This is a genomic window from Pseudomonas sp. FEMGT703P (genome assembly GCF_002786345.1).
Lineage (GTDB): Bacteria > Pseudomonadota > Gammaproteobacteria > Pseudomonadales > Pseudomonadaceae > Aquipseudomonas > Aquipseudomonas peli.
In genome coordinates this window covers 336192-383415 of sequence record NZ_PGCM01000006.1, presented here as the reverse complement: position 1 = coordinate 383415, position 47224 = coordinate 336192, and the positions used below count along the sequence as shown (strand labels likewise).

At 60.4% G+C, this 47224-nt stretch carries 44 protein-coding genes and 3 tRNA genes (1 of these 47 running past the window's edge); 22 read left to right on the top strand and 25 right to left on the bottom strand.

Annotation, left to right across the window (positions count from 1 at the left end; translation table 11 throughout):
• Positions 1 to 154 precede the first annotated feature (154 nt).
• The 3 genes from CUR33_RS11910 to CUR33_RS11900 are packed head-to-tail and all read left to right on the top strand — an operon-like array spanning position 155 to position 3720.
• On the top strand, positions 155 to 814 hold the full coding sequence (locus CUR33_RS11910) for a paraquat-inducible protein A (RefSeq protein ID WP_289239762.1): 660 nt from the start codon (positions 155 to 157) through the stop codon (positions 812 to 814).
• Positions 801 to 1424 (top strand): paraquat-inducible protein A, encoded by a 624-nt coding sequence (locus CUR33_RS11905; protein WP_289239761.1) that lies wholly within the window; start codon positions 801 to 803, stop codon positions 1422 to 1424. Before CUR33_RS11910 ends, CUR33_RS11905 begins: the two co-directional genes overlap by 14 nt.
• Positions 1417 to 3720 (top strand): PqiB family protein, encoded by a 2304-nt coding sequence (locus tag CUR33_RS11900; protein ID WP_289239760.1) that lies wholly within the window; start codon positions 1417 to 1419, stop codon positions 3718 to 3720. The genes CUR33_RS11905 and CUR33_RS11900 overlap by 8 nt, the downstream gene beginning before the upstream one ends.
• Before the next feature lie 52 nt (positions 3721 to 3772).
• On the opposite strand, the gene mksF is transcribed toward CUR33_RS11900, so the two are convergent.
• Genes mksF through mksB form a run of 3 tightly spaced genes read right to left on the bottom strand, consistent with a single transcriptional unit; the run spans position 3773 to position 8543 of the window.
• Positions 3773 to 6607, bottom strand: a complete 2835-nt coding sequence (gene mksF, locus CUR33_RS11895) for an Mks condensin complex protein MksF (protein ID WP_289239759.1) — start codon at positions 6605 to 6607, stop codon at positions 3773 to 3775.
• Positions 6604 to 7299, bottom strand: a complete 696-nt coding sequence (mksE, locus tag CUR33_RS11890) for an Mks condensin complex protein MksE (RefSeq protein WP_090251390.1) — start codon at positions 7297 to 7299, stop codon at positions 6604 to 6606. Before mksE ends, mksF begins: the two co-directional genes overlap by 4 nt.
• On the bottom strand, positions 7296 to 8543 hold the full coding sequence (mksB, locus tag CUR33_RS11885; RefSeq protein ID WP_289239758.1) for an Mks condensin complex protein MksB: 1248 nt from the start codon (positions 8541 to 8543) through the stop codon (positions 7296 to 7298). The genes mksE and mksB overlap by 4 nt, the downstream gene beginning before the upstream one ends.
• 287 nt (positions 8544 to 8830) lie before the next feature.
• Here mksB and CUR33_RS11880 point away from each other — a divergent pair, with 287 nt between their 5' ends.
• The 12 genes from CUR33_RS11880 to CUR33_RS11825 all read left to right on the top strand — a co-directional run bounded on the left by CUR33_RS11880 (position 8831) and on the right by CUR33_RS11825 (position 23438).
• Entirely contained in the window at positions 8831 to 9889 is a 1059-nt protein-coding gene (locus tag CUR33_RS11880; protein WP_289239757.1) for a DUF6160 family protein, read from the top strand.
• Between the two features lie 2 nt (positions 9890 to 9891).
• Complete coding sequence (locus tag CUR33_RS11875) at positions 9892 to 10938, top strand: hypothetical protein (protein ID WP_289239756.1); 1047 nt, start codon at positions 9892 to 9894, stop codon at positions 10936 to 10938.
• On the top strand, positions 10928 to 11533 hold the full coding sequence (locus CUR33_RS11870; RefSeq protein ID WP_342636242.1) for a DUF6160 family protein: 606 nt from the start codon (positions 10928 to 10930) through the stop codon (positions 11531 to 11533). The genes CUR33_RS11875 and CUR33_RS11870 overlap by 11 nt, the downstream gene beginning before the upstream one ends.
• 11 nt (positions 11534 to 11544) lie before the next feature.
• On the top strand, positions 11545 to 13866 hold the full coding sequence (locus CUR33_RS11865; protein WP_289239755.1) for a DUF6160 family protein: 2322 nt from the start codon (positions 11545 to 11547) through the stop codon (positions 13864 to 13866).
• 251 nt (positions 13867 to 14117) lie between these two features.
• Positions 14118 to 15215, top strand: coding sequence for a carboxynorspermidine decarboxylase (locus CUR33_RS11860; RefSeq protein ID WP_167145686.1), 1098 nt, complete (start codon positions 14118 to 14120; stop codon positions 15213 to 15215).
• Between the two features lie 132 nt (positions 15216 to 15347).
• Positions 15348 to 16592, top strand: a complete 1245-nt coding sequence (locus CUR33_RS11855; RefSeq protein WP_289239754.1) for a saccharopine dehydrogenase family protein — start codon at positions 15348 to 15350, stop codon at positions 16590 to 16592.
• Positions 16593 to 16867: 275 nt separating this feature from the next.
• Entirely contained in the window at positions 16868 to 18415 is a 1548-nt protein-coding gene (locus CUR33_RS11850) for a 2-isopropylmalate synthase (protein WP_167145682.1), read from the top strand.
• Positions 18412 to 19233: an energy transducer TonB gene (locus tag CUR33_RS11845; RefSeq protein ID WP_289239753.1), complete on the top strand. Its 822-nt coding sequence runs from the start codon at positions 18412 to 18414 to the stop codon at positions 19231 to 19233. The genes CUR33_RS11850 and CUR33_RS11845 overlap by 4 nt, the downstream gene beginning before the upstream one ends.
• A gap of 55 nt (positions 19234 to 19288) precedes the next feature.
• Positions 19289 to 19741, top strand: coding sequence for a ribosomal protein S18-alanine N-acetyltransferase (gene rimI / locus CUR33_RS11840; protein ID WP_289239752.1), 453 nt, complete (start codon positions 19289 to 19291; stop codon positions 19739 to 19741).
• A 128-nt stretch (positions 19742 to 19869) separates the two neighbouring features.
• Positions 19870 to 21780: a bifunctional metallophosphatase/5'-nucleotidase gene (locus tag CUR33_RS11835; protein ID WP_289239751.1), complete on the top strand. Its 1911-nt coding sequence runs from the start codon at positions 19870 to 19872 to the stop codon at positions 21778 to 21780.
• Positions 21781 to 21881: 101 nt separating this feature from the next.
• Positions 21882 to 22526 carry a carbonate dehydratase gene (can, locus tag CUR33_RS11830; protein ID WP_160088338.1) on the top strand — a complete coding sequence of 215 codons (645 nt, stop codon included), beginning with the start codon at positions 21882 to 21884 and terminating at the stop codon, positions 22524 to 22526.
• Between the two features lie 3 nt (positions 22527 to 22529).
• Positions 22530 to 23438, top strand: coding sequence for a DMT family transporter (locus tag CUR33_RS11825; protein ID WP_289239750.1), 909 nt, complete (start codon positions 22530 to 22532; stop codon positions 23436 to 23438).
• A gap of 256 nt (positions 23439 to 23694) precedes the next feature.
• Here the strand turns inward: CUR33_RS11825 and CUR33_RS11820 are convergent.
• From CUR33_RS11820 to CUR33_RS11775, 10 genes are all read right to left on the bottom strand, one after another.
• Positions 23695 to 23771, bottom strand: a tRNA-Met gene (locus tag CUR33_RS11820).
• Positions 23772 to 23848: 77 nt separating this feature from the next.
• Positions 23849 to 24949 carry a redox-regulated ATPase YchF gene (ychF, locus tag CUR33_RS11815; protein ID WP_090251429.1) on the bottom strand — a complete coding sequence of 367 codons (1101 nt, stop codon included), beginning with the start codon at positions 24947 to 24949 and terminating at the stop codon, positions 23849 to 23851.
• A 33-nt stretch (positions 24950 to 24982) separates the two neighbouring features.
• On the bottom strand, positions 24983 to 25573 hold the full coding sequence (gene pth / locus CUR33_RS11810) for an aminoacyl-tRNA hydrolase (protein ID WP_289239749.1): 591 nt from the start codon (positions 25571 to 25573) through the stop codon (positions 24983 to 24985).
• A 69-nt stretch (positions 25574 to 25642) separates the two neighbouring features.
• The gene (locus tag CUR33_RS11805; protein WP_090251434.1) at positions 25643 to 26245 is read right to left on the bottom strand and encodes a 50S ribosomal protein L25/general stress protein Ctc; all 603 of its coding nucleotides are present in this window, start codon (positions 26243 to 26245) and stop codon (positions 25643 to 25645) included.
• Between the two features lie 114 nt (positions 26246 to 26359).
• Positions 26360 to 27301 carry a ribose-phosphate pyrophosphokinase gene (locus tag CUR33_RS11800; protein WP_090251437.1) on the bottom strand — a complete coding sequence of 314 codons (942 nt, stop codon included), beginning with the start codon at positions 27299 to 27301 and terminating at the stop codon, positions 26360 to 26362.
• Between the two features lie 45 nt (positions 27302 to 27346).
• Positions 27347 to 27421: transfer RNA gene (locus CUR33_RS11795), tRNA-Gln, on the bottom strand.
• Between the two features lie 52 nt (positions 27422 to 27473).
• Positions 27474 to 27548 (bottom strand) — tRNA-Gln (locus CUR33_RS11790).
• A gap of 43 nt (positions 27549 to 27591) precedes the next feature.
• A complete protein-coding gene (ispE, locus tag CUR33_RS11785; protein WP_289239748.1) occupies positions 27592 to 28467 on the bottom strand; it encodes a 4-(cytidine 5'-diphospho)-2-C-methyl-D-erythritol kinase in 876 nt (291 codons plus the stop codon).
• Positions 28464 to 29081, bottom strand: a complete 618-nt coding sequence (gene lolB / locus CUR33_RS11780) for a lipoprotein insertase outer membrane protein LolB (protein ID WP_289239747.1) — start codon at positions 29079 to 29081, stop codon at positions 28464 to 28466. Before lolB ends, ispE begins: the two co-directional genes overlap by 4 nt.
• The gene (locus CUR33_RS11775) at positions 29081 to 30811 is read right to left on the bottom strand and encodes a tetratricopeptide repeat protein (RefSeq protein ID WP_289239746.1); all 1731 of its coding nucleotides are present in this window, start codon (positions 30809 to 30811) and stop codon (positions 29081 to 29083) included. Before CUR33_RS11775 ends, lolB begins: the two co-directional genes overlap by 1 nt.
• A 183-nt stretch (positions 30812 to 30994) precedes the next feature.
• On the opposite strand from CUR33_RS11775, the gene hemA reads away from it, so the two are divergent.
• The 6 genes from hemA to CUR33_RS11745 all read left to right on the top strand — a co-directional run bounded on the left by hemA (position 30995) and on the right by CUR33_RS11745 (position 36492).
• A complete protein-coding gene (hemA, locus tag CUR33_RS11770; RefSeq protein WP_090251448.1) occupies positions 30995 to 32290 on the top strand; it encodes a glutamyl-tRNA reductase in 1296 nt (431 codons plus the stop codon).
• A 9-nt stretch (positions 32291 to 32299) separates the two neighbouring features.
• Entirely contained in the window at positions 32300 to 33382 is a 1083-nt protein-coding gene (gene prfA / locus CUR33_RS11765) for a peptide chain release factor 1 (protein ID WP_167145670.1), read from the top strand.
• A 103-nt stretch (positions 33383 to 33485) separates the two neighbouring features.
• Positions 33486 to 34319: a peptide chain release factor N(5)-glutamine methyltransferase gene (gene prmC / locus CUR33_RS11760; RefSeq protein ID WP_289239745.1), complete on the top strand. Its 834-nt coding sequence runs from the start codon at positions 33486 to 33488 to the stop codon at positions 34317 to 34319.
• A 19-nt stretch (positions 34320 to 34338) separates the two neighbouring features.
• On the top strand, positions 34339 to 35097 hold the full coding sequence (locus CUR33_RS11755) for a molybdopterin-synthase adenylyltransferase MoeB (protein ID WP_289239773.1): 759 nt from the start codon (positions 34339 to 34341) through the stop codon (positions 35095 to 35097).
• Positions 35090 to 35887 (top strand): glutamate racemase, encoded by a 798-nt coding sequence (murI, locus tag CUR33_RS11750; RefSeq protein ID WP_289239744.1) that lies wholly within the window; start codon positions 35090 to 35092, stop codon positions 35885 to 35887. Before CUR33_RS11755 ends, murI begins: the two co-directional genes overlap by 8 nt.
• A gap of 89 nt (positions 35888 to 35976) precedes the next feature.
• The gene (locus CUR33_RS11745) at positions 35977 to 36492 is read left to right on the top strand and encodes an acyloxyacyl hydrolase (RefSeq protein WP_282876548.1); all 516 of its coding nucleotides are present in this window, start codon (positions 35977 to 35979) and stop codon (positions 36490 to 36492) included.
• Positions 36493 to 36633: 141 nt separating this feature from the next.
• On the opposite strand, the gene CUR33_RS11740 is transcribed toward CUR33_RS11745, so the two are convergent.
• The 12 genes from CUR33_RS11740 to CUR33_RS11685 all read right to left on the bottom strand — a co-directional run bounded on the left by CUR33_RS11740 (position 36634) and on the right by CUR33_RS11685 (position 46787).
• Complete coding sequence (locus CUR33_RS11740; RefSeq protein WP_289239743.1) at positions 36634 to 36945, bottom strand: YkgJ family cysteine cluster protein; 312 nt, start codon at positions 36943 to 36945, stop codon at positions 36634 to 36636.
• An 86-nt stretch (positions 36946 to 37031) separates the two neighbouring features.
• Positions 37032 to 37559, bottom strand: coding sequence for a DUF2878 domain-containing protein (locus tag CUR33_RS11735; protein WP_090251463.1), 528 nt, complete (start codon positions 37557 to 37559; stop codon positions 37032 to 37034).
• On the bottom strand, positions 37552 to 38826 hold the full coding sequence (locus CUR33_RS11730) for an SAM-dependent methyltransferase (protein WP_289239742.1): 1275 nt from the start codon (positions 38824 to 38826) through the stop codon (positions 37552 to 37554). Before CUR33_RS11730 ends, CUR33_RS11735 begins: the two co-directional genes overlap by 8 nt.
• Positions 38813 to 39613 (bottom strand): DUF1365 domain-containing protein, encoded by an 801-nt coding sequence (locus tag CUR33_RS11725; protein ID WP_289239772.1) that lies wholly within the window; start codon positions 39611 to 39613, stop codon positions 38813 to 38815. The genes CUR33_RS11730 and CUR33_RS11725 overlap by 14 nt, the downstream gene beginning before the upstream one ends.
• A 17-nt stretch (positions 39614 to 39630) precedes the next feature.
• Positions 39631 to 40878 carry an NAD(P)/FAD-dependent oxidoreductase gene (locus CUR33_RS11720; protein ID WP_170048200.1) on the bottom strand — a complete coding sequence of 416 codons (1248 nt, stop codon included), beginning with the start codon at positions 40876 to 40878 and terminating at the stop codon, positions 39631 to 39633.
• Positions 40875 to 41654: an SDR family NAD(P)-dependent oxidoreductase gene (locus CUR33_RS11715; RefSeq protein ID WP_289239741.1), complete on the bottom strand. Its 780-nt coding sequence runs from the start codon at positions 41652 to 41654 to the stop codon at positions 40875 to 40877. The genes CUR33_RS11720 and CUR33_RS11715 overlap by 4 nt, the downstream gene beginning before the upstream one ends.
• Positions 41651 to 42073, bottom strand: a complete 423-nt coding sequence (locus tag CUR33_RS11710; RefSeq protein WP_282876543.1) for a nuclear transport factor 2 family protein — start codon at positions 42071 to 42073, stop codon at positions 41651 to 41653. The genes CUR33_RS11715 and CUR33_RS11710 overlap by 4 nt, the downstream gene beginning before the upstream one ends.
• Positions 42070 to 43509, bottom strand: a complete 1440-nt coding sequence (phrB, locus tag CUR33_RS11705; RefSeq protein WP_170048254.1) for a deoxyribodipyrimidine photo-lyase — start codon at positions 43507 to 43509, stop codon at positions 42070 to 42072. Before phrB ends, CUR33_RS11710 begins: the two co-directional genes overlap by 4 nt.
• Positions 43510 to 43523: 14 nt before the next feature.
• Positions 43524 to 44465 carry a MerR family transcriptional regulator gene (locus CUR33_RS11700; RefSeq protein ID WP_420875455.1) on the bottom strand — a complete coding sequence of 314 codons (942 nt, stop codon included), beginning with the start codon at positions 44463 to 44465 and terminating at the stop codon, positions 43524 to 43526.
• Positions 44462 to 45427 carry a YbgA family protein gene (locus CUR33_RS11695; RefSeq protein ID WP_289239740.1) on the bottom strand — a complete coding sequence of 322 codons (966 nt, stop codon included), beginning with the start codon at positions 45425 to 45427 and terminating at the stop codon, positions 44462 to 44464. The genes CUR33_RS11700 and CUR33_RS11695 overlap by 4 nt, the downstream gene beginning before the upstream one ends.
• A 125-nt stretch (positions 45428 to 45552) precedes the next feature.
• Positions 45553 to 45798 carry a TIGR02450 family Trp-rich protein gene (locus CUR33_RS11690; RefSeq protein WP_289239739.1) on the bottom strand — a complete coding sequence of 82 codons (246 nt, stop codon included), beginning with the start codon at positions 45796 to 45798 and terminating at the stop codon, positions 45553 to 45555.
• Positions 45795 to 46787: an NAD(P)/FAD-dependent oxidoreductase gene (locus tag CUR33_RS11685; RefSeq protein WP_289239738.1), complete on the bottom strand. Its 993-nt coding sequence runs from the start codon at positions 46785 to 46787 to the stop codon at positions 45795 to 45797. Before CUR33_RS11685 ends, CUR33_RS11690 begins: the two co-directional genes overlap by 4 nt.
• 193 nt (positions 46788 to 46980) lie before the next feature.
• Between CUR33_RS11685 and CUR33_RS11680 the strand changes: the two genes are divergently transcribed.
• A protein-coding gene (locus tag CUR33_RS11680; RefSeq protein WP_289239737.1) for a TIGR01777 family oxidoreductase crosses the window boundary here: on the top strand, positions 46981 to 47224 show its beginning. 659 nt of this gene lie beyond the right edge of the window; the window shows 244 of its 903 coding nt (coding positions 1–244); it begins with the start codon at positions 46981 to 46983; its stop codon lies beyond the right edge, outside the window.

Below are 47224 nucleotides of genomic sequence, written 5' to 3'. Positions count from 1 at the left end.
TCGTCAAGCACCTATACCAAAACCCCCGATCGTGAAAACGATCGGGGGTTTTACTTTGTGGCGCGAAAACAAACCATGCCCAGCTCAGCCTTTTATAGGCAACTAAACAGGGCGTGGCTATGATGCCTAAGCGCACTTATCCAAGGGTTCTTCTATGGCCGATCCGGCACTCTCTGAACCACTGTCCGAGCGTGAACTCAAGCAACTGATTGCCTGCCATGAGTGCGATCTGTTGTTGCGCAAACCTGAAGCGGCTGCAGGTGAGCGGGTTGAGTGTCCACGCTGTGGCTATGAGCTGTACACCCATCGCACGCATGTCATACGACGGAGTCTGGCATTGGTACTTGCAGCTTTATTGCTTTATGTGCCGGCTAATTTTTTGCCAATTATGCGTCTTAATCTTTTGGGGCAAACCACTGAAGACACGGTGTGGACGGGCGTACTCGGCTTGTATAACAGCGGGATGCAAAGCGTAGCCGTGGTGGTATTTCTTTGCAGCATGGCCGTGCCACTGCTCAAGTTGTTGTGTCAGCTGGCTGTGCTGTTGAGCATTCAACTGGATATGGGGCGCAGTTATGGCTTGTTGCTTTACCGTATTTATCACCACATGCGTGAGTGGGGCATGCTTGAGGTCTACTTGATGGGCATTCTGGTGGCCATCGTCAAGCTGGTGGATCTGGCCGAGTTAAGTATTGGTCTAGGGCTGCTGTGTTTTGTCGCATTGTTACTGGTGCAGGTCTGGCTGGAGGTGACGATGTCGCCGCATCAAATCTGGGAAGCCCTGTCGGGGGAGGATGAGCATGCGAGCGATTGATGCAGGTTTGCTGATTTGTCACGAGTGCCACCAACTCAACCCGCATCAGCCGGAGAGCCCTAAGCAATTCTGTTCGCGGTGTGGCGGCCGCCTGCATGAGCGTAGGCCCAATAGCCTTGTGCGTACCTGGGCGCTGCTGCTGACGGCGGCGGTGCTGTATATCCCCGCCAACCTGCTGCCCATCATGACGGTCAACTCGTTAGGCAAAGGACAGTCCGATACCATCATGTCGGGTGTTATTGAGTTGGTGAACTACGGCATGCTGCCGATTGCTGCGGTTGTCTTTATCGCGAGCATCCTGGTGCCGACATTCAAGTTGGTGGGCATCGCCCTGTTGCTGTACTCGGTGCAACGCCATCAGCCGATGTCAGCGCGGCAGCGGATTCTGATGTACCGTTTTATCGAATGGATTGGCCGCTGGTCGATGCTCGACATCTTTGTCATCGCGATACTGGTCGCGGTGGTCAATTTCGGCAGCCTGGCCAGTATCGAACCGGGCTACGGTGCTACAGCTTTTGCCAGTGTGGTCGTGCTGACCATGCTAGCCGCATTAACTTTTGACCCTCGCCTGATATGGGACAACACGGATTCGGATGACGACCATGAATGATTTGCCGTTGGCCAAAGCACGCCCTGCTTCGAACTGGTCGGCTATTTGGGTGCTGCCGCTGATTGCATTATTGATCGGTGGCTGGCTCGGCTGGCGTGCCTATAACGAGGCGGGTATCGAAATCCAAGTGACCTTCGAGACGGGAGAGGGCTTGCAGGCCGGCAAGACGGAAGTGATCTACAAGGGCATGTCGATTGGTAAGCTGACTGCCATGGAGCTTGACGACAGCGGCGAGCGGCGCGGTGTACGTGCGACGCTGGAGATGGACAAGCGTGTGGAGCATCAGCTGCTCAGCAATACCCGCTTCTGGTTGGTCAAGCCGAGCGTCTCGCTGGCAGGTATTACCGGACTGGAAACGTTGGTATCGGGTAATTACATCGCCGCCAGCCCCGGTGACGGTGAGCCTACGCGCAAATTCACTGCACTCAATGAACCGCCGCCCTTGGCCGATACGGCGCCTGGGCTGCACCTGACGCTTAAGGCCGAGCGCTTGGGTTCCTTGAACCGTGACAGCCCGGTGTTCTACAAGCAGATTCAGGTAGGCCGGGTGAAAAGCTATGCCCTGCTTGAAGATCAGAATCAGGTTGAGGTGAAGGTATTCATTCAGCCGGAGTTCGCATCCCTGGTGCGCAAACACACGCGTTTCTGGAACGCCAGTGGAGTGTCTATCGATGCAGGGCTATCAGGTGTGAAAGTACGCACCGAATCGCTGGCCAGCATCGTGGCCGGCGGCATTGCCTTTGCGACGCCGGAGCATCGCAAGGACAGCCCGCCGACCGATCCCTCACTGCCATTCCGCCTGTATGAAGACTTCGATACGGCGCAGGCAGGGATTCGCGTCAACCTGACTCTGCATGAGTTTGATGGGCTGGAGCCTGGGCGTACACCGGTGATGTACAAGGGCATCCAGGTCGGTCATATGAAGACCTTCAAGATTGACGATGACCTCAGCGGTGCGCGCGTCGAACTGATGTTGGATCCCCGCACTGAAGACTACCTGGTAGAAGGCACGGATTTCTGGGTGGTCAAACCATCGATTTCCCTGGCAGGGATTACCGGGCTAGAAGCATTGGTCAAGGGTAACTACATCGCCATACGCCCGGGCGAGAAAGGCGGTGCGCCGTCGCGTGACTTTGCGGCCAGGCCCAAGGCGCCACCGCTCGATCTGGCGGCGCCCGGTTTGCATCTGGTGTTGTTCAGTGACGTGCGTGGCTCCTTGGAAATTGGCAGCCCGGTGCTGTTCAAGCAGCTCAAGGTTGGTTCGGTGCAAAGCTATCAGCTCTCACGCGACAACAAGCAGGTGGCATTCGGTGTGCACATTGAGCCGGAATACACGCATCTGGTGAACAACAGTACGCGCTTCTGGAATGCCAGCGGCATTACCCTCAAAGGTGGTTTATCCGGCGTTGAGGTGAAAAGCGAATCGCTGCAAACCCTGCTGGCTGGTGGGATCGCCTTTGAGACCCCGGATCCAAAAGCCGCCAAGAATGACAAGCGCGTGCAGCGCTTCAACCTCTACAGCAGCCAAGAGCAAGCGCTGGAGAAGGGGGTTGCACTGACCATCCGTGTCCCCCGTGGCGATGGGCTTAACCCAGGCACGGCAATTCGTTACAAGGGGCTGGATGTGGGTAAGGTCGAGCGCATTGAGCTGACGGATGATTTGCAGGCCGTGATTCTGCATGCGCGCGTTACTCAGGCAACCCAGCAGATTGCCCGCGTGGGGACGCAGTTCTGGGTGGTCAAGCCCGAGGTGAGTTTGACCCGGGCCGCCAATCTGGAAACCCTGGTCACGGGCCAGTACATCGAAGTGCAGCCGGCTGCACAGAAGGCTGCACTGAAACTGGACTTTACCGCCGCCGAGGCACCACCTAAGGCCAGCGTGCGCGAGCAAGGCCTGCGCCTGGTGTTGAGCGCGGCGCGGCGCGGGTCGATCAAGCCGGGTGTGGTGGTCAGTTACCGCGAAGTGCCGGTGGGCAAGGTCACCGACTTCGAGCTGGGGCCAACCTCGGATCGCGTGTTGATCCACATTCTGATTGAGCCGCGTTATGCGCCCTTGGTGCGAACCGGCAGCCGCTTCTGGAATGCCAGCGGGATTGGCGTGGATGCTGGGCTGTTCAGTGGCGTGAAGGTGCGTACCGAGTCGCTGGAGGCTTTGCTGGAGGGTGGTATTGCCTTTGCCTCCCCGGATAACCCGCAAATGGGCGGCCCGGCGCAGGTTGGGCAGACCTTTGCCCTGCACGATGAGGTCAAGGAAGAGTGGTTACGCTGGGCGCCGAAGATCGCGCTGGAGAAATAACCGACAAGGGCCGCAATTGCGGCCCTTGTGCTTTATGGCTAGTGAGCCAGCGTTAGGCTGGCTCGGTTGCTGCGGTTGTGGTTTCTGCCTTGTTCTTGGCGCTGTCACGGCGTTGGATATATTTCCAATCCGCTTCATCGATATAGATGCCATTCGGACCGCTGCCGCCTTCCAGGTCGATCGCCACATGGGCCGAGACCTGAGGCTTCACCGAGGCGAGAATCGGCACAAAGCCCAACTGCAGGCTGGTTTCGATCAGCGCTTGCTGGTTCTTCTCGTCGATATCCGCCGCCTCATCCAGGTAGTAAGGCAGCCGCACCTTGCCGGCCTGGTCGCGGTCCATCAAGTGCAGCAACAGGTACATGTTGGTCAGCGCCTTGATGGTCATGGTGGTGCCGTTGGACGCCGCGCCATCGATATCGGTGTGGATTACCGGCTGGCCATGCACCTTGGTGATCTCGAAGGCCAGTTCGAACAGATCCTTCAAGCCCAGCTGGTTATGGTTGGCGGCAACCAGGCGCGATAGGTAGTCCTTGGCTTCCTCGTTCTTGCTGTCCTGTTCGCTGCTCTGCTGCAGGTCGAACACCGAAAGGGTTTCGCCTTCTTCGTATTGACCGGCGCTGTGGATGATCTGGTCGATGTGCTTGAGCGCATCCTTGTTCGGTGCGAGAACGATGCGGAAGCTTTCCAGGTTGGATACCTGACGCTTGTTGATCTCGCGGTTGAACAGCGCCAGCTGGTGTTCCAGGTTGTCGTAGTCGCTGCGGATATTGCGCAAGGTACGGGCGATATCGGTAACCGCAGCGCGGCGCGCCTTGGCCAGGGTGATGGCTTCGTCCTGACGGTGAGCGTAAGCGTTGACCAGCAGGTGCAGCCGGCGCTCGACGTCGTCTTCGCTGTCGAACTTGGCCACGCCTTTCAGGCGTACTTGGGCGTACAGCGCCTCGATCTGCCCGTCGATACGTTGCAGGCCCTGCCAGGCGTCCTGGTAGTCGTTAAGCAGCGGCAGCAGGTTGTCCAGGCTGTCGTCCACGGGGTCGGTAAAGGGTGTGCCGAACGGCAGGTTGGCGGGAAGCAGCTGGCGACGGCGCAGGGCGTCTTCCAGGGTGCGTTCCTTGGCCTCCAGATCGGCGAGCTGACGGCCGACCAGTTGCAGCTTGGCGGAGAGCTGCTGCACGCGCTCGGTAAAGGCATCAGATGCGCGCTTGAGTTCGTCCTGAGCGGCCTCCAGCTGCGCCAGCTGCTCCAGTTTCTGCGGCTCTTCCACGGCCAGGGTCTGGCTCTTGCGGAAGTCCTCCAGGGCTTTCTGCGCATCCAGTACGGCCTGGTAGAACTGCTCGGCCTGGGCCTTGCTCGCAGCGCGGTCGGAGGCTACTGCCTGTTGGGTTTTCAGCTGTTTGTATTCGCGATCCAGGCGGTCCTTCTGGTCGCGCAGGGCCGCGCGGTCGGCCAGGGCTTGCAGAGCCGGAGGTTCGATATGGCTGAGGTCGATGGTCAGGCCGGGTACTTCGAACTGCTCGCCGTTAAAACCGTCGAGAATGGCTTCCAGGGATTTGACCCAGGCATCGCCGTCGGCGATCTGGATACCTTTCTCACCCAGCGGCAGGCTGAACAGCTGGCCGTTAAACAGGCGCATCAGGCGGTCTACGTCCTGCTGGCTGAACTCTTCGCGCAAGCGTGAGTAGCTGTTGTTGTCGGCATGTTCGAGTTGCTGTTTCACCGACTTCAGGCGTTTTTCCAGATCGCGCAGGCGCTCATCCAGGTCTTCGGCGGAGAACTGCCGTGACTGCGCCAAGGCGCCGGCCAGTTCGTCGTGGGCATCCTTGGCAGCCAGCAATTGCTCTTCCAGCACCTTGGCGTCGTTGACCAGGGCAAAGCGATTCTTCAGCACCGACAGCTCGCCGAGCCAGCGCTGGATCTCGCTGATTTCCCGCTCCATGCGCATCAGTTCCTGGGTGCCGCCACGTTGCTCGTGCTGCAGGCCGTCCTGCTCGCCACGGTAGTGTTCGGCCTGGATCACCAGCTCCTCGCGGCGTGCGCCGGCGTAGTCCTGCCAGGTACCGAGCAGCGAGTCGAGCAGCGGCGACAGGCGATGCAACTTGCCGCGCAGCAGCTCACGCTGGGCCACACCGGCTGCCAGGGCTTCGATCAAGGGGCCGGCGGTAACCAGCGCCTGGTAGTCCTGCTCCATGCGCCGCACATCGCGGAAGGCTTCTTCGGTGGCGGCGATATAGTCGACGCTGCCCGAACGCAGGCTGTGCTCGAAGGCATCGAGGAACAGCTGCTTGAGTTTGGCTGCGGTGATCTCGCGCATATGCAGCAGGTTGATAAACAGCGCGCGGAAGGTCTTCAGGCTCTGCTCGCTGGTGGAGCGCAGCGGGATTAGGGTCAGGTCCAGCGGAATCGAGGTGTGCCCGCCGACCAGCAGGCGGCGCAGCTCCTCGGGTTTCAGCTCGTAGGCCTTGATGCCTTCGCGTTCCAGCGCGTTGAACAGCTCGCGCTGACGCAGGCAGGTACCGTTCTTCTGGTAGTGCTCCAGGTCCAGGGTGCCCTGGTAGGCGAAGAACTGGTGGCCGAAGCCGCCGCCCGGGCCGCGCCCGGCCACGCCGATCACATGCGGGCCGTGGGGCAGCACGACTTCGACGAGGATATAGCTGGTGTCGCTGGCGAAGTAGAACTTGCGCGACTGCTCCAGGCTGTACTTGCCAAAGCTCATGTCCGACATGCGCGCGAGAATCGGGAACTGCAGGGCGTTGATCGAGGCGGATTTCCCCAGGTTGTTGGCCCCGTAAACCGACAGCGGGTTTTCCAGCGGGAACAGGCCGAGGCTGTAGCCGGCGGTATTCAGTAGGGCAAAGCGGCGAATGCCGTAGCGTTCCTGGCTCATGCATCCATCTCCTGGGCGTCACGTTCTTCGGCCATGGCGCGGGCCAGGGCGTCTTCTTCGGATTCGTCGGCATCGTCCTCGGCGAGGCTGATGATCTCGTCTTCTGCCTCCTCATCCAGCAGCACCGGCGTCGGCAGCGGCAGGCTGCTGTGCAGCGTGGCGGCCAGGTCACGGTCTTGCTGCACCGAGAGGCACACATCTAGGAAGCGGTGCATGGGCGCGAGGAAGCGGTAGATGCCGTTGTCTTCGCTGGCAAAACCGAGCTGGGTCAGGCGGCGCATGACCTTTTCTTCCAACTCTTCCTGGGTGGTGACTTCGGCCTGGAGGAACAGGTCGCGATACTTTTCCAGTAGGGCGGGCAGCTCGTCACGGCCAAGGCTGCCGCCGTCGAGTACGGCCAGCGGGTCGCGGCCCTGATCGGCCAGGTGCTCAACCAGAATAAAGGTGAACAGCGCCAGGCGCTGCGCGGTCTTATTGACCTGAGCGCCCATCTGCTCAGGTACGAAATAGTAGAAGCCGCGGCTGTCGCAAGTCAGTTCATAGCCCAGGGCCTTGAACAGGCCGCGGTACTGGTCCTGCTGACTGGCCAGCTGGCTGTAGAGTTCTGGGTTGCTGCGGCTGATGTGGTAGCCCTTGAACAGCTCGCGGAAGATCGGGGCGAGCTGGGTCAGTTCTTTCAGGTCGATATTCATAGGGTGGTCCCGGCCGGCTTGATCAGGGCAAAGGAGCTCAGGCTGACCTGATGCTCGCGGGTGAGGTAGTCGCGGCGCTCCAGGCGCTCGCGCTGGAAGCGGCCATCGCGGGACAGGCGCGAGAACCAGTAGAGCAATTCGTCGGTGGCGCCTTCGGGCTCCTGTTCCAGCAGCCAGACCATCAGGTCCGGTAATGGCAGGGCCTGTTCGCAGCGTTCGATCATCTCCCGCGCCGTGCGTGGTGCGCGCGGGGCTTCGCCTTTGCGGCTGGCATGCGCCTTGGGGAACTGCGCCGGCTTGGGCTCGAACCGGGCCAGGGCGTACACATAGGCCTCGACCTGCGAAGCGGTGCCGAGAAAGGTGCTTTGCGGGCGACTGAACAGCGGCAGTGAGGCCTGAGGTACGGCGTCCAGGCCCTTTTTGCGGATCGCCGCGAGGGCCAGGGCTGCGCCACGGGTCACGGCGTTATGCCGGCGCGCCTCTTCACGCAGCGGCAGCAGCAGTTCGCGGGCGCGGCGCAGGGTCAGCTGGGCGGTGGTCTGCATTTCCAAGATGCGCGCATGGGTACGCAGCAGCAGGTCGTCATCGACCAGTTGACCGAGACGCTGTTGTTCGCCGAGCAGGCGCAGCAGCACGTGTTCGACGCGGTACACGCCTTGCTCAAAGGCGCCGTCGGCGGCCACCAGCTGGATCATCGGTTCAACGTATTCGTCCCAGGTGGCCAGCACTTCGGCGTAGCGCTGGCGCAACGGAATCTGTCGGTCACTAGTTTTGGCCCGATCGGCCACGGCGACCAGGGCTTGCTCGTCGTTGGCCAGTTTCTTCAACACATCGCGTACGCGCATATCGAGCAAACGCAGCTGACGCGCCAGGTCGGCGGCGTCGCGTACCTCGAAGGCGTCCTTGATATAGCCGGCCAGGCGTTCCAGGTGGCGCAGGTAGGCTTCGATTTCCAGGCATAGGCCCAGGCGGTGTTCGCGGCGCAGGTAGGCGAGGAAGTCGTGAATTTGCGCGTTCAGCTCGAAGCGATTCGGGCTCTTGGCCACCGGCACCAGGATATCCAGGCGAATCCACTGGTCGAGCAGGGCGGTGACATCGGTTGGCGTGCCTTCGGGCAGCTGCGCGGCCAGCTGATTTCGCAGCTCCACCAGGCTCAGGGTGCCAGCGTCGAAGCGCTCGCACAGCGGCTCGAGCAACGTCCAGTGTTCGGCAAGGGCGCGCAGTACGCGCTTGGGATCAATCATCGGGCTCCGCTCCGCGGGCTTTTCGCAAAAAACGCCGATTGTACTGCAAGCCGTGGCCAAGACTTGAGTGTCAGTCATCGTCTGTTCGGAGTTGCCTGCGCGCGTGTAACCCTGGTTGTGGTGATGGGTAACAGCGTGGTGGCGCTCTGCTGTGGGACCGAGGCGGTTTTTCGGGGATTTCTCGACTATGGGTCGGCACGTTTAGCCGGCCGACTTTTTATAGTGCTAATCAAGGCGTGGAGTCCGCAGGGCTCGGCCATTCAAATAAGAACGACAGGGAATCAGCCATGCGTCCGACCCTTGGTTTTGCCAAAACTGCGCTCGCCTTGATCTGTGCTGGATTAATCAGCAGCACTGCCCACGCCAGAATGGTCGAGCTGGAGGACAGTGAGCTATCGGAGGTGACCGGTCAGGCCTTTATCAACCTGACGACGGACAGCAACGCCGGGATCAACTACACCCGGGTCAACTTCGGCATGAATGTCGATACCCAACTGAATATGAAGAAGTTGCAGCTTGGTCAGTACAACGATTCGGTGACTCGTCCCGGTGAAGCGCTGGGCACCTCTGACCTGCTGATCAATAACTTTGCATTAGGCACGGTCAATGCCGACGACACCATCAACCCGTTCAAGATCGCCAATCCATTTCTGGAGCTGGCCTATTCGGGCAACAAGGTGGTGGGTGTGCGTATTGGTTTCGGTGAGGCCAAAGGCATTCTGTCCGGGGATATTCAGAGCCTGACGGGCAATATCCCAATCAAGATCCAAGGCAGTGCTGGCCCGGTATTTGATCAAGCCAGTGGGTGGGAGCAGTTTCTCTTGAGCATCGCGGGGGTGACCCGCAACACTCGCCTGGAAGCGGATGCAACGCTGGTGCAGACCAATGGCTCTGCTGATCCGGTGCGTGCTACGCATGCCGGTATGGTTAATGGCCAGGTGCTGGGGTGTGTCAGTGGCTGCAATCTGGGTGGGCTATCCGATGCATTGTTGAGTCTGTTTGCCTCAAGCGGCTGCCAGGTGCTTTCGCTGGCTACCTGCTTCCCTCTAAGCAATTTCCAGTCTCTGCCCGTCGGCAATATGGCGGTCAGTGATTCTGCGGCCACCGCAGCCATTGAGGGCGCAGCCAAAGGCTTCTTTATTTCCATGCAGACCCAGGACGTGGCCTGGCGTGACATGGATAACAATGCGCTGATCAATACCTTGAAAGGGGCCTTTATGAACCTGCCCAAGTACCGTGATGCCAACGGCAATATGGTGGCCCCGATCAATATCGACTTCGAACAGGCCTTCAATGGCATTCCCCGGCAGGACACCTGCCTGGGCACCGCCACGGCGGGGTGCTGAGCATGCGTACGCGGACTGCGGTGGCTGCGTTGATGTTGCTGTCTGGAGTTGCCCAGGCAGAGTTGCAAGCGCTGGATGATCAGGAGCTGTCTGCCGTTCAGGGCGCCGGCTTCGGCTTTGTGCTGGATGGGATTCTGCTGGATGCATCGGGCGCCACTATCACGGTCAATGACATTAATAACGGCTCCGGGCAGAACGTGCCGATTTCGGTGAAGGAGTTCTACCTGGGCGCGACCGGTAGTAATAAAGGTGCAAACCTGAACCCGGTAAACATTGGCCGGCTGGATCATCCGTTTGAGATCACCCTGGCCAAAGGCGAGAGCCTGCGAACCTTGCGCGATGACGGCCAATGGGTGCAGACCACGCCCAGCAATATCAGCGTGTTGGAATTCAAGTTCCCCGAGCGCTTGACCGGGGCCGGTGGGCAGGCCTGTATAAGCGGATATGCCGCTGCCGGGAGCAACTGCTCCAGCCGCGCCTCCGAGCGAGTCGATCTGGGGATTCGTTTCGACTTCCAGGTTGCCGCCGGACGCACCGATATCATCAACTTGGATATCAGCGAGCTGGTCATGGACGGCAGTTACCTGCGGCTATGGGGCGATGATCCAAGAGGGCAGTTAGTGGGCGAGGCGCGGGTGAATATCTTCGCCAAGAGCCTGCAGCTGATGTCCTGCGCGGCGGGCACCGCCAACTGCACCACCGAGCAGGAGCAGGCTGCCCGCACCCTGACGCTGAGCAATGCCTACGCGAATATTTCTCTGGGCTATGGCAAAAGCCAGCCGCTGTTGTTTGACGTCAGCAGTAACGGCCAGTTTGTCTTGGAACTGCCCAACCCGGTTACCCGGGCCGCCAATGGCAGTGCCCGTCCGGCGGCAGAGCGTAATGCGATTGCCAGTGACTTCTACGCCAACGCACCACGCACCAATATCGTGATCGACAACCTCAAAGCCGGAACAGGAAGCTTTTCTACCGGTGGCTACAACTTTGGCTACAACGCCATCCAGGGGCTCAGCATCAATTACCTGAAGGTGACCAGCCGTGATCTCTAAAGTCTGGTTAGCCATCAGCGCACTGCTCGCCATGCCGGCCTTTGCCGAGATGCAGGCATTGGACGATGACACCCTGAGCAGCATGAACGGCCAGGGCGGGGTTTATCTGTCCGGTGAGTTCAGTATCAACAAGGACGGCGGTGTGTTGTGGAGCAAGCCGGTCAGCAACAACCCCAGCACTTGGACGGCCAGCCAGCGCAGCTGCGCCAATGCGGGTGCCACGACGCCGGAAAACTGTGGCATGCGTGTGGCAATTCGCTCCGAGGCGGAGGGCGGCTGGTATGTGCTGGATAACCTCAAGGGCGTGTTCAGCTTTGAGGGCCTGACTCTGCGTACGCGCACCATCAACAGCGGTTTCAATGGTGACGGTGCTGCGTTCAATCAGGATGTGCTGGAGTTCGGCTTGCCCAACGAGGTGAAGTTCAAGGACGGCAGTTTTGCCTTTGGTGTCGCCAACCAGGGCGGCTGGCAGAACAAGTCCCTGAGCGTGGCCAATGGCGGGAATCCGTCCTACCAGCAGACCAATATCTTCTCGGCGAAGATCGACGGCACCATCCGTATGCAGGGCAACGTGCTGATCTTTCCGCAGAATTGAGGAGCAGGGCCATGCACCGTCATTCGCTATTGTTGCTCGCATTTCTGAGTCCACTGACGCAGGCCATGCAGGCACTGGATGATCAGGCGCTGTCATCCGTCAGCGGGCGCGACGGCATCAGCCTACAAACCACTGGCGCTGGCTGGTCGGTGGGCAGTATTGACTACAAACAGGATGGTCAGACCCTAAGCCTCAAAGGCGTCACTGGCACGCCGCAAACGGCGGGTAGCAGTTCGACCACTACGCTGGACGTGGTGGGTGAGCAATTGCAGGTGCAGCACAGCGGCAGTGCTCAGGTGCTCAGCGTCGATAACATCGAGCTGGCCGGCAGCAGCAAAAGCTTTGGCGCCTTTCGCGCGTTTTTCACCCTGGGGGCCAGTCTCAAATTGAGTGGCGGCGGGGCCAGTGGCGTTAGCGGTTTCAGCGTGGATGACAGCCAACTGTCGCTGAGCGCGGCGACCTTCTATTACCGCGACAATGGCTTTGACCTGATCGTCAAAGGCCTGTCGTTCGATACTTACCTGAACAACGCCTACCTGGACATCGTCAGCGGCGGCAGCGGCCAGGAGATCAAACTGGAACTGGGTACTTCGCGTTTTGTCGGCTCAATTGCCGGCATCGGCCTCGACCTGGCACATGGCGACCCCACTGCCGGCGTGGTGGTGACACCGGGCGCCCCCGATCTGCGTGACGTGGATGCACAACGCAGCTTCGGCAAGCTGAACATGGATTTGCGCCTGGGCGGCAGCATCAGCATTGCGGGTGGCGGCGCCAGTGGCGAAGGCTTGCGGATCAAACCGAATATCACCATCGCCAACAGCCTGTTCCAGTATCAGGATGAAGGCGTACTGCGTGCTGAGAACTTTGCTGGCAGCCTGATCAGCAACTCTGGGCTGACAGTGGATCTGGAGCAGGACGGCGCGGGTAGCTACGCGAAGGTTGCCTTTCAGGACCTCAAGTTCAACGCCACCCTCGGCGGCCTGATCATGGGCAACCCGAGCAATCAGAAACTCGGTGGCCTGGCGGTGGATTTGAATTTTCTTGACCAGGGTGCTCGGCAGAATTGGCTGAAACTGCGTCCGGGCGGCGACCCCAACTCCGGGCAGAAAGGCATCAGCGCCGACCTCAGCTGGAACATGGTCAACAGCTCGTTGGCACTCACCGATAACGGCAACACCATGTGGTTCAGCGGCCTGCGTACCCACGGCACCGGTCAGTTTACCTTTGATCTGACCAAGAGCTGCGCCGCGGGTGTGAGCACGAGCTGCTACGCCGGCACCAACAGCGATATAAACAGCGGCGGCTACAACGGTCATTTCGATGGCATGCGCCTGGGCTTCAAGAATGTGGTCGGCAGCTACAGCTTCGATGGTCTGCGAGTGGGTACGGCTGATGCGCCACTCCAGGGCGGCACCGAGTTGCTGGTGCTGATGGAAATTTTCCCGGCCTACGATTTCACCCTCAACGGCCAGGTCACTCTGCGTGCTGGCGGTGCTGTGGGTGATGGGCTGCGCTACAACGCCGACTTCTATATCACCGAGGCGAATGCGGCGATTACCGTGGATGAAAACGGTCGTGGCCTGTGGCTCTCAGGCAGCAGCTATGACATGCATTACCGCGAAGGCTCGTTGGACATCAGCACTAACGGTGTGGAACTGCGTAAGGGCACGTACTGGTCCAAACTTGATGTGAACGACGTGCGTTGGGGGGATCGGCAAACCGGTAGCAGCATTGGCCGTCTGGTGCTTAAACGCTATGAGCAGGGCTCGACCCTGGCCATCAATTCGGGCGGTGCTGGTGCGTTGTGCGTCGGTGGTAGCGGTGGCACGTCGGCGGCATGTGTGGCCAGCGGCGGGCGTTGGGAGGACCGGGGCGACGAAGGCATCTCGGTCAAGCTGAAGAATGTATTCGTGCGTGATGGCTCCGGTAACCCGGCCAATAGCGTATCGAACAACGAGAAACGCAATCAGATCATCATTGAAACCGGGCGGGTGAATGGGGGGAACGGCACCGGCAGCCAGTTGGTGGTGGACAACTTCCACACCTCTGACGGGAACCCGAGTAACCCGAACGCCAATGCCTATGGGTTTAATGTCGACCTTAACCTCGATGTGGCGCCGACCAAGGTGTGCAGCAAGACCGCCTCTGGTTGCACCCCCGTCAGTCCTGATCCGCTGGGTTTTGCGGTTAACGGCCGGGTGCACTTCAAAGAAGTGAATATCGACCGGATTCAGCATGTTCACCCCACCGGCGGTGCGGTGACCTCGATGTATGGGGTTAAGCTGCAAAACGCCGATATCCGCGCCAACCTGACGGCCACGCCGATCAACTGAGCCCCCGCATCAGCACCGCGCAGGCGCTGTATGCCGTCATGCCCCTGTCATCCTTGTTGGTCATTCTGCTGGCGCACGGTGGCAGGTGCAGGGCGCTTGCATTGCGCGCCCAATCGTCGCCAATGGTCGCTGAATCGAGGAAATATCCCCGTTGCCCTTTCGATATGTGCCGGTTGTCGGCACAATTCGCCTCCACTTTTTTGGGGGGAGCCTACTGGCTTCCCGTCAGCCGACCTTGCAGGGGCAGCGCCATGATCAAAACGCCTTACTACCTGATCGACAAACAGAAGCTGCTAGGCAATCTGGAGAAGATCGCCTACGTACGCGAGCACTCCGGGGCCAAGGCGCTGCTGGCGCTCAAATGCTTCGCCACCTGGTCGGTGTTCGACCTGATGCAGCAATATATGGACGGCACGACCTCATCGTCCCTCTATGAGTTGAAGCTCGGCCGGCAGAAGTTCGCCGGCGAAACCCACGCCTACAGCGTGGCCTGGGCCGATGATGAAATCGAAGAGATGGTCGCCAACTGCGACAAGATCATCTTCAACTCCATTGGCCAGCTTGAACGCTTCGCCGATGCCACCGAGGGCACCATACGTGGCCTGCGCGTTAACCCGCAGGTGAGCAGCTCCGATTACCTGCTGGCCGACCCGGCGCGCCCGTTCAGCCGCCTGGGCGAGTGGGATCCGGAAAAGATCGCCGCGGTGATGGATAAGATCAGCGGCTTTATGTTCCACAACAACTGCGAGAACGGCAGCTTCGAGCTGTTCGACCAGATGCTGACGACCATTGAAGAGCGCTTCGGCCATCTGCTGGAGCAGGTCGAGTGGGTCAGCCTCGGCGGCGGGATTCACTTCACCGGTGACGACTACCCGCTGGATCAGTTCTGCGTGCGGCTCAAGGCCTTCTCTGAGCGTTTCGGGGTGCAGGTGTATCTGGAACCGGGCGAAGCGGCGATCACCCTGAGCTCCTCATTGGAAGTCACGGTGCTCGACACCCTTTACAACGGCAAGCACCTGGCCGTGGTCGACAGCTCGATCGAAGCACACATGCTCGACCTGCTGATCTACCGCCTTAACGCCAAGATGGAACCGTGCAGCGGTGAGTACACCTACATGGTGTGCGGTAAGTCCTGCCTGGCCGGTGACATCTTTGGTGAATATCAGTTCGACAAACCTCTGGCCATCGGCGATCGCCTGTCGTTTATCGACGCCGCTGGTTACACCATGGTCAAGAAGAACTGGTTCAACGGCCTGAAAATGCCTTCCATCGCGGTCAAGCAACTCGACGGCAGCGTCGAAGTGGTGCGCGAATTTGGCTTTGACGATTACCTGTCCAGCCTGAGCTGATCCCTAGTGTGGACGGCATTTTTCGTCCACCGCTCTGAAATCACAAAGGTGGGTGCTAAAGCGTCATCCACCCGACGTGTTGTAAACCCGCTCCAACTCTCTCAATAACGCAGTACCCAGGAGGTGAAACAATTGAAGAAGAATGTTCTGATCATTGGTGCAGGAGGTGTCGCCAAGGTGGTGGCCCACAAGTGCGCGCAGCACAACGACGAATTGGGTCGCATTGCTATCGCGTCGCGCAACATCTCCAAATGCCAGGCCATCATCGACAGCGTTAACGCCAAGGGCAGTCTGAAACAGCCAGCCGAGATCAAGGCCTTTGCCCTCAATGCGCTGGATATTGAAGCAACCAAAGCACTGATCCGCGAAACCGAATCGCAGATCGTCATCAACGTGGGTTCGGCCTTCCTCAATATGTCGGTGCTGCGCGCCTGCATCGAGACCGGCGCCGCCTACCTCGACACCGCTATCCACGAAGAACCGGGCAAGATTTGCGAAACGCCGCCTTGGTACGGTAACTACGAGTGGAAGCACCTGGCCGAATGCCAGGAAAAAGGCGTGACTGCCATCCTCGGCGTTGGTTTCGACCCGGGCGTGGTCAATGCCTACGCTGCACTGGCGCAGCAACAGTACTTCGATAGCATCGAGTCGATCGACATCCTCGACGTCAACGCCGGTTCCCACGGCAAGTACTTCGCCACCAATTTTGATCCGGAAATCAATTTCCGCGAATTCACCGGCCAAGTCTGGAGCTGGCAGAACAGCCAGTGGACCAGCAACAGCATGTTTGAAGTCAAACGCACCGACGACCTGCCGGTAGTCGGCGAACAGAATTTGTACCTGACCGGGCATGACGAAGTGCATTCCCTGTCCAAACACCTGAACGTGCCCAACGTGCGTTTCTGGATGAGCTTCGGTGAGCACTACATCAATGTGTTTACCGTGCTGAAAAACCTCGGCCTGCTCTCCGAACAACCGGTAAAAACCGCCGAAGGCCTCGAAGTTGTGCCGCTGAAACTGGTCAAGGCCGTTCTGCCCGATCCGTCCTCGCTGGCGCCGGGTTATAGCGGTAAGACCTGCATTGGTGACTTGGTCAAAGGCACTAAAGATGGCAAGCCAACTGAGCTGTTTATCTACAACGTCGCCGACCACAAAGATGCGTATGTGGAGACCGACAGCCAGGGTATTTCCTATACCGCAGGCGTACCGCCAGTAGCCGCGGCGCTGTTGGTGGCGCGTGGCGATTGGGATGTGGCGCGCATGGCCAACGTTGAAGAGTTGCCGGCTGAACCGTTCCTCAAGCTGCTGGACGTGATGGGTCTGCCGACTCGCATCAAAGATCAGCACGGTGATCGTCCGTGGGATCAGGCGCTTTGATCGGCTGTTGCTAGCCGTACTCTAGACCGTAGGATGGGTTGAGCGACGCGATACCCATCAGCGGTAAAGGCGCTGTCCCAACAAAACGCCCGCCTCTCGGCGGGCGTTTTGCTTTCTTGCCTTTGGAGAGGCTGGGCGGCATCCCGTTTTAGCCGCGACGTGGCATCCATGTGCGCCGCGCTTCCCGCCCGTGGCATTTCACGCGACAATCAGCCCTTATCGACACGCGCCCCAACGTCGGGTGCGTGCTACGGCGACTCCGTGAGGACACCAGCATGAGCAGCAACGACCGCGTCATTATTTTCGATACCACCCTGCGTGACGGCGAGCAGAGCCCCGGCGCATCCATGACCGGTGAAGAAAAGCTGCGCATCGCCAAGGCCCTGGAGCGTCTGCGGGTTGATGTGATCGAAGCCGGCTTCGCCATCGCCAGCCCCGGTGACTTTGCGGCGGTCAAGGCGATTGCCGACAGCATCAAGGACAGCACCGTATGCAGCCTGTCGCGTGCTCTGGATGCGGACATCGATCGCGCGGCGGAAGCGCTCAAAGGCGCCAACTCCGGGCGCATTCACACCTTTATCGCCACCAGCCCGATCCACATGCAACACAAGCTGCGCATGCAGCCGGATCAGGTCGTCGAGCAGGCCGTGCATGCGATCAAACGCGCGCGCAATCTGTGCAGCGATGTCGAGTTTTCTTGTGAGGATGCCGGACGTTCGGAAATCGATTTTCTCTGCCGTATTATCGAAGCGGCCATCGACGCGGGCGCGCGTACTATCAATATCCCTGATACGGTCGGCTACGCGATTCCGCATCAGTACGCCGAGACCATTCGCCAGTTGCTCAACCGTGTGCCCAACGCCGATAAGGCGGTGTTCTCCGTGCATTGCCACAATGACCTGGGCCTGGCTGTGGCCAACTCTCTGGCGGCTGTGGTGGCGGGTGCCCGTCAGGTTGAGTGCACCATCAACGGTCTCGGTGAGCGCGCCGGTAATGCCGCGCTGGAAGAGATCGTTATGGCGATCAAGACCCGTGAAGATCTGCTCGGCGTGCACACGCGCATCGATACCCCACACATCCTCAGCACTTCGCGCATGGTCTCGGGCATCACCGGTTTCCCGGTGCAGCCGAACAAAGCCATTGTCGGCGCCAATGCCTTTGCCCACGAGTCCGGTATTCACCAGGACGGCGTGCTCAAGCACCGCGAAACCTACGAAATCATGTCTGCCCAGTCAGTGGGCTGGCACACCAATAAGTTGTCGCTAGGCAAGTTGTCCGGGCGCAACGCCTTCCGTTCGCGTCTGGACGAGCTGGGGATCGTGCTGGCCGGTGAGGCTGAGCTGAATGCAGCCTTTGCTCGCTTCAAGGATTTGGCTGACAAAAAACACGAGATTTTCGATGAAGACCTGCAGGCCCTGGTGTCCGATACGTTGGCCGAAGAGGCACCGGAGCACTTCAAGCTGATTACCCTGGACGTGGCGAGCAAAACGGGCGAAGTACCGCAGGCGCAGGTTGTGGTCAGCGTGGAAGGTGCCGAGCACAGTGGCAATGCCCAGGGGTCGGGGCCGGTGGATGCCACCTTCAAGGCCATCGAATCGATTGCCCGCTCCGAGGCCAATCTGCAGTTGTATTCGGTCAACGCCATCACCCAGGGGACCGACTCGCAAGGTGAAGTGACGGTTCGCCTGGAAAAGGGCGGGCGCATCGTTAACGGCAATGGCGCCGACACCGATATCCTGGTGGCCTCAGCCAAGGCCTATGTCAATGCCTTGAACCTGATGCAGGCCGGGCAGAAGGCGCATCCACAGGCGGCTGACGTTTGATTGCAGAACTGCGCCGTCGTGCCTACCTGAGCGCCATGCAGGTGGCCAGTTGGCTGCCGCGTGTGGAGTTGCCGTTTGCTGCGCCCTCGCGCCCGGAGTTGCTGCAGCCGCTGGTTGAGGCCGAGCCTGAGCAGGAGGTAGCCGCTGTCGTGCCACAGGCGGTGGCTGAAGCTGCGCCGGCCTATGAGCCGCCGCGTGCCGAAACCGCCGTTGTCGAGGCAGTTACCCGCCCCAAGATCGAAGTGCCGCGTCCGGCGCCTCAGGGGCGTATGGCCAAGGTAGAACCGGCTACAGTCGACGCCGAAACGCAGATCACGTCCCAGCCAACGCCCGTCGCACCACCGCGTTTTGCCCTGCAATTGCTGCGTGCTGGCGCCTGTGCAGTACTGGTCGAATTGCCCACCGGTGAGCCACTACAAGGGCGCGACCCGGCGTATCTGCTGCTCAAGGATCTGCTGCGCGCCGCCGGTCTGCCGGACAGTCCGCAACTGATTGGCGAGCCGGTGCGCTGGCCGCTGCTGGTGCGCGGGCAGATCGACCAGGGTCCGCAAGCGGCGCTGGAATATGTGCAGAGTTTTGTCGGCGCGCGGCTGGAAGAGCAGGAACCGTGCAGTTGCCTATGGCTGGTGGGGCTGCCGGCGATTCGTTTTGCCGGGGAAGCCACTGTCGACGCCTACAACCGCGAGCTGCAGGTAGATGGGCTGGGCGCTGCCTGGGCGCTGCCGGGCCTGGAACTGCTGATGGATGAGCCAGAACGCAAGCGTGAGCTGTGGCAAGCCATGCGCCGTGTGCGTCAGCGCTGGTTGGCTGCCAATTGAAGACTTCTTTCCCGGCCGCTTGGCTGGGTTTCTACCGTTTGCCGAGTCAACCTGAATGAGTGATGCAATCAGCTTCCGCCCGATGACGGCGGCGGATATCGATGCGGTGCTGAAAATCGAATATGCCGCCTTCAGCCACCCTTGGACGCGCGGCATCTTTACCGACAGCCTGACCGCTTACAACTGCTGGGTGATGTTTGAAGGCCAACAGCAGGTCGGTCACGGCGTGATCCAGATCATCATGGACGAGGCGCACCTGCTCAATATCACCGTCAAGGCGGAAAGCCAGGGGCGTGGTCTGGGTTTGAAACTGCTCGAACACCTGATGCAGGAGGCCAAGAAGCAGGGGGCCAATGACTGTTTTCTGGAGGTGCGCGCGAGTAATCAGGTGGCCTACCGCCTGTATGAGCGCTATGGCTTTAACGAGGTTGGCCGGCGTCGCGATTACTACCCAGCCGTCGGCGGCCGTGAGGATGCCTTGGTGATGGTCTGCCCGCTGTTTGACTAGTTCCCTGTTCGGCCGTGCACTGACACGATTGGCTACCGCCAGCGGCGCTATTCGCCGCTGACCTGGCGCTGGGCTTGTCGCATACTCCCGGCAGCCGCGTTTATCGCCCATTGCCCTAAGGATCTGTCATGCGCCTGTCTGCTTCGTTGCTTGCAGTGTTCTGCTTATTCGCCACCGCTCAGGCCACCAGTGCCGAGCGCAGTTTTACCATCCTGCACACCAACGATTGGCAATCACGCCTACTCGGTTTTGGCCCGAACAACGAATATTCCCCCGCCACCACCGGCGATGACGATACCGTCGGCGGCGTCGCTCGCCTGGCCACCTTACTGGAGCAGCGCCGTGCCGCTGCCGGTGAGCAGCCAGTGCTGCTGCTTGATGGGGGCGACTTCAGCATGGGCACGCTGTTTCACACCGTGACCCGCGAAACCGGTGGCGAGCTGCGCCTGATGACCGAGCTGGGCTATGACGCAGCGACCCTGGGCAACCACGAATTCGATTTTCGTCCGGCCGGGTTGGCCGCGATGATCAGCTCGGCGCACAAGATCAAGGGCGATGCGCTGATGCCGCTGCTGTCGAGTAACCTCGGCTTTGACCCCGCGCGCAAGGAAGACGACAGCCTGCAGGTCCATTACGAGGCCGGGCGCATTACGCCGTACAAGCTGATCGACAAGGGCGGCATTCGTTTTGGCTTGTTCGGCCTGCTCGGTAACAACGCCGTGGCAGTCAGCCCGATGATCAAACCGGCGGTGTTTGCCGATCCGGTCGCGACTGCCCAAGCCATGGTCGCCAAGCTGCGCGAGGAGGGTGCCGAGGTGGTGATTCTGCTTTCGCACATGGGGGTGGTGCAGCAGGAAGACGGCAGCTGGCGCGGTGAAGAGGTCGAGCTGGTCGAGCAGGTGCCGGGCATCGATATCGTCGTTGGCGGTCACTCGCACACGGCTCTGGCGCAGCCTGTGCTGGTCAATGGGCGCACGCCTGTGATGCAGGCCGGCTCCGAGATTCAGCACCTGGGTGAATTGCGTATGCGTTTGCCGGCGGACGGCAAACCGCAGGTGGTCGATTACCAGCTGCACCCGATCAATGACCAGATTGCCGGCAGCGCTGCGGTGACTGCCAAGGTCGAGGACTTCAAGCAGGTGGTCAGTGCGCAGATGCTCGCGCCCAAGGGGTACACCTTCGACCAGCCGCTGGCCAAGGTCGACAAAACCCTGACCCGCGCGCATGACGATCCGATTCTCGGCAATCTGGTTACTGACGCGCTGCGTCAGGCGACGGGCAGTGATGTGTCTTTTACTGGTAACGGCACCATTCGCGACAACCTGATCATGGGCCGGTATGGCGTGCAGGCGGTGTCTGACCTGTTTCGCATCGCTCCGCTGGGTGTTGGCGAGCTGGATGATGCGCCGGGTTATCCGCTGATCAAGGTGTATGTCAGTGGCCAGGAGCTGAAGAACCTGCTCGAAGTACTGCTGCTGGCCTATCAGGTGCGCGAAAGCAAAAGCTATTACCCGCGCGTGTCCGGCCTGCGCTTCAGCTACAACCCCTGGCGCGTGCCGTTTGATCGGGTTAGCCGGATTGAACTGGGCGACCCGATCAAGGGTTACACGGCGCTGGACCTGGCCGATCAGCGGCTCTACAGCATCGGTGCCACCAGCTATGTCGGCAGCTTTACCTGGCTGGTCAGCGACCTGACCAAGGGCCTGCTCAGCGTGCAGCCCAAGGATGCCGAGGGGCGGCCACTGGCGGCGATCAAGGATGCAATCATTGATGCTGATCCGCAGCAGCCAGGCGTGCAGGAATATAAAGAATGGCAGGGGCTGCTGGACCATATTCGCAGCCTGCCGGATCTGGATGGCGATGGTCTGGCTGATATCCCGACCCAGGGCGCGGCCGCCGAGCAACGCATGCTGCGTGTGCCCAGTCTGCAGCCAGCCGAGTTGTACCGTTATGCCGGGCCGCTGCAATGGGGCGTAAGCCTGGTGCTGTTGGTAGGTGTGTTGCTGATTCTCTGGTTGTTGCGTCGCCGTCGCGCCTGATCAAGCCCGTTGCCGTCTGTTCAAGGTGACGGCAGCCACTCGCGCTTGTCAAAAGCCGGTGGCGCTCCTATGGTGCGCATCGACGAATCCGGGAGTGACGCATGAGCGATTTACAGCACCTCTTCGACAACAACGCGCGCTGGGCCGAAGCGATCAAGGAAGAAGATCCCGAGTTCTTCGCCAAGCTGGCCCAGCAGCAGGTGCCCGAGTACCTGTGGATAGGCTGCTCCGATGCGCGGGTGCCGGCTAACGAGATTGTCGGCCTGCTGCCTGGCGATCTGTTCGTGCACCGCAACGTCGCCAACGTGGTGCTACACACCGACCTCAACTGCCTGTCGGTGATCCAGTACGCGGTCGATGTGCTCAAGGTCAAACATATCCTGGTTACCGGGCACTACGGTTGTGGCGGCGTGCGCGCATCGATGCAGGACACCCAGTTTGGCCTGATCGACGGTTGGCTGCGCAGCATTCGCGACCTCTACTACGAGCACCGCGAACACCTGGCGCAGTTGCCCAGCGAAGAGGAGCAGGTCGATCGCCTCTGTGAGCTCAACGTGATCCAGCAGGTGGCCAACGTCAGCCACACCACCATCGTGCAGAATGCCTGGCATCGTGGGCAGCCGCTGGCGGTGCATGGCTGCATCTACGGCATCAAGGACGGCCGCTGGAAGAACCTCAACGTCACTGTCAGCGGCATGGAGCAGCTGCCGCCGCAATACCGCCTGCGCCCGCTCGGTCAGCGCTGAGGTATGTCGTCTTCCGTGCGTATCGCGCTGGCCGGTCTGTTGCTGGCGACGCTATGTTGGTCCGGCAATGCCCTGGTGGCGCGAGCGTTTGCCGGTGAGATTCCACCGTTTGCTTTGTCATTCTGGCGCTGGAGCCTGGCGCTGGTGCTGCTGTTGCCCTTCGTGGCCAAGCCGCTGTGGCAACACCGCGCTGCACTGCGTGCGGCCAGCTGGCGCTTGCTGGTGCTCGCCGGTGTCGGCATCGCCGGGTACAACAGCCTGCTCTACGCCGCCGCGCAAACCACTGCTGCGATCAATATCACCCTGGTCAACACCTGCCTGCCACTGATGACCTTTATCGGCGCGGGCCTGCTGCTTGGCGAGTGGCCGCATCGGCGCGCGTGGTGGGGCATGGCCGTGGCCGCAAGCGGGTTGCTGGTGCTGATCAGCAAAGGCAGCTGGGCCAGCCTTAGTGATCTGGCCTTCAATAAAGGCGATCTGATCATACTGCTGGCGGTGGCTGACTGGGCGCTCTATTCATTGCTGCTGCGGCGTTGGGCTAGCTACCTGCTGCCGATCCCACCGCTGGCCCTGCTTGGCGTATTGATGCTGCTGGGCGTGCCGCTGATTCTGCCGTTCTATCTCTACGAGCTGGCACAGGGCGCACACTTCAGCGTGACACCACACAACCTGGCTGCCATCGGCTACACCGCCATCTTCGCTTCACTGCTTGCTTACCTCGCCTGGAACCACGCTATCCGCATTCTCGGTGCGACCAAGGCCGCACTCTCCAACTATTTGATGCCAGTGTTTACTGCACTACTGGGCTGGCTGCTGCTAGGGGAGGGGCTGCAAAGCTACCACTGGACCGGTGCTGCGTTGATCTTCGCAGGTCTGTTGCTGGGCACACAGGTGCTCGTAAAAAATCGCTGAGTGATCACGTAGAGGTTCTCAGGCAAGCAAATACGCGCGGTTGCTAGAGGTGTGGTGGCTGCGGGGCAAAGACAGACACTGGACGTTTTAATTGTCGGGATGCCCGAGCGCCAAGACACGAGCCGCTAGACGTAAGTCGCTTCTAAACAAGATGAACATCAAGCAAGGACGGGGAGAGTAGTTGGAATGTAGTCTGTTTGTAGTCTGCCCCTGAAAACAAAAAAGGGCTTACCTTTCGGTAAACCCTTGTTTTGTTTGGTGGCTACGCAGGGACTTGAACCCCGGACCCCAGCATTATGAATGCTATGCTCTAACCAGCTGAGCTACGTAGCCGAGTGGCGCGCATTATTCGCGTCTTGGGGTTGGGTGTCAACCCTGTTCTGCGAAAATTTCTGCGCGCGATCAATCGCTTACACGTTAAAACGGAAATGCATGACGTCGCCGTCTTTCACGATGTAATCCTTGCCTTCCAAGCGCCATTTGCCGGCTTCTTTGGTGCCAGCTTCGCCCTTGTACTGGATGAAGTCGTTGTAGGCGATGACTTCGGCGCGGATAAAGCCTTTTTCGAAGTCGGTGTGGATCACGCCTGCGGCCTGCGGAGCGGTGGCGCCGACGCGGACGGTCCAGGCGCGGACTTCTTCGACACCGGCGGTGAAGTAGGTCTGCAGGTTGAGCAGTTCGTAGCCCGCGCGGATTACTCGGTTCAGGCCGGGTTCTTCGAGGCCCAGGGCTTCGAGGAACATGTCTTTTTCTTCGCCATCATCCAGCTCGGCGATTTCCGCTTCGATCTTGTTGCATACCGGCACGACGGGAGCGCCTTCGGCGTCGGCAATGGCCTGGACGATGTCGAGCAGTGGGTTGTTCTCAAAGCCGTCTTCGGCGACGTTGGCGATGTACATCACCGGCTTGCTGGTGAGCAGGTGGAAGCCACGTACCAGTTGCTTCTCGTCGTCACCCAGGGTCTTCATCAGGGTGCGCGCTGGCTTACCTTCGCTGAAGTGGGGGATGAGCTTTTCCAGCAGGGCTTTCTGTGCCACAGCTTCTTTGTCGCCGCCCTTGGCATTGCGCGTGGTCTTCTGCAGTTGCTTTTCGCAGCTGTCGAGGTCGGCGAAGATCAGTTCGAGGTCGATGATTTCGATATCGCGCTTGGGGTCTACGCTGTTAGCAACGTGAATCACGTTGTCGTCTTCAAAGCAGCGTACTACGTGGGCGATAGCGTCGGTCTCACGGATGTTGGCGAGGAATTTGTTGCCCAGACCTTCACCCTTTGATGCGCCCTCTACCAGGCCGGCGATATCGACGAATTCCATGGTGGTGGGCAGGATGCGTTTGGGATTGACGATGGCTGCCAGCTCCGCGAGGCGTGGGTCAGGCATCGGCACGATGCCGCTGTTCGGCTCGATGGTGCAGAACGGAAAGTTCTCGGCCGCAATACCGGATTTGGTGAGGGCGTTAAACAGGGTGGACTTGCCGACGTTGGGCAGGCCGACGATGCCGCAGTTGAATCCCATGGTGTTGTCCCTCGCGCGAATGGCGGTAAAGAGTTAGGAGGTGGCTTTCTGGCTGTGCAGCTTGTGCATGGCTTTGCTCCAGTTGCCTGCGAGTATTTCCGGCAGGGTGCCCAGGGCAAAGTCGATGCTGGTGTCCAGCAGTTCCTGTTCGCTGCGTGGCGCGCGGCCGAGGACGAAGTTGGAAACCATGCTGCTGTGCCCGGGATGGCCGATGCCAAGCCGCAGGCGGTAAAAATTATTCTGATTACCGAGCTGGGCGATGATGTCGCGCAGCCCGTTATGTCCGCCGTGCCCGCCACCCAGTTTGAGTTTGGCGACGCCGGGGGGCATATCGAGTTCGTCGTGGGCCACCAGAATGGCTTCCGGCGGGATGCGGAAGAAATTCGCCAATGCCGCTACGGCCTGGCCGCTGCGATTCATAAAGGTGGTGGGGATCAGCAGGCGAACATCGCGGCCCTGATGGCTGAATTTGCCAACCAGGCCAAAATACTTTTTGTCGAGGCTCAGGTTGATGCGCTGGCTGTCAGCCAGGCGCTCAACGAAAAGGGCCCCTGCATTATGCCGAGTCTGGTCGTATTCAGGGCCGGGGTTACCCAGGCCAACGATCAGTTGTACGGCAGTCATGTCAGGAGCCCTTTTGTGGAAATAGCTCGGCAGAATCGCATACCGAGCTGGTTTCCGACACTGCGAGGATTACTCGGCAGCGCCTTCGTCTTTAGCAACGCGGGAGGCGTGGATGTTAGCCACTGCCAGGTCGTTACCGTGAGCCAGTGCAACCAGCTCAACGCCTTTCGGCAGTTTCAGGTCGGCCAGGTGAACGATCTGACCCACTTCAACGGCAGCCATGTCGACTTCGATGAATTCAGGCAGGTCTTTCGGCAGGCAGGAAACTTCTACTTCAGCCAGGACGTGGGAGACTTCGCCGCCTTGCTGCTTAACGCCAACCGAAGTTTCTTGGTTGATGAAGTGCAGGGGAACGATAGCGGTCAGTTTCTGGCCAGCGACTACGCGAACGAAGTCAGCGTGCAGCACATAGCCTTTGGCTGGATGGCGCTGCAGAGCTTTGATGATCACGCTTTCGTTGCTGCCGGCTACGTTCAGGCTCAGCACGTGGCTGTAGGCTGCTTCGTTTTCCAGCAGTTTGGCCAGTTCTTTGGCCAGCAGGCTGATCGATTGTGGAGCTTTTTCGCCACCGTAAATTACGGCAGGAACCATGGCAACGTTACGACGCAGGCGGCGGCTCGCACCTTTCCCCAGGTCGGAACGCACTTCGGCATTCAGGGCAAATTCAGTCATTTCACTTCTCCAAAATAACCAAACCGTCCGTTACGCTTGCGACCAGCGACGGGACGGTTGGTTGAAAAGCCTTGCCGTCAGGGCAGGGCGTTTGCGCTCAGGGCGTATACCGAATTAACGGAACATCGCGCTGATCGATTCTTCATTGCTTATGCGGCGAACCGCTTCAGCGACTACCGGGGCGATGTCCAGCTGGCGAATACGCGAGCAGGATTGCGCAGCGGCAGACAGCGGGATGGTGTTAGTCACCACCAGCTCGTCGAGTACGGATTTCTCAATATTTTCGATTGCGCGGCCAGACAGTACAGCGTGTGTGGCGTAAGCGAAGACTTTCGAGGCGCCGTGTTCTTTCAGCGCTTTGGCGGCGTGGCACAGCGTGCCAGCGGTATCCACCATGTCGTCGACCAGAATGCAGGTACGGCCTTCAACGTCACCGATGATGTGCATCACTTCGGAGTGGTTGGCTTTTTCGCGGCGCTTGTCGATGATTGCCAGGTCTACACCCAGGGACTTGGCTACAGCGCGTGCACGCACTACGCCGCCGATGTCTGGGGAGACAATCATCAGGTTTTCAAAGCGCTGGTCTTCGATGTCGTCCACCAGTACTGGGGAGCCGTAGATGTTATCTACTGGGATATCGAAGAAACCCTGGATCTGGTCCGCGTGCAGGTCGACGGTCAAAACCCGGTCGATCCCTACAACGGTGAGCATGTCAGCCACAACTTTGGCGCTGATTGCCACGCGAGCGGAACGCGGGCGGCGATCCTGGCGGGCATAGCCGAAGTAGGGGATAACTGCAGTAATTCGGGTCGCTGATGAGCGGCGGAAGGCGTCGGCCATCACTACCAGTTCCATCAGGTTATCGTTGGTTGGCGCGCACGTCGGTTGAATCAGGAAGACGTCTTTACCGCGGACGTTTTCGTTGATTTCAATCATGATCTCGCCGTCGGAAAACTTACCGACAGAAGCATCACCGAGGGGAATGTGCAGCTGACGTACGATACGTCGCGCCAGATCGGGGTTAGCGTTCCCCGTAAAAACCATCATCTTGGACACGCGCAGTACCTGCCGGCTGGGGGTATACCTGGATGAGTACAGAAATGGCAGGGGCGGCTGGATTCGAACCAACGCATGCCAGGATCAAAACCTGGTGCCTTACCGCTTGGCGACGCCCCTGTATCCTGTGTAACCGAATGCTTTGAGTTGTGTATCCGCTCCAGGGCGGAAATGGCAGGGGCGGCTGGATTCGAACCAACGCATGCCAGGATCAAAACCTGGTGCCTTACCGCTTGGCGACGCCCCTATTACCGTACAACTCTGTGCTCTTAATTACTAAGAGCGAACATTCACTTCCTGACCAATGTTTCGAGCTTGCGGTGCAACATCGAAATGTTACGGCCTTGGGCAATGAAACTTGGCAATGTGGCTGGAAGTTGGCGGGCGACTTTATCAGCATCGTCCTGGTTTGGGAAGCTCCCAAACACACAAGCTCCAGTGCCGGTTAATCTAGTTGGAACAAATTTGTTCAACAAGATCAGAGCGTTACGAACTTCTGAATAACGCTTCGTGACAACCGGCTGGCAGTCATTACGACCACCCCCCTCAAGAAGGCTGCGAACTTTAATGGGCGGCGTATCCCGTGTCAACTCAGGGTCGGAGAAAATTTCCGCTGTGCTGACAAGTACTTGCGGAATGGCGACAAGAAACCAGGGTTCGCTCAGGGTTACCGGTTGCAGCTTTTCACCGACGCCTTCGGCAAATGCCGCGTGACCGCGCACGAATACCGGTACGTCTGCGCCCAGGCTGAGGCCCAGGGAAGCCAGTTGATCTTCGCTATAGTTCAGCTGCCACAGATGGTTGAGGCCGAGTAGGGTAGTCGCAGCATCCGAACTGCCGCCGCCAATGCCGCCGCCCATGGGCAGGCGCTTGTCCAGCCAGATGTCGGCACCCAGGGTGCAGTTTGCGTGCTGTTGCAGTAGGCGCGCGGCACGAACGATCAGGTTGCTGTCGTGGGGTACGCCGTCGATGGGCGTATGCAGGTGAATTTCACCGTCGGGGCGCAGGGCAAAGCCCAGCTCGTCACCGAAGTCGAGAAACTGAAACAGGGTTTGCAGCTCGTGATAGCCGTCGGCGCGGCGGCCGAGGATATGCAGCATCAGGTTTAGCTTGGCCGGTGCCGGCAGAATCAGTTCGGCAGCGGCGGGTATTGCCGGTGTGGTCATTGGCCGAGCTGGCGCGGTTGCCAGTCCTTGATTAGCAGGGTGACTTGCAGGTCAAAGCCGCTGAGCTTGATGCGCTCCGGCAGCCAGAAACCATTCTGCTCGGCATAGCTGAGGTACTCGACATGCCAGCCGTCTTGGCTCAATTGCGCCAGGTGGCTTTGGCTGTCGAGGTTCAGGCGGCTTTTGCTGTCTGGCGAAGGCAGGCCGCGAATCCACCAGAACAGGTGTGAAACGGGCAGGTTCAGGCCCAGTTGGTCGCGCAGCAGTTGTTCGGGTGACTCAGCCTGGTAGCGGCCCTGGTTGGCCACTTCCAGCTGAATGGCGCCTGGGCGCCCGGTCAGGCGTGCGGCACCGCGACCCAGTGGGCCGGACAGGCGGATATCGTAATAGTCTTGGCGTTGTAGCCAGAAAAGAGTGCCGCTACCGGAGTCTTTTGGTGCGCGGATACCGACTTTGCCATTGATCTGCCAGGCATCCAGGCCGCTGATCTGTTGCTTGTGCGCTTGCCAGCTTTGCGCGTTGCCCTGACCTTCAAGGGCTTCGCGGGAGGTCAGGCCGGCGCAGCCTGCCAGTAATGTAATCAGGCTGAAAACTATCAGGTGGCGCGCAAGCATCAAAGCGTCTCTGCTCCGGTCAGGCGCAGCAGAGTGCTGCGCAGGATTGGGCTGTCGGGTTGTTGTTTCAGGGCTTCACGCCAGAGTTTGCGCGCTTCTTTCTGTTTCCCTTGTGCCCACAGCACTTCACCCAGGTGGGCGGCGACTTCGTGGTCGGGAAATTCCTGCAGTGCTCTGCGCAGTAGGCGTTCAGCTTCATCCAAATTGCCCAGGCGGTAATTCACCCAGCCGAGGCTGTCGAGTACTGCAGGGTCTTCAGGGTTGAGTTGGTGCGCTTGCTCGATCAACTGTTTGGCTTCGGCGTAGCGCGTGGTGCGGTCGGCCAGGGTGTAGCCCAGTGCATTGAGTGCCATGGCGTTGCCTGGTTCGCGCTCGAGTATAAAGCGCAGGTCACGCTCCAGCAGGGCGAGATCATCGCGCTTTTCCGCGAGCATGGCGCGGGTATAGAGCAGGTTGAGGTCTTCGGGGAACTGTTCCAATGCTTGTTGGATCAGCTGCCAGGCGCGTTCGGTGTCCTGCTGCTTGGACCAGGCTTCGGCTTCGATCAGGTACAGCTGGATGGCGTAGTCAGGCTGGCTTTCGCGAGCTTGACGTAGACGCTCGGCGGCTTCTTCAGCGCGCTGTGCCTTGAACAGCAGTTCGCTCTGCCGGGCTTGGGCCGGCAGGTAGTCGTTGCCGGGGCCGACCAGGGCGTACTCGATCAATGCGCTGGCGGTATCATCGAGTTCTTCATAGGCGCGGGCCAGGTTGTAATGCGCGGCTTCACTGTGGCTGCCGCGTTCGACCAGTTCTTCGAGGTAGACGATGGCCTCTTTCCAGGCTTTGGCTTCCAGGCAGACCAGTGCCAGCGAAAAGCGCAGGTCATCATCATCGGGGTTCTGTTGCAGCAGTGAGGCAAACTCGCCCTTGGCTTCATCCAGGCGGTCTTCAGCCACCAGCAGGCGTGCGTAGGTCAGGCGCAGGCGTTTGTCGTCCGGGTATTGCTCGATGCCTTTTTCCAGCAGCGGCAGGGCTTCATCGTTGCGCTCAAGGCTTTGCAGCAGGCGGGCATGCAACAGGATTGAGGCGATGGGGCGGTCTTTGCTGGGTTGCTGCTCCAGTAGCTCCAGGGCCTCCTGCGGCTGGCCATTCTGTTGCAGCAGCAGGGCTTTGCCAAATTGCAGCTGGCTGTTGTCCGGATACTTTGCCTGCAGGCGGTTGAAGCTTTGCAGCAGGCCGGCGCGGGTGTCCGGGTCAGTTTCAGCTGCGGACAGCGCCAGGAAGTCAAAATGCGTATCGCCCTGACGCTGCAGCACCTGCTCCATAAAAGTCATGGATTCGTCATAGCGGCCGGCACGTGCCAGTTGCACGGCGGCGGCGCGCTGCGCGTCGATATTCTCGGGTGCGGTCTTGGCCCACAGCAGGCTGGTTTCCAGCGCGGGCTGCTCGGCCCCCAGGTACTCGGCTATGCGAAAGCCACGCTCGGCGACACCCGCATCCTGAGTGGCATTGGCCTGCTCTACATAGTTTTCCAGGGCAATGTCGAAGCGGTTGCGCTGTCCTGCCAGTTCCGCGACCAGCAGCGACAGCAGGGTTTCCTGGCTGAAGTTGCGGTAAACCTGCGGCTGCGTTTCTGCGGCAACAACAGCGGGCTCTTCCACCGGTGGCGTACCATCCGGGGCAGAGGGAGCAAAGGTCTGGCAGCCACTTAAAAAGGCAGCGGCAGTCAGCAACGCGAAGGATCTATTCATAGGAAGAGTATGTGGCCAACCTGCGGTTTGGGCATCATGACACAAGCGCTGGGGCAAGCCCATGGGCTGCAATGATGCGGATTAAGAGATAAACCTGGCTATTGGGACAATCGGCCGCAGTGGTTGTTCTCGCTTTGCCGAAGTAGGACAATTGCCGGCTCCCACTCCCTGTCAGCGACGTGCATGGCCTTTATTGCCCTCGGTATCAACCACAAAACCGCCTCGGTGGACGTCCGCGAACGCGTGGCTTTCACTCCTGAGCAGTTGGTTGAGGCGTTGCAGCAGCTCTGTCAGCGCACCAGCAGCCGGGAGGCGGCGATTCTTTCGACCTGCAATCGCAGTGAGCTGTATCTCGAGCAGGATGAGCTGAGCGCTGACGAAGTGCTGGCCTGGTTGGCCAACTACCATCGCTTGAGCCTCGAAGAACTGCGTGCCTGCGCCTATATCCATGCCGATGATGAAGCCGTGCGTCATATGATGCGCGTGGCCTCGGGGCTGGACTCCATGGTGCTTGGCGAGCCGCAGATTCTCGGCCAGATGAAGTCGGCATTTGCTGTGGCCCGGGAAGCCGGCACCCTCGGCCCGCTGCTCGGGCGCTTGTTTCAGGCCACCTTCAGCACCGCCAAGACCGTGCGTACGGATACCGCGATTGGCGAAAACCCGGTATCCGTGGCTTTTGCCGCCGTCAGCCTGGCCAAGCAGATTTTCGCTGACCTGCACCGCAGCCAGGCGCTGCTGATCGGCGCCGGTGAAACCATCAGCCTGGTCGCCCGCCATCTACACGATCAAGGCATCAAGCGCATCGTCGTCGCCAATCGCACCCTGGAACGCGCCAGCAGCCTGGCCGAACAATTTGGCGCGCATGCCGTGCTGCTTTCGGAAATCCCTGATGAGCTGGTCAACAGCGATATCGTGATCAGCTCCACTGCCAGCCAGCTGCCGATTCTCGGCAAGGGCGCGGTCGAGCGGGCGCTGAAGCAGCGCAAGCACAAGCCGATCTTTATGGTCGACATCGCCGTACCGCGTGATATCGAGCCGGAAGTCGGCGAGTTGGACGACGTTTACCTCTACACCGTCGATGACCTGCACGAAGTGATCGCGGAGAACCTCAAGAGCCGCCAGGGCGCGGCCCAGGCCGCCGAAGAGCTGGTCAGCGTTGGCGCCCGCGACTTTATGCAGCGTCTGCGCGAGCTGGCGGCAGTGGATGTGCTTAAGGCCTACCGTCAGCAGGCTGAGCGTTTGCGTGATGAGGAGCTGAACAAGGCCCTGCGTCTGCTCAACAATGGCAGTTCGGCCGAGGATGTACTGGCGCTGCTGGCCCGCGGTCTGACTAACAAGCTGCTGCATGCGCCCAGTGTGCAGCTGAAAAAATTCTCTGCTGACGGCCGCGTCGATGCGCTGGGCGTGGCCCAAGAACTGTTTGCCCTCGACGAGGGCGCGCCGCCTGCATCTACCCATAGCAGTTCGGCTAATAAATAAAGGTCTGCAATGAAAGCGTCACTGATCAATAAACTCGACCTGTTGCAGGATCGTTTCGAAGAGCTGACCGCGTTGCTCGGCGATGCCGAAGTGATTAGCAACCAGCCGCAGTTTCGCGCCTATTCCAAGGAATACGCCGAACTTGAGCCGGTGTACCAGGCATTCAGTGCGTTCCGTAAAGTCCAGTCCGACCTCGAAGGCGCCCAGGCACTGTTGAAAGACAGCGACCCGGACATGCGCGAGATGGCCGAAGAGGAAGTCGCCGAGGCCAAGGAGCAACTGATCGAGCTGGAAGCTACGCTGCAGCGCATGCTGCTGCCGAAAGACCCGAATGACGGCCGTAACGTGTTCCTCGAAGTGCGCGCCGGTACCGGTGGCGACGAGGCGGCGATCTTCTCCGGCGACCTGTTCCGTATGTACTCGCGTTATGCCGAGAAGCAGGGCTGGCGTGTGGAAGTGCTGTCGGCCAGCGAAGGTGAGCATGGCGGTTATAAGGAAGTGATAGCCCGGGTCGAGGGCGACAACGTTTACGGAAAACTCAAATTCGAGTCCGGTGCGCACCGCGTGCAGCGCGTGCCGGAAACAGAATCCCAAGGCCGTATCCACACCTCGGCCTGTACCGTCGCCGTGCTCCCCGAGCCGGATGAGCAGATGGCCATCGACATCAACCCAGCCGATCTACGTGTGGACACCTACCGCTCCTCCGGTGCCGGTGGTCAGCACGTCAACACCACCGACTCGGCGATTCGTATCACCCATATTCCCACTGGGACGGTAGTCGAGTGCCAGGAAGAGCGTTCGCAACACAAGAACCGCGCCAAGGCCATGGCCTGGCTCGCGGCGAAACTGAAAGACCAGCAGGAAGCCGCCGCGCACAAGGAAATTTCCGATTCGCGCAAGTTGCTGGTGGGCTCCGGTGACCGTTCCGAGCGCATTCGCACCTACAACTTTCCTCAGGGTCGAGTCACCGATCACCGTATCAACCTGACCCTGTATTCGCTGAACGAAGTGATTGCCGGCGGCGTCGAAGCGATTATCGAGCCGCTGCTGGTCGAATATCAGGCCGATCAGTTGGCTGCGCTGGGCGATTAATGCGCATCCGGCCTACGGGTAATGCCCTAGTAGGAGCGAGCTTGCTCGCGATGTTTTTCGCTCGTTGATCGCCAGCAAGCTGGCTCCTACAAAACGCGACCTCATGGCAACTATCGAATCCCTGCTCAACCACGTCGAACTACCCGACTCGCCCACCCCACGGCTGGACGCCGAGCTATTGCTCGCCCACGCCCTAGGCAAGTCGCGCAGCTATCTGCATACCTGGCCGGAGCGCGAACTTGAGACCGAGCAGCTTGAGTGTTATCAGGCCGCAATCGTTCGGCGTCAGGCCGGCGAGCCGGTGGCCTATATCCTCGGCCAGCAGGGCTTCTGGAGCCTGGAGCTGGAGGTTGCCTCGCATACCCTGATCCCACGGCCGGATACCGAACTGCTGGTGGAGACCGTTCTGGCGCTGCTGCCAGCCACGCCTGCCGCGCTGCTCGATCTAGGCACCGGCACTGGCGCTATTGCTCTGGCCCTGGCCAGCGAGCGCCCAGCCTGGCGACTAACCGGTGTGGATCGTGTGGTGGAGGCGGTGGCCCTGGCTGAGCGCAACCGCCTGCGACTCAATCTGAACAATGCCAGCTTTATTGAAAGCCACTGGTTTAGCGCCCTTGCTGGCCAGCGTTATCAGCTGATTGTCAGCAACCCGCCGTATATCGCCGCCGATGATCGCCACCTGGCCGAAGGCGATGTGCGCTTCGAGCCGAGCAGCGCCTTGGTGGCGGGCGCGGATGGGCTGGACGATATTCGTCTGATCATCCAGCAGGCACCGGACTATCTTCAAGCCCGTGGCTGGTTGCTGCTGGAGCATGGCTTCGATCAGGCGGCGGCAGTGCGCGAGCTGCTCAGCGCGCGCGGGTTTAGCGCGGTGGAAAGCCGGCGTGACCTGGGCGGCCATGAGCGCATCAGTCTGGGACGTTTCGAAAATGAGTGACGCCATGAGTGCGCAGGACATGCTGAATGACGAGGAGCTGCTGCGCTACAGCCGGCAGATCCTCCTGCAACAGTTCGATATCGCCGGGCAGCTGCGCCTGAAAAACAGCCGTGCGCTGATTATCGGTCTCGGCGGCCTGGGTTCGCCGGTGGCGCTGTACCTGGCCGCCGCTGGGGTCGGTGAGTTGCATCTGGCGGACTTTGATACGGTCGACCTGACCAACCTGCAGCGGCAGATCGCCCACGACACAGCGAGCATCGGCCAAAGCAAGGTCGACTCGGCGAGCAAGCGCCTGCTGGCGATCAATCCACAGCTGCGCCTGCAAGCCCATCGGCAGGGCCTGGACAGAGATTCCCTTGCCGCAGCGGTGGCGGCAGTCGATCTGGTGCTGGATTGCTCGGACAACTTCAGCACCCGCGAAGCGGTCAACGCCGCGTGTGTGACGGCCAAGGTGCCGCTGGTCAGTGGTGCGGCGATTCGCCTGGAAGGCCAGCTCTCGGTGTTCGATCCACGGCGCGATGACAGTCCCTGCTACCACTGCATCTACGGTCACGGCAGCGAGGCCGAGTTGACCTGCAGTGAAGCCGGCGTGGTCGGCCCATTGGTGGGCCTGGTCGGTAGTTTGCAGGCGCTGGAAGCCTTGAAGCTGCTGGCACAATTTGGCGAGCCGCTGGTAGGGCGCCTGCTGTTGATCGATGCGCTCGGCAGCCGTTTCCGTGAGCTGCGGGTCAAACGCGATCCGGGTTGCAGCGTGTGTGGAGTGGCCAGCGGTGAGTAACGCGCCGATTGGTGTGTTCGACTCCGGCGTCGGCGGCTTGTCGGTGCTGCGCGAGATTCGCGCGTTGCTGCCGAATGAGTCGCTGCTCTATGTGGCCGACAGCGGCCATGTACCCTACGGCGAGAAGAGCCCGGAATTTATTCGCGAGCGCTGCCGGGTATTGGCTGAGTTTCTTTTGGCCCGGGGCGCCAAGGCGCTGGTGCTGGCCTGTAACACCGCCACGGTGGCGGGAGTGGCCGAGTTGCGTGAGCTGTATCCGCAGCTGCCGTTGGTGGGTATGGAGCCGGCGGTCAAGCCTGCGGCCGCCGCCACGCAGAGTGGTGTAGTCGGCGTACTGGCCACCACCGGCACGCTGAAAAGCGCCAAATTCGCCGCCTTGCTCGACCGTTTTGCCAGCGATGTGCGGGTAATTACTCAGCCTTGTCCCGGGCTGGTCGAGCGCATCGAGGCAGGGGAGCTGGACAGCGCCGCTACCCGCGAATTGCTCCAGGGCTTTGTCGCACCGCTATTGGCCGAGGGCTGCGACACGCTGATTCTCGGTTGTACCCATTACCCCTTTATCAAACCGCTGCTGCGCAGCCTGGTGCCGGACTCGATCAGCCTGATCGACACGGGCGCGGCGGTGGCGCGGCAAGTCCAGCGCCTGCTGACCAGCCATGGTCTGCTCGCCAGCGGTCCGGCGCAGCCTGCGCAGTTCTGGTCGAGTGGTGATCCAGCGGCCATGCAGCGTGTGTTGCCGCTGCTGTGGGGCGATGCGGCGCTGGTCAGCGACCTGCCGGGCACGGTTTAGCCATAAGTCGGCTTTCTCTGTAGCTAAAGATTTCTATACTCTCAAGCAGCGTCAGCAAGCTTCTACTTGGGTGGATAAGGATTATTACCATGAGAAAAGTCATGACTCTGGCTGCGTTGGCAGCCTTGGCTTGGGGGCAAGTCAGTGCAGTGCAGGCGATGGATCTAAGTGTGGCGGTCGGCCAGACGGGCGACTCGACCATGACTTACCGCCTGGGCACCCAGTTCGATTTCAACCAGAGCTGGTTTGTCAGTGATGTCGGTCGCTTGACTGGCTATTGGGATGCTGCGTACACCTACTGGGACGGTGACGAAACCTCTAGCAACCACAGCCTCTCGCTCAGCCCGGTGTTCGTCTACGAGTTTGCTGGCGAGCGCGTCAAACCCTATATCGAAGCCGGTATCGGCATTGCCGCGTTCAGCAGCACCGAGCTGGAAGACAACGACCTGGGCTCGTCTTTCCAGTTTGAAGACCGCATCGGTTTCGGCGTACGTTTCGCCGGGCAGGAAGTCGGCGTGCGCGCCCTCCATTACTCCAACGCCGGGCTTAAACAACCTAACGACGGCGTTGAGAGCTATAGCCTGCATTACCGCATGAGTTTCTAGCGGTTTGAGCTGTTAAAAAGCCGGATTGTTATCCGGCTTTTTTCTGGCCTGCCGTCCAGGGCGGCCAACCCTTCGGGGCCATCGCTGTGCGACGTTAAAAACGTTCCTGACGATATTTTGTGCCTGCAGTAAACCGCGCACTCAGCGGTAGATGCTGTTCATGCCCTTGCGCTCGTCCAGGCATTCGGGGGAGGCGGTTTCGAATTCGCGGCAGATCAGTGGGCGCACTTCGTAAATGGTGCAGCGCATGCTGTCGCGGTCCAGCGCGGCGCACCAGCCGTCGTCCAGGCGCAGCATGACTTCGCCGCCCCAGTCATCGGTATCGATATAGCGGGGCGGCACGCCGGTGTCGGTGATCAGCATGACTTCCAGCTGACAGCAGCAGGCCGCGCAGTTGCTGCAGCTGACTGCGGGTTCGTTCGCGAGTTGGGTATGGGGGATGTGTTGACTCATGCCGCGCAGTGTACGCCATCAGCATTACGCCGGCGCTTAAGGCCGACGTAGGGCGTTGTCCATCGGCGTTATGTGGCGCTTGCCGGCTACGCCGACTGGCGTGTGCGCAAGCGTTGCTCGTACTGGCTGCGATAAAGCTTGGCGAAGCCATGCAGCACGGGCATCACCACGGCCCAGATGGCGCCGATCAGCAGCAGGCTTTGCCAGGTGCCGTAGGGCAGGCCGACGCCGGCGATCTGCGCGCCGCCGTAATAGGACAGCGGTGCGCCAATCGCGCCGAGCAGGCTGCCGCGCCACCAGGGTTGCGCGGTCCAGGCCAGGCAGTGGTTGAGCGTGGTGGCCATCAGCAGCCACAGGCTGGCCAGCCACAGCGGGATCAATGTGCGGGGCTCGCCGAAATCGAACACGCCGAGGTTGAGCAGGAAGCTGTCCAGCGCGCTGCCAGCGAGAAACACCGTGATCAGCAGCTTGCCTTCTGCCGCCCAGCTGCTGGTCCAAAGCAGGTGCACCGCCAGCATCGCTGCCACACTCAGCAGCCACAGGCTGTCGCCGCCGAAGACGCAGGCAAACCAGCCAAGCTGAAATAGCAGGGTGTTGACGATCAATTTAGGCATTGAAGTTTCCCAGTAGCGGAGCTGGACGTGCCGCCGGCTTGGCCAGCAACAGCTGCGCGGTGCCGATGGTGCGCTCGATAAAGCCGCCCTCGCAGTAGCACAGGTAGAACTCCCAGAGGCGGAAGAAGTAGTCGTCATAACCCTGCTGCTCCAGCTTGTGCCGTGCCTGGCGCAGGTTGTCGTGCCAGATGCGCAGGGTGCGCGCATAGTGCAGGCCGAAATCTTCCATGTGGTGCAGGTTCATGTCGGTTTTGGCGCTGATGATTTCCAGCATTTTATTCACCGACGGCAAGGCACCACCGGGGAAGATGTAGCGTTGAATGAAGTCCACCGCGTTTTTCGCCTGTTCATAGCGCTGGTCACGGATGGTGATGGCCTGCAGCAGCATCAGGCCGTCGGGCTTGAGCAGGTTGGCGCATTGCTGGAAGTAGGTGGGCAGGAAACGATGGCCAACGGCCTCGATCATCTCGATCGATACCAGCTTATCGAACTGCCCGCTCAGGTCGCGGTAGTCCTCCAGCAGCAGGGTGATCTGCCCTTGCAGGCCTTGCTCCTGAATGCGTCGTTCGGTGTAGGCGTACTGCTCACGCGATAAGGTGGTGGTGGTCACCTTACAGCCGTAATGGGTCGCGGCGTAGATCGCCATGCTGCCCCAGCCCGTGCCGATTTCCAGCAGGTGGTCGCTGGGCTTGAGGGCAAGCTTCTGGCAGATGCGCTCCAGCTTGTTAAGTTGCGCTTGCTCAAGGCTGTCATCGGCGCTGCGAAACATGGCCGCCGAATACATCATGGTCGGATCGAGGAACTGTTCAAACAGATCATTGCCGAGGTCGTAATGCGCCGAGATGTTCTTGCGCGAGCCCTTGCGGGTATTGCGATTAAGCCAGTGCAGGCCCTGGATCAGCGGACGACCCAGCTGAGCCAGGCCGCTTTCCATGGCGTCGAGGACGTCGAGATTGCTGACGAATACGCGGATCACCGCGGTCAGGTCCGGAGTGGTCCAGTAACCGTGGATATAGGCTTCACCCGAGCCGATCGAGCCATTGCCGGCCACCAACCCCCAGACCGCACCATCCTGCACCTGGATCTCGGCACTGAGGCTGGAATGGGCATCGCCGAACGCCATGCGTTCATCACCTTCAACGATCACCAGCTGGCCATGGCGCAGTTGTTTCAGCTGGCGCAGTACCGCACGGCGCAGCAAGCTGGCACCAATGCCGCTGCCGGCACGCACCACATGTTTGGCGGAGGTCAGGCTAGAGCTTTTCATGGAGGGCGTCCTTTGATGCGGGGCGGGCGACGCGGAAATCACCTTCAGCGGCCCGGTGGGTGAACAGGGGAATACGTTTGAGCAGCAGACGCAGGGCTTGCCAGTAAATGGCGGCCACGGTCTTGCCAGTCATCCAGGGAAAGTGCAGCAAATAACGGTGCAGGCTGGCGCGGTTGAGTTCAGTGCGTTGCAGGCTGAGGCTGGCGTCGAAGAGTTTTTCCTCGCCTTGCCAGTCGGCCATGTGAATGCCCAGACGCTCACCGGCCGGGCTGAAACTCATGCGGTATTCCAGCTCTCGCGGCAGAAAAGGCGAGACGTGAAACGCCTTGGCCACAGCAACATGCAGGTGCCCCTCACCCTCGGCCGGCAGCACGTAGTGATAACGCTCACGGAAAGGCGTATTGCTCACTTCGCAGACAATCGCTGCCAGGCGGCCATCTGCTTCATGGCAGTAGAAAAAACTCGCCGGGTTGAAACTCAACCCCCAACTGCGCGGCTGGGTTAGCAGGCAAATGCGGCCCAGGGGCGTGCGGCCCAGCGCTTCAGTGACGCGTTGGCGCACGGCATCGACCAGGCGGATACCAGCACCGGTGAACTGCGGCAAGTAGTCGGTTTCGCGAAAGGCAAAGGGCGCAAAGCGGCCACGCCCGGCCCAGGGCGACAGCGCAAGCACAGCCTCCTGCTCACTCAGATCGAGGTAGAGCAGGCCCATGCGATAGCGGAAGTTATGCAGCCGCGGGGCAAAGCGCCGGTGCTGCACCCAGCCGCTGTACAGGGCGCTGTTCAGTACCGTGGTGCTGTTCACTAGAGTGCTTCGCCGAATTCACGAGCCACGCGCAGCGCGCTGACCACGCCATCTTCGTGGAAACCATTGGCCCAGTAAGCACCGCAAAAATAGCTGTGGTTGGCACCGAGCAGCTCTTCCCAACGCGCCTGTGCGGCCATGCCGGCCAGGCTGTATTGCGGGTGGGCGTAGGTGTAGCGCGCCAGGATTTTGCTTGGGTCGATGGCGGCGGTCTGGTTCAGGCTGACGCAGAAGGTGGTGTCGCTCTGGATACCTTGCAGGATGTTCATGTCATAGGTGACGGCGGCGGGCTGATCCACTGGGCCGCCGAGGCGGTAGTTCCAGCTGGCCCAGGCCAGTGGCCGTTTCGGTAGCAGGCGGGTATCAGTGTGCAGCACCACGTCGTTATCGGCATAGGGCAGCGCACCGAGGATGGCCTGTTCTGTCGGTGTCGGCGCGGCCAGCAACGCCAGTGCCTGGTCGCTGTGGCAGGCAAACACCACTTTGTCGAAGCGCTCGCTGCCGGCAGCGCTGTGCACGGTCACACCGTCGCCATCGCGTTCAACCCGAGTCACTGCGCAGTTCAGGCGGATGTGTTGCTTGAACGATTCGGTCAATGGCGCCACATAGCTGCTGGAGCCGCCTTCGATCACGCACCACTGCGGGCGGTCGCTGACAGACAGCAAACCGTGGTTTTTGAAGAAGCGCACAAAGAACTGCAGCGGGAAACCGAGCATGTCATTCAGCGACATTGACCAGATTGCTGCGCCCATCGGCACGATGTAATGCTGGATAAAGCGCTCGCTGTAGCCATTGGCCTTGAGGTAATCGCCCAGGGTCATGTCACTGGCGATACGTTGCTGATTAAGGTCGTTCAGCGCCTCGCGGTTGAAGCGCAGGATGTCACGCACCATGCCCCAGAATTTCGGCGACAGCAGGTTACGACGTTGAGCGAACAGGCTGTTGAGGTTATGTCCGTTGTATTCCACGCCGCTGATGGGGTCGCTGACCGAGAAGCTCATCTCGGTGGCCTTGAAGCCCACGCCGAGCTGACTCAGTAGGCGGATGAAGTTGGGGTAGGTCCAGTCGTTAAACACGATAAAACCAGTGTCCACTGCATAGCTCTGGCCATCAACTTGTACATCCACGGTATGGGTGTGACCGCCAATCCAGTCACTGGCTTCAAACACCGTGATGGCGTGGTTACGGTTGAGCAGGTAGGCGCTGGTCAAACCGGCGATACCGCTGCCGATAATGGCGATCTTCATTGGCTGTCCTTAGTCTTGGCTTCAGTGCGGGCCATGCGGGCGCCGATGGCCACCTGCAAACGCTTAGGCAAATGGCCCAGCAGTTTGAGCATGGCGATAAACGGGCCCGGGAAATTGATTTCAAACGGCTGCTGGTGCAGGCGCTCGGCGATATAGCGGGCGGCTTTTTCAACCGGCCAGCGCATCGGCATGGGGAAGTCGTTTTTCTGCGTCAGCGGGGTGTCGACAAACCCAGGGCTGACCAGGGTGACGGCTATGTGCTCGGCGTGCAGGTCGATGCGCAACGCTTCCATCAGGTAGCGCATGGCGGCCTTGGAGGCACCGTAGGCTTCTGCACGTGGCAGTGGCATGAACGTCACCGAGCTGCCCACCCCTACCAGCTGAGCGCGGTTACCCAGGCGCAACAAGGGCAGGGCGGCTTCGATGCAGTAACTGGCCGAGAGCAGGTTGGCGCGCATCACGCGTTCGACCATCGCCGCCTCGAAGGCGCTGACCTCGACATATTCGCAGGTGCCGGCATTAAGGATGGCGCAGTCCAGCGCCCCCCATACCTGGGCAATGTGCTCGCCGATGGCGCGTACCTGGGCGGCATCGCTGAGGTCGCCGGCCATCACCAGTACTTGCTGCGGGTAGCGCTTGGCCAGTGCCTGCAAAGGCTCAAGGCTGCGCGCACTGAGGGCCAGGCGGTGGCCTTGTTCGAGCAGTTGTTCGGCCAGTGCGGCGCCGATGCCACTGCTGGCGCCGGTGAGCCAGATGCGCCGTGCGTTCGCGTTCATGCCAACCTCCGTTTCAGCCAGCGAATTGCCGAGCCGAGTAAGGGCAGATGCTCGTAGAGCAGGCTGCCGGCGTCGAAATAGTCACGGTGACGATAGACCTTGTCCTGCCACAGCAGGTGCGAGCAACCTTCCACGCGGATCAGTCGGCCGCCAGCGAGGCGTGGGTGGCGGTAACTCATGGTCCAGCGCAGGTAGCCTTCACCGTCGCGCACCTGGTCAAAACCGTAGAAGTCAAAGCGCAGTTCGCTGACGTTAGCGTACATCTCGCCGAAGTAACGCTGCATATTGGCCAGTCCGCGCACTTCATGCAGCGGGTCGCAGAACAACGCGTCGTCGCTGTACAGCTGGCCCAGGCGATCGAGATTGTCTTTGTTCAGCCCGGCAAAGTCTTGGGCGAACTGACGCAGAAAGTCGCTCATAGGGCCTCCTCGCCGGCAAAGTGCGGCAGGCTTTTGAATGCGGCCAGCGCGCGCGCGCGGCTCTTGCTCAGGTCGACAATTGGCGTCGAATAGTCGGCGATACCAAACAAACCACCCATCCCAGCAGGGTTGTGGATATTGGTTTTGTTCAGTCCCACCAGTTCAGGCAGCCATTGGCGGATAAAGCGGCCATCTGGGTCGAATTTCTGTGACTGGCTCAGCGGGTTGAAGATGCGGAAATACGGCGCCGAATCGGTACCGGTGGAGGAACTCCATTGCCAGCCGCCGTTATTGGCCGCCAGGTCGCCGTCAATCAGGTGGCGCATAAAGAATCGCTCGCCCTCGCGCCAGTCGATCAGCAGGTTTTTGGTGAGAAACATGGCCACGATCATACGCAGGCGGTTGTGCATCCAGCCAGTAGCCAATAGTTGGCGCATGGCTGCATCAATGATCGGAAAGCCGGTACGCCCTTCCTGCCAGGCTTTCAGCTCCAGCGGAGCATCACGCCAGGCTACGGCCTCGGTTTCCGGGCGGAAGGCTCGGTGCATGGACACGCGCGGGTAGCCCACCAGGATGTGCTTGTAGAACTCGCGCCAGAGCAGTTCGTTGATCCAGGTAATCACCCCCACGTTGCCGCTGTCGAACTCGCCCTGATTAACCTGCAAGGCTGCATGCAGGCATTGGCGTGGCGAGATTACGCCAGCAGCCAGGTAGGCGGACAGCTGGCTGGTGCCGGGCTGTGCGGGGAAGTCGCGGGCGCTTTGGTAGAAGTCGATCTGCTGCGCGGCAAACGCATCCAGACGCCGCGCGGCCTCGGTTTCTCCGGCGGGCCACAGTTCACGCAAGTCCTTCGGGGGCAGGGCGAAGCCGGTAACGTGCTCAGGGATCGCATCCTGTTGGATCGCCAGCGGCGCCTGCGCCTTGGGCGTGGCGACCAGTGCCGGCAGGGCCGTGTGCAGGCGTTGATAGCAGACCTTGCGGAACTGGCTATACACCTGGAAGTAGCCGCCGGATTTGGTCAGTACACTGCCGGGCTTAAAGAACAGTTGATCCAGGTGGCTGCGGAAATTTATCCCCAAGCCATCAAGCGTCTTCGCTACGGCCTGATCGCGGCGGCTTTCATGCACGCCGTACTCTTCATTGACCTGCACGCTGCCAATTTGCAGCTGTTGGCACAATTCGCCAATCACCTGCGGCGCGGCACTCCAGTCGTCAGCCTCACGCACCAGCAATGGCACGTTGAGTTTGCTCAGCTCGGTGGCCAGTTCGTTTAGGTTGCGCAGCCAGAAGTCGACTTTGCTCGGCGCGTCATCGTGCGCCAGCCATTGGCTAGGGCTGATCAGGAACAGCGCCACGGTTGGCCCACTGCTCATGGCGGCGGCCAGGGCGCTGTTGTCCTGCACGCGCAGGTCGGTACGAAACCACATCAGTTGCAGCATGGTATTTCCCATCAGCTGTGCAGCAGGTTGAGATCGGTAAGGCTGTGCAGTGCAGCCAGAGGGTCCGCTGCCAGGCTTAGCTCAGCATTCTGCGCGGTGATCGCCACCAGCTCCTCGGCGTGAATCTGTACCACCTGGCCGACCAGCAGACAGGGGCAGTCGTAACCACCGAGCAGGCGTTGCAGGTGGGTGCTGTTCAGCGCCTGACTGGAATACAGCAACACCGCACGCGGTTGAATGTGCTCAACCGCCAGGGCAAGTTCGGTGGGTGGCAGTGGCCAGTCAAAGACCTCCACTGGGCACCCGGCGCTGCTTGCCAGCCAGGCTGTCAGCCAAAGGCCAGGGGCCATCGGCAGGTCGGAGACGTTGATCAGCAACAGTGACGCGCCGTTGTACTGGCGGTTGTTGTGGTACAGGCGTGCACCAAGTTTGCTGCGCAGCCAGGAATAGAAAAACACGCGCTCGGCCTGTGCGCCGAACTGGTTGCGCCAACGCAGTTCCAGTTCTTCAAACAACGGCAGAAGCAGCTGTTGGCATAGGGTATGGGGCGGATACAGCGCCAACTCGCTGTTGAAACAGTCGTCCAGGCGGCGCTCGTTGAGGTTGCAGATCGCTTCCTGCAGCTGCTGGCGCCGCGCGTCCCATTGCGAGCTGGCTTCGGCAAACGCCGGTTGGCCAGCGCGTAGCAAGCCTTTGACTTGGCTGACCGACACGCCACGATTCAGCCAGGTCAGAATCGCCTGGATGCGTGTGACGTGCTCATCGGCATACAGGCGATGCCCTTTGGGGGTGCGGTGCGGCACGATCAGGCCATAGCGCCGCTCCCAGGCACGTAAGGTAACGGCGTTAACGCCGGTAATACGTGCCACATCGCGGATCGGCATAAAGCCTTGGGCAATGGCCGCCTGGTAGTCGTCGGCGGCTGCGCCGTCATTCATGGGTTCAAGGCTCATAGCGCATTACGCAGGCTGAGGTTTTCCGGGTGGGGCTGCAGGTACACCTGCTGCGCAATATAGGTATCAGGATGGCGACGGAAGTGGTGCTTGAGCAGGGTCATGGGCACTACCAGTGGCACAACGCCATGACGGTATTGGCCGATCAGCTGCTGCATTTCCTGCTTTTCGTCGCTGCTCAGTGATTGCTTGAGGTAGCCACTGAGGTGCTGCAGCACGTTGCTGTGGGTGCGACGAGTGGCGCAGCTTTTCAGGGCGCTCATCAACTCGCTGAAGTAGCGCGGTGCCAGTTCGTTGAGATCTTGCTGGCCAAGGTTGCCGAGCATGCGGCCCAGGTGTTTGTACTGCACCGGGTTGGTGGCCATAAGTAGGTATTTGTAGCGCGAGTGGAAGTCGATCAGGCTTTTGCGCGTCAGGCCATCGCGTAACAGCTGTTGCCATTCGGAGTAAGCAAACACGCGTGTGATGAAATTCTCGCGCAGGATTGGATCATTCAGGCGACCATCTTCTTCCACCGGCAGGTTAGGGTGCCGCGCACAAAATGCCTGGGCAAAGATGCCGCGCCCCGGTTCACTGGGGCGACCGTTTTCCTGGTAAACCTTGACCCGGTGCAAGCCGCAAGACGGCGACTGCTGCATAAAGATGTAGCCGCAGATATCGGTCAACTCACCGGCCATGCGTTCACCGTAGGCGGCCAGCGGCGCGGTGACATCCACCTCACGACTGACCGTACCTACGGCACGTGGCGTCTGAGGATCACCGACCAGGCGGATGGGCTCACGGGGTACGCCCATGCCGATCGCCACTTCTGGGCAGAGCGGGGCAAAGTCGAAGTACTCACTGAGTGTGCGGCTGCACAGGCGTGATTCCTTGTGGCCGCCGTTGTAGCGTACCTCGGTGCCGAGTAGGCAAGCGCTAATGCCCAGTTTGGGTTTGCCAGTGGCGTGTGGTGATGGGCTCATGGGCAACCTCTGATGTGCGACTTGTACAGATCCTGTTGGATGTACAACTTGTCTTCATCATAGGTTTGTAATTGTACAAGTCAATATTTTTGTACAACTACTGTAGGGTTTTGTGTGTAAGGCTGTTACGTCCAGCCCATGCGCCAGTGCTCGGGGTTTTCCAACACATGCCAGTCCAGCCGCTGACAGCGTTGATTGAGCACCGCTTGCAGTTCGATCTGCAGCACCGTGCCTTCCTCGTCGCAGAACAGCTCGGTGACAAGAAAGTGCTTCTCACGGTTCTGCGGCAGCACAGCTGTCCATTTCGACAACAGCAGCTTGCGCGGGTTGAGCCGGTGCTTCGCCGGTGCGTTGTGCGCGCGAGCGGTCATTGCAGGTGCTCAATCAGGCGGCGAGCAGCTTCCTGGCCGCTGAGCCAGGCGCCTTCAACCCGGCCGGACAGGCACCAGTCGCCGCAGGCATAAATGCCCAGGTCGGCATCGGCCAGTACGCCCCACTGGTGCGCGCTGGCGGGGCGCGCATAAAGCCAGCGGTGCGCCAGGCTAAAGGCGGGGGCGGGCACTGCACAGCCGATCAACTCGGCGAAGGCGCCTAGCAAGTGTTCGGTGACGGCTTCCTTGGGCAGATCCAGGTGCTGTTTGGTCCACTGGCTGGTGGCGTGCAGCACCCAGGTGTCGAGCTGGGTATCTCGGCTGGGTTTGCTGCGGTTACGTGCCAGCCAGTCGAGCGGGCTGTCTTGCACGAAGCAGCCTTCGACGCGGGTTTCCAGCGGGGTGTCGAAGGCCAGGGCCACTGCCCAGGTTGGGTCCATGGCCACGCTGGCCGCCGCGCCAGCCAATTTCGGCGCGCTCGACAGCAGCGCTGTGGCCTGAGGCGCGGGGGTGGCAACGATCACATGGCTGAACGGCCCATGGCTGTTGCCTTCGGCGTCCTGCAGGTGCCAGTGCTGCTCGCCGCGGAATACTTCGGTAATGCGGCAGGAGAAGGCCACGGGTAGTGCGCCAAGCATTGCGCGAGTAATTGCACTCATGCGCGGGCTGCCCACCCAGCGCACTTGTTCATCCGGCGAGGCGCTGAGCTGGCCGTTGTTGAAGTTGTAGAGACTGGGGGTCCACTCGGCGACCCAGCCACGCGCTTGCCACTGCTGCACCACCTCGACAAACCGGCGGTCGCGGGCGGTGAAGTACTGCGCGCCCAAATCCAATGCGCCGGCATCGCTACGCTTACTGGCCATACGGCCACCGCTACCGCGGCTCTTGTCGAACAGTTGTACGGGGTGCCCGGCGGCATGCAGCGCCTGCGCGGCAGACAGCCCGGCGATGCCGGTGCCGATGATGGCGATGGGGTGAAGAGCAGTCATGGTCTACCTCGTATTTTCAAGCGTTAGGCTACGCTTTAGACAAAAGCTATACAATATCGTTTTTGTGTATAAGCTATGCCGGAGTCGATCCTGCCTTTCTATAGTTAAGACAACCTGCAGCCGGATTGAAGCCACAAACGCGATTAATCCGTCGGTGGTCACCTATTGAGCACGGTCATACGAGGGCATTTCTATGCACATTCTTCTGACGGGCGGAACCGGTTTGATCGGGCAGGCGCTGTGCCGACACTGGTTGCAGCAAGGCCACCAGCTGACGGTATGGAGCCGAAGGCCCGAGCAGGTCGCGGCGCTGTGCGGGGATGCGGTGCGCGGTATTGGTCGGCTCGAAGAGCTGGGTGAAGAACCGCTGGATGCCGTGATCAACCTGGCCGGCGCACCGATTGCCGACCGGCCCTGGACGCGTAAACGCAAGGCAC

Excerpts from the sequence above, each read along its gene's own strand:
- CUR33_RS11910 (WP_289239762.1), top strand. The coding sequence starts at position 155 with ATGGCCGATCCGGCACTCTCTGAACCACTGTCCGAGCGTGAACTCAAG.
- CUR33_RS11905 (WP_289239761.1), top strand. The coding sequence starts at position 801 with ATGCGAGCGATTGATGCAGGTTTGCTGATTTGTCACGAGTGCCACCAA.
- CUR33_RS11900 (WP_289239760.1), top strand. The coding sequence starts at position 1,417 with ATGAATGATTTGCCGTTGGCCAAAGCACGCCCTGCTTCGAACTGGTCG.
- mksF (WP_289239759.1), bottom strand. The coding sequence starts at position 6,607 with ATGAGCCAGGAACGCTACGGCATTCGCCGCTTTGCCCTACTGAATACC.
- mksE (WP_090251390.1), bottom strand. The coding sequence starts at position 7,299 with ATGAATATCGACCTGAAAGAACTGACCCAGCTCGCCCCGATCTTCCGC.
- mksB (WP_289239758.1), bottom strand. The coding sequence starts at position 8,543 with ATGATTGATCCCAAGCGCGTACTGCGCGCCCTTGCCGAACACTGGACG.
- CUR33_RS11880 (WP_289239757.1), top strand. The coding sequence starts at position 8,831 with ATGCGTCCGACCCTTGGTTTTGCCAAAACTGCGCTCGCCTTGATCTGT.
- CUR33_RS11875 (WP_289239756.1), top strand. The coding sequence starts at position 9,892 with ATGCGTACGCGGACTGCGGTGGCTGCGTTGATGTTGCTGTCTGGAGTT.
- CUR33_RS11865 (WP_289239755.1), top strand. The coding sequence starts at position 11,545 with ATGCACCGTCATTCGCTATTGTTGCTCGCATTTCTGAGTCCACTGACG.
- CUR33_RS11860 (WP_167145686.1), top strand. The coding sequence starts at position 14,118 with ATGATCAAAACGCCTTACTACCTGATCGACAAACAGAAGCTGCTAGGC.
- CUR33_RS11850 (WP_167145682.1), top strand. The coding sequence starts at position 16,868 with ATGAGCAGCAACGACCGCGTCATTATTTTCGATACCACCCTGCGTGAC.
- rimI (WP_289239752.1), top strand. The coding sequence starts at position 19,289 with ATGAGTGATGCAATCAGCTTCCGCCCGATGACGGCGGCGGATATCGAT.
- CUR33_RS11835 (WP_289239751.1), top strand. The coding sequence starts at position 19,870 with ATGCGCCTGTCTGCTTCGTTGCTTGCAGTGTTCTGCTTATTCGCCACC.
- can (WP_160088338.1), top strand. The coding sequence starts at position 21,882 with ATGAGCGATTTACAGCACCTCTTCGACAACAACGCGCGCTGGGCCGAA.
- CUR33_RS11825 (WP_289239750.1), top strand. The coding sequence starts at position 22,530 with ATGTCGTCTTCCGTGCGTATCGCGCTGGCCGGTCTGTTGCTGGCGACG.
- ychF (WP_090251429.1), bottom strand. The coding sequence starts at position 24,949 with ATGGGATTCAACTGCGGCATCGTCGGCCTGCCCAACGTCGGCAAGTCC.
- pth (WP_289239749.1), bottom strand. The coding sequence starts at position 25,573 with ATGACTGCCGTACAACTGATCGTTGGCCTGGGTAACCCCGGCCCTGAA.
- CUR33_RS11805 (WP_090251434.1), bottom strand. The coding sequence starts at position 26,245 with ATGACTGAATTTGCCCTGAATGCCGAAGTGCGTTCCGACCTGGGGAAA.
- ispE (WP_289239748.1), bottom strand. The coding sequence starts at position 28,467 with ATGACCACACCGGCAATACCCGCCGCTGCCGAACTGATTCTGCCGGCA.
- lolB (WP_289239747.1), bottom strand. The coding sequence starts at position 29,081 with ATGCTTGCGCGCCACCTGATAGTTTTCAGCCTGATTACATTACTGGCA.
- CUR33_RS11775 (WP_289239746.1), bottom strand. The coding sequence starts at position 30,811 with ATGAATAGATCCTTCGCGTTGCTGACTGCCGCTGCCTTTTTAAGTGGC.
- hemA (WP_090251448.1), top strand. The coding sequence starts at position 30,995 with ATGGCCTTTATTGCCCTCGGTATCAACCACAAAACCGCCTCGGTGGAC.
- prfA (WP_167145670.1), top strand. The coding sequence starts at position 32,300 with ATGAAAGCGTCACTGATCAATAAACTCGACCTGTTGCAGGATCGTTTC.
- prmC (WP_289239745.1), top strand. The coding sequence starts at position 33,486 with ATGGCAACTATCGAATCCCTGCTCAACCACGTCGAACTACCCGACTCG.
- CUR33_RS11755 (WP_289239773.1), top strand. The coding sequence starts at position 34,339 with ATGCTGAATGACGAGGAGCTGCTGCGCTACAGCCGGCAGATCCTCCTG.
- CUR33_RS11745 (WP_282876548.1), top strand. The coding sequence starts at position 35,977 with ATGAGAAAAGTCATGACTCTGGCTGCGTTGGCAGCCTTGGCTTGGGGG.
- CUR33_RS11740 (WP_289239743.1), bottom strand. The coding sequence starts at position 36,945 with ATGAGTCAACACATCCCCCATACCCAACTCGCGAACGAACCCGCAGTC.
- CUR33_RS11735 (WP_090251463.1), bottom strand. The coding sequence starts at position 37,559 with ATGCCTAAATTGATCGTCAACACCCTGCTATTTCAGCTTGGCTGGTTT.
- CUR33_RS11730 (WP_289239742.1), bottom strand. The coding sequence starts at position 38,826 with ATGAAAAGCTCTAGCCTGACCTCCGCCAAACATGTGGTGCGTGCCGGC.
- CUR33_RS11720 (WP_170048200.1), bottom strand. The coding sequence starts at position 40,878 with ATGAAGATCGCCATTATCGGCAGCGGTATCGCCGGTTTGACCAGCGCC.
- CUR33_RS11715 (WP_289239741.1), bottom strand. The coding sequence starts at position 41,654 with ATGAACGCGAACGCACGGCGCATCTGGCTCACCGGCGCCAGCAGTGGC.
- CUR33_RS11710 (WP_282876543.1), bottom strand. The coding sequence starts at position 42,073 with ATGAGCGACTTTCTGCGTCAGTTCGCCCAAGACTTTGCCGGGCTGAAC.
- CUR33_RS11700 (WP_420875455.1), bottom strand. The coding sequence starts at position 44,465 with ATGAGCCTTGAACCCATGAATGACGGCGCAGCCGCCGACGACTACCAG.
- CUR33_RS11695 (WP_289239740.1), bottom strand. The coding sequence starts at position 45,427 with ATGAGCCCATCACCACACGCCACTGGCAAACCCAAACTGGGCATTAGC.
- CUR33_RS11690 (WP_289239739.1), bottom strand. The coding sequence starts at position 45,798 with ATGACCGCTCGCGCGCACAACGCACCGGCGAAGCACCGGCTCAACCCG.
- CUR33_RS11685 (WP_289239738.1), bottom strand. The coding sequence starts at position 46,787 with ATGACTGCTCTTCACCCCATCGCCATCATCGGCACCGGCATCGCCGGG.